We start from the raw sequence: 57,076 nt of genomic DNA, 5'->3' as shown, positions 1-57,076 counted from the left end.
ACTGAGCTGCTAATACCAGATAAACGAATCCTAAACAGATTAAGAATACCCAAATTGCCTGATTACCTTGTGCAACCTCATCGGCAGAAATACCTGCCCAGTCAATATCATAACCTCTAGGTAATTTTTTAGCTGCTATTTCCTGAATGATTTTAATAGCTGTACCAGAACTGTATCCCGGAGCTGGCCCACCACTAATCTCTGTAGAAGTGTACATGTTATGTCTCGTAATTTCCGAAAGTCCGTATACTTTTTCTAACTTCATAAAAGCAGAGAAAGGAACCATTTCATCACGATTATTTTTCACGTATAATTTCAGGATATCATCTGGCTGTGCACGATATTCCGGTGCTGCCTGAACGATTACTTTGTAGTTAATACCGTATTTAATGAAACTGATCTCGTAGTTACTTCCCACAAGAGTTGACAAAGTGTTCATGGCGTTTTCAATAGAAACTCCTTTTTGCTGTGCCAAATCATTATCAACTTTCATCATGTATTGAGGGAAACTCGCACTAAAGAAACTGAATACATTAGATAATTCCGGACGTTTGTTCAATTCTTCAACAAATTCTTTATTAACTTCTTCCAGTTTTTTGAAATCTGTAGTACCTGTTTTATCTAGTAAACGAAGCTCAAATCCTCCTGCAGCTCCATATCCTGGTACCGCCGGCGGTTGGAAAAACTCAATATTTGCACCTGCAATATCTTTTGATTTTTCTTCCAGTTCCGTCATAATTTCCTGAACCGATTGTTTACGATCGTTCCAGTCTTCTAAGTTGATCAAACAAGTTCCCGCGTTTGATCCTGTACCTTCTGTCAAAATTTCATAACCCGCCAATGCAGATACTGATTTTACACCTTCTACAGTTTCTGATATTTTTTGAAGTTTCAAGGCAACATCATTTGTTCTTTCTAATGATGAACCCGGAGGCGTTTGAATAATAGCATAAAACATTCCCTGATCCTCATTCGGAATAAACCCAGAAGGAACTGTGCTGCTGATTAACCATGTTCCGGCACAGAAACCAAGAAGTGCGATAATTGTAACAGCTCTTCTGTTTACGATTTTACCTAATACATTTTGGTATTTACCTTGTGCAAGGTTGAACTTGTTGTTAAAACCATCAATAAATATATTTACAGGAGTTCTCTTTTTAGGTTTACCGTGATTGTTTTTCAACATCATTGCACAAAGTGCCGGTGTCAAAGTCAATGCCACAATACCAGAAAGAATAATCGCTGTTGCCATTGTAATCGAGAACTGTCTGTAGAAAACTCCAACAGGACCAGACATAAACGCAACCGGAATAAATACAGCCGCCATCAAGAAGGTAATCGCAATAATTGCCCCTGCAATTTCGTGCATTGCTTTTTTAGTCGCTTTTAATGGCGAAAGATGTTCTTCTTCCATCTTGGCGTGAACGGCTTCGATTACCACAATCGCATCATCGACGACGACCCCAATTGCTAATACTAAAGCAAACAACGTAATTAAGTTCAATGAAATATCAAAGAATGTCATGAACACAAATGTTCCAACTAATGAAACGGGTACCGCAATTGCCGGAATTACCGTAGAACGCCAGTCTCCTAAGAAAAGGAAAACTACTATACCAACTAAAATAAAAGCTTCAACAAGCGTGTGAATTACTTTTTCGATAGAAGCATCAAGGAATTTAGAAACGTCATAAGAGATTTCATAATTCATTCCTTTTGGGAATTTTTGCTTGATTTTTTCCAGTTTAGCTTTTACATCTTCAATAACCTGATTCGCATTACTTCCAAAAGATTGTTTTAATACAATCGCTGCAGAAGGCTTTCCGTTCAAGTTAGAATAGATATCATACATCGAGCTTCCAAATTCAACATTTGCAATATCTTTCAAACGCAAAAGTTCTCCGTTAGCATTCGATCTTACCACAATATTTCCATATTGTTCTTTTGTTGTAAAACGTCCAGAATATTTCAATACATATTCAAATGCCTGAGAACGTTTACCAGAACTTTCTCCCGTTTTACCTGGCGAAGCCTCCAAACTTTGACTTGATAATGCTTCCATTACTTCATCAGCAGAAATTTTATACGCTAACATACGGTCTGGTTTCAACCAAATACGCATTGCATATTCACGTGTTCCTAAGATATCTCCGGAACCAACTCCATTTACCCTTTTTAATTCAGATAATACGTTGATATCAGCATAGTTGTACAAGAACTTCATGTCGGTATTTTTGTCCGTACTATAAAGGTTCACGTACATTAACATACTCGGAACTTCTCGTGTAATCTTAATACCTTCTCTAATTACTAAAGGAGGAAGTTTATTAGTTACCGAAGCCACACGGTTTTGAACGTTAATCGCTGCCTGATTAGGATCTGTTCCTAAGTTAAATACAACCTGAATACTTGCTTCACCATCATTTCCGGCATCAGAAGTCATATATTTCATTCCAGGAACACCGTTTAACGCTCTTTCCAACGGAATTACAACAGATTTAATCATAAGCTCTCCATTCGATCCAGGGTAATCCGCAGTAACGTTTACCATTGGAGGAGAAATCGAAGGGAATTGGGTAATTGGTAAATTCAATACCGACAATACTCCTAAAAAGACAATAATCAGCGATATCACTATCGACAATACGGGTCTTTGAATAAATTTATTAAACATTTTTATATTTTTTTAATGATTAAACTTATTTGAAGTTTAAAAAAGGGTTTCAAGTTTCAAGTTTAAGGTTTCAGGTTTTCAGTGCGTAAACTTGAAACATGAAACATGAAACAACTAAAACAAAAACTTACTCCGCTTTTAAGCGCAGGTTATTAATTACCTTTTTAGGAGACTCAAATTCGTATTTGATTTTGTCATTTTCTTTTACTTTCTGAACACCTTCAAGTAAGATTTTATCATTTTCATTAAGTCCTGTTTTAATCACATACAAATCAGGGATTTCACCTGTAATAGTGATTTCTTTTGAACTTACTTTATCATTTTTATCAACTATAAAAACATATTTTTTATCCTGAATTTCGTAAGTTGCTTTTTGCGGAATTACGATTGCATTTTTAAGAGGAACCATCATTTGAACTTGTCCAGTTTCTCCGTTTCTAAGCAATTTTGCCGAATTTGGGAATCTTGCTCTAAAAGCAATATTTCCAGTTTCATTGTCAAATTCACTTTCGATAACTTCTACATTTCCTTTTTCTTTAAAAGTATCTCCATTTGCTAAAACCAAATTCACTTTGTTTCCGGCACGATCCTTAATATTGGTTTGATACTGAAGATATTCTGGTTCAGAAACGTTGAAGTAAGCAAACATTTGACTGTTGTCTGAAAGGCTTGTCAATAATTCGCCTTCGTCGATAAGACTTCCTAATTTCAAAGGAATTCTGTCGATTGTTCCGTCAAACGGAGCTCTGATTTCTGTGAATGACAAATGAAGTTTTGCTAATGCAACTTCTGCTTTTGCAGATTGCAATTTTGCCTGAGCAACGCTCAATTCGTTTTTAGAAACGATATTTTTATCTGCCAGTAATTTAGCGTTTTGGAGTTCAATTTCTACTGATTTTTGTTCAGCCTGTGCTTTCAATAATTCTGCCTGATACATGTTTGGCATAATTCTGAACAATAATTGCCCTGCTTTTACAAACTGTCCTTCATCAACATAAATGTTTTGTAAAAATCCTTTTTCCTGGGCGCGGATTTCGATATTTCGAACAGACTTAATCTGCGAAACGTATTGTTTTGTAAATGAAGTATCAATTCTTACCGGATTTGTAACCGTGAATTTTTCTACTTCTTCTTTTTCTTCCTTTTTAGATGTACAGCTAGTTAGGCACACTAGGGCAAACAAGCCCGTGAACACGATAATTTTTTTCATGATTTAGTTTGGAAATTAAGCGATTGAATGCTTGGAATAATGATTTCTTTAGATGATAAAATGCATCAGCCAGCCTGAAGTCAGAACTTAATTTTCATATAAGCAGAAGTAAAAAAAATATACATCAACGAGATATGGAGATCACGACTTAGGTAACCGATGTATACTGTAAAATCAAATTCTTAATACTCGTTGAGTAATGTAGATAGGATTTGAATGCCCTAAAGAAGGCGTAAAAATTTTAAAACGATTGGAATCATTCGCAGCAGACTGATCTGAAAGTGCCAGATACAAATTGTCTACTAAGCTGTACGAAGCAGCAAAAAGCTTATTCGTAAGTAAAGCATCATCATTTCCTAACAGATCTTCTTCAAGATCAACATCGGCATCTTCAATTATAGAAGTTCCACGATCCTGGCTCGTGAATTTAACTCTGTGTTTCTGTGAAAGATTATGATGATGAGAAAAAGTATTTGCATTAAGATATTGGCCTCCGCCTAGCAGAAGCAAATTCATGAATACTAAAAATACTATTAACTTTCTCATTTGGGTGCGAAAGTAGTAAAACTATCAAAACAAAAAAAGAATTTTTAACAAGGTTTAACAGTTATATAAAACGAAAACGTTTTCATTTTTTTATTACATTAAAATTACATTCAAAAACGACGTTTTTTAAAGTATTTTAAGACAATAAACATCTTACTATTAAATTGTTAGCAGAATGTAGGAATCTATTTTAAGAAATTGATTTCCATAATGGTATATTCCTGTCCGGCTTTGGTGAAAGTTTTAAAAGTATCTTTCATTCCAAATTTTTCATAAAAAGACTTTTTATTGGTTCTGGCATTGCACCAAACTTTTTCTAAATCCCTTTCTTTAGCAAATTGTAAAATATATTCTAAAAGATGAGAAGCAATTCCTTTTCCCTGAAATGCTGATAAAGTAGCTAATTTTCGAAACTGCATTTCTTTACCTTCAATAAAACAGGAAATTATAGAAACTAATTTATGATCTTCAAAAACTCCAAAATGAAATCCTGAATTGTCTTCTTCTAATTGTACAAATTCAAAAGGCTGGTCCGGCCACATTACTTCGTGTCTTATCTGCCAGGTTTCTGAAGCCTGAATTGGTTTAATTTCCATTTTATGTTTATTTCTGAAAGTTCAAAATTACATCAATTTTAAAATAAAAAGGGAACCTTAAAACAGATTCCCTTTTCAATTATATTGATTTTTTGAATTACTTCTCTCTTATAAAATAAACTTCAGAATTATTTTCGGTTATTTTCTTGACGCCTTTTTTTCCGTATTTCCCTATGTTAATGGCACGCATTACTTTATTATCATCATTTAAAAGACAATCCCAAACCCTTCCATCTGATAAAATAAATGCCGAATATAACGAATCTGATCTATCATCATTAAAGTAAAGTAAATCCTCTGTTTTGACTAGTGTTTTTACCTTTGATTTACGATCCTGCTCATAAAATAAAATTTTATCCTGCGCTACTTCTACTAATTTATCAACTTTTTGGTTTTTAAAATCTTCATTAGCTTTAATAGTCCAAATTGGTTTATCACCTGTAACTAACCAGGTTCCGCTTATTTTTTCTAAAACATCTTTCCTTAAAATTTCTTTTAAGGTATCTATCTCTTTTAATGATTCCTGCCCAATTTCGCTTTCCGGTTTAATTTTAGATGCCAATGAAAACAAATCAAGAGCTTTTACATACTCTGATTTCTTTAAATAAGAAAGGGCTAATTCGTATTTATTTTTCTGAAATGTTTCCTTTGAAGCATTTTGCGCTATACCTTTTACTGAAAAAAGCAAAATGATAAGAATCAAATAATTTTTCATCTGTTTAAACTTTATTTTTATTTTGCAATATTAGAATATTTTTCTTACAAAGTGAAATAAAAAATAAGTTTAATCTGATTTAAATTTAATTTGAAAATGAATTTAAAATTTGCATTGCTTTTGTAACATCTTTTTTATTGACAAAAATATGGTCGTGATAAAATGCTGCAACAACATTACAGCTTATATTATGGTCTGAAAGTGCCTTTGAAAATGCAGCTGTTAAGCCCACAGCTTCCAGCGAAGAATGTACCGTAAGCGTTATCCACGACATTACTACAAAGTAATTCAGTTTCATTTTTACCGCTATTTCTTCTTTGAGAATAATAGTTATAGCCTCTTTTTCCCTAAAAAACATTTCAACTTCATCTAGGTTGAAATTCTCTAATGTATCAACTTTACAAAAAACATAATCGCCTTGTTTGTGTTCAGGTTTCATTGTTTTAAGTAATTTTTTAAGATCTTTTTCTCCTGGCATTTTCTCTGTTTTATTTTAAAAGCTTATCTAATTTCCCTTTTGTTTCAGGAAAGTTTTTATCCATTGCTAATACCTTTTCATAATTTGCAATTGCATTTTTCTTATCTCCGCTTGCTTCATAAAAGTCGCCTAATGAATCATATACATTTGGGCTTTGCGGATAATTGGCAACATTTAACCTGAATAAATATCCGGCAAATTCTAAGTCTTTTTTCCCAAGCGATTGATACGCAAAATTATTCACTACATTTTCCGGCACATATACTTTATATCCTAAATGTTTTGAAACATCAATATAATGTTTTTCAATTTTGGTAAAAACGGCTGCATTAAAATTAATCTGTTCTGGTATAGAAAGCTTTAATTGATTGAATTTAAAAATGAAACGAAACGCATCATAAGTTGCAATTAAAGGTACAGAACCATGATTATCTTCGTTATAATATTTGTAATCATAATTAAGATTGCTCTTTTTATGCTCCTTCAGGAAATCATTTAAATTTAAAATAGCCCTGATATGTCTTGTAAAAGCAGTAGTATCTTTTCTAACTTTAATTACATCCATATTATCATCCATTGTATTGGCAGCTGCTAAAAACAAGGAAATATTGGTTAAGTTTTTTGCGGCTAATTTTTTAGTGGTTTCTTTTAAAAACTGGTCATGATCCCACCACATACTTGGGTCTATCGATACGTATGAATTGAATAAAGAAGTATAATTAGTCAAAATATTCATAACAGTCAATCCGCCAAAAGAATGCCCTACTAATGTTTTGTATGGCGCAGTTGGATATCTAGCATCAATATACGGAATCAGCTCTTTTTCAAGAAAATCGGCAAATTTTTCTCCGCCTCCAGATTGTTCACTGAGATTTTTAGGAACAAACGGAAGATCAACTTCAGAATGTGTTGGTGTTAAATCCCGATTACGATTTGTATTTGTGATCCCTACAACAATCATTTCCGGACAGTTTGTATTTCCATTTACTTCACTTAGTTCTTCGATTATCCCAACAACCGAGCTAAAATGTCCATCACCATCAAGAAGATAAACTACAGGATATTTTTGTTTTGCAAATCCTGTATTTTGAGCGCTTTTGGGCAAATGAATCCATATTTTGCGATTCTCGTTTAATATTTTTGAAGAAATACTATCGATAGTTCCTATTTCGATTTTTGAGTTTTTTTGAGCAAATCCAATAGTAGACAGCATTAAAAAAACAAAAAACAAGATTAATTTATTCATTAAAATCCTAACTAAGCTGCTTTTCATAATTGGTTATTTTATTTGGTTCATTGTTAAAAGATTTTTATGACTGATAAAAAAACCGCCTTTATCATTAGAAAAAGACGGCTTTTAAGTTTTTTATTTGGCTGCCCACGTATTATTGTCAGGCGTAGCATCCATAAAGATCCCGCCATCAAGCGTAACTTTTTTAATTTGCTTTTTACTGCTTAAAGCAACTGAAACTGAATTTTGATTTTTCTCCCAAACTGCCGGAGTTTGATGAACCGTTTCTGTTGAATCATCAGTATAAACAATATTTACATCAAACGGAATGGCAAAACCTCCTTTGTTTTCTATAGCAACTGTATTTTTTGAAACGTCTTTAACAGAAAGATCAATGTAATTGTTTGTAAAGAACCAGTTATTAAAAAACCAATTCAGGTTTTTTCCTGAACCTGTGTTCATCGAATTAAAATAATCCCACGGAATTGGATGTTTTCCGTTCCACGTATCCATATAATGGTGCAGTGCTTTTTTGAATAAATCATCTCCAAGTAAATCTTTTAAAGCTATATAAGAAAGAGAAGCTTTTCCGTAAGAGTTATTTCCATAACCCGGACCAGAAACTTGTGTAGACATTGAAATGATTGGCTGATCTTCTTCTGTTGATTTATCGTTAATGTATTGCTCAACTCTAAATTCTTTATAAAATTTATCTGCTGCTTCTTTTCCGTGTTCTGCAATTCCAATTAAATATTCAAAAGTGGTTGCCCAGCCTTCGTCCATAAAAGCATAACGCGTTTCGTTGATTCCCATATAAAAAGGAAAATAAGTATGTGCTACTTCATGATCCTGAACTAATTGAGCAAATTTTGGATCATTCATTTGTGAATCGTTACACATCATTGGGTATTCCATATCTGCAAAACCCTGAAAAGCTGTCATTTTAGAAAACGGATACGGAACACCAGGCCAGTTATTAGAAAACCAGTCTAAAGCATATTGGTTGTTTTTTATTGAATTTACAAAATCAGTTCCTTTTACATCATAAGCTGCCTGTACACTGGCGCGGCGATTTGTTTTTTTATCTACCACAACGCTGCTCGCATCCCATAAATAATGATCGCTTAAACCAAAACATACATCTGAAATATTTTTAACTTCAAATTTCCAGACATTCCATTCGTTTTGTTTGGTTACGACACCGCTTTTCATTTCCTGTTCGTTTGCAATATGCATGATTTCATCTGTTACGTATGATTTTTTCAAACGTGCTGCAAACTCAGGCTGTAAAACCTCATCTGGATTTAAGAAATCTCCGGTTGCATAAACCACATAATTTTTTGGTGCTTTTACAGAGTAAACATAATCGTTGAAATCATTGTAAAATTCCTGACGATCTGTGTGTGATATTCTGTCCCAGCCGTTATAATCATCAAAAACAGAAACTCTAGGATAACTATACGCTACAAAAAATGTAGTTTCGTCAATTTGTCCTTCTCTTCCGCTTTCTTTTGATAAAGGATAATTCCAGTCAATATTAATGGTGATTTTAGAATGTGGTGCAATTGCTTTTTTCAATTTCACATTCCCCACAGTTCCCCAGCTTCTGGCATCTTCTTTATAGACTACATCGGCTACTTTTAGAGACGTAATTGTTAATCCGTTACTTAAAAAATCGTCACTTACGCTTCCGCCTCTTGGTGAAGAAGGTTTATGAAGATTGTTTACAAACCGAATCGCAAGATTTCTTAAACTATCGTTACTATTGTTTTCGTAAACGATTGTTTCTGTTCCGCTCACCAATTTTGTTTTGGCATCAACAGTAATATCCATTGTATATTTTCCGTGGTTCTGCCAATAGTTTTTTCCGGGCTTCCCGTCTTTAGAGCGAGTTCCTTTGGCGTAAGCCTCTTTAATATTTCTTGGCATATAAAGCTCTTGTGCAAAGCCCGTTTGTGCCAAAAACAAAAAAGTTATAAATGCAAATTGAAATAATGTTTTTTTCATAAGCTGGTTTTTGGTTTTATAAAATTTAAGTGTTTTATATAAGACCGCGTTTTTAAAATAAAGTTACAAAATTGATAAAATTTATCTTCCAAGTTATAAAAATCAAACTCAGAATCTCAGCAACTTAAAAAAAGAAAAACCGCCTAATTCAAGAAGAAAAAGACGGTATCTACAATTAATATATAACCTTGATACTACAAAATATAGTCGGTATTAATGAAGTTTGATTCCTTGCTGTTTAGCAATTCCTGCAAAATTTCATTGTTATAAGCGATATCTTTTGAAGCGACAAACGTACGAATTGAGAAAGAACGCAAAGCATCTGGAATACTTAAAGTACCAACTGCAGAATCTTTACGACCTGTAAATGGGAAAGCATCCGGGCCTCTTTGGCAAGAACTGTTTAAGTTCACGCGGCATACTAAGTTTACCAACGCATCGATAAGCGGTGCAAGGGTTTTAATATCTTTTCCGAACAAACTTACCTGCTGTCCGTAATTAGATTCGGCCATATCTTCTAACGGCTGCTGAATATCTTTAAAAGAAATAACCGGAACTACGGGTCCAAATTGCTCTTCGTGATACACACGCATTTTGCTGTTTACCGGATATAAAACTGCCGGGAAAATAAAATTATCGGTATGTTTTCCTCCTTTTTCATTCAGGATTTTAGCGCCTTTACTCGTTGCATCGTCAATTAATCCCTGAATATATTTTGGTTTATCTGTTTCTGGAAGCGGTGTTAATGCAGCTCCTTTTTCCCACGGATTTCCAAATTGTAATGCATCCACTTTTTCAGAGAATCTTTTATTAAACTCTTCAATAATTGATTCGTGAACATATAAAACTTTTAATGCCGTACAACGCTGTCCGTTAAAAGACAAAGTTCCTGTAATACATTCCTGAATTGCCAAATCTAGATCAGCATCTGGAAGAATAATCGCTGGGTTTTTAGCTTCTAATCCTAAAATTAAACGAAGTCTGTTTTTATTAGGATGCTGATCTTGTAAAGCAATCGCCGATTTACTGTTTCCAATTAATGCCAAAACATCAATTTTACCCGATTTCATAATTGGAGAAGCTACTTCTCTTCCTCTACCGTAAACAATATTGATAACACCCTTTGGAAAACTGCTTCTAAAAGCTTCCAATAATGGCGAAATACATAATACACCATGTTTAGCCGGTTTGAAAATTACAGTATTACCCATAATCAAAGCCGGAATCAACAAAGAGAAAGTTTCGTTTAAAGGATAATTATAAGGTCCAAGACATAAAACTACTCCAAGAGGTCCGCGGCGAATCATTGCGTTTACACCCTGCACTTTTTCAAAATGTGCACTGCGTCCGTTTAATTCTTTGTAGCTGGCAATGGTATCGTAAATATATTCGACAGTTCTGTCAAATTCTTTTTGAGAATCGCCAAGGTTTTTTCCAATTTCCCACATTAAAAGTTTCACAACTTCTTCGCGGGTTTCTTTCATTTGGCTAACAAAATTCTCCATGCATTTAATACGGTCCGCTACTTTCATAGTTGGCCATAATCCCTGCCCTTTATTGTAGGCCGCATTTGCAGCTTCAACAACTTCGGCTGCTTCTGCTTCTGCCATAAACGGAATAGATCCTAATAATGTTGGCGTATATTTTTCTGTAGAAGAAATAGTCGAAAAAACAGGTGTGGTTTGCCCTGTCCATTGTTTTAATTCTCCATTTACAAGATAAGTGTCTTGATTTATAAGGCTTTTAATTTCAAACTCTTCTGGAATTAAACTCATAATCTGGTAATTTTTATTTGGTTATTAATAGCGGTTTAATGAAAAAAGAGGCTTTTTTATGCCTCTTTTTCATTTTATGGTTGTACGGTTTCGCCTTCCCAGTCCAGGATTCCGCCTAGCAGATTGTAGGCATTTTCGATGCCTAATTCATTCATAACCTGGCAAGCTTTAGCGCTTCTGGCTCCAGAACGACAATACACGTAGTAGTTTTTATTTTTATCTAATTCTTCGATTTCATAAATAAAACCCTGACCTTTATTGATATCAATGTTTAAAGCATTTTCAATATAGCCATCATTAAATTCGTCTTCAGTTCTTACGTCCAGTATAACTGCATTCTCGTCAGCAGCAAGCTGATTAACCCAATCTTCTTGTGATAAATTCATAATAAATGTGTTTTTGTAAAATTACGACGTTTCTATTAATTAAAAACGTACCAAATGCGATTTCGATTATTATTCTCAGAAAACGTTTTAGAGAAAGTATTATAATCAGTGAAACACAAATTTACTTACTATTTTTAAAAATACACCCTAGAAAATCGATAGAAAATAGGATTTTTTCATTTGCTCAAAATACCTTCAAATATAGTTTTCTGACAATTTATGACAGCTGAATCTATTATCTTTGTAAAAAATTATAGTATTTAATCTCTTTTTGATAAAATGTTTTGCCACGAATTACACGAATTTTCACGAATTAATTTTTGGAATTTTGTAAAATCTGTGTAAAAAAAATAATTTTCAACACATAGAAAGATATCTATTATTTCAAAAAACATTCGCCGCGAATTACACAAATTTTCACGAATTGATTTGTGTAAATTCGTGTAATTAGTGGCAAAAAAATACAATAAATGCAAAATTCATTAAAAACCATCTTTCCTAATTTCTCCAGCGAACTTATTGCTACTATTGAAGAAAACGGAAGCCATCAGGATTTTGAAGCCGGAACTATTTTAATGCGCACCGGACAGTACATTAAAAATACAGTTTTGATTACGAAAGGGAAAATCAAAATTTATCGTGAAGGCGAAGATGGCGGCGAGTTTTTAATGTATTACCTGCAGCCCGGACAAGCCTGCGCCATTTCTATGATTTGTACCGCAAAAAGCGAGAAAAGCCAAATCATGGCAAAAGTGGTCGAAGATGTTTCGGTTATGATGATTCCATTGCAAATGATGGATAAATGGATGATGGAACACCGTTCATGGTATGAATTTGTAATTGAAACTTACCGAAGTCGTTTTGAAGAAGTTCTGGAAGTTGTCGATAATATCGCTTTCCGTTCTATGGATGAGCGTTTAGAGTTTTATTTAAAAAGACATTCTGATGCCTGCGGATGTTCTGAAGTAAAACTTTCACACCAAGAAATCGCCACCGAATTAAATACCTCAAGAGAAGTGGTTTCACGCTTACTTAAAAAAATGGAACAGCGAGGTTTGGTCAAACTCAACCGAAACCAAATTGAATTATTAAAGTAATATTGCCCACGGGTTTTACGGATGAAACGGGTTTACACAGATTAATTATTTAAGAGTGTCAGTTCGAGCGAAGTCGAGAACCCGCAAAGCATTTCGACTTCGCTCAATGTGACAAACTTTATCTTCAATTTTAAACACATAGAGACATAGTTTTTTTGTCTTAATAATAGATTGAAATAAATATATAGATTATTTACACATAGCTATGTGTGTTAATGCAAGTGAAACGCCTTTTTTTGAGTTAGTAAAGCTATGTCACTATGTGTTAAAATTTATCTGCTCAATGCAACAAATAATCTGTGTCAACCCGTTTCATCCGTAAAACCTGTGGGCAAAAAATCCCCTATGTGATAAATGTTACTGTAGATTTATAATTAACGAAGCAACTTTGCATAAAAATAAATGCAATGGAATATTTAGGATATTTTGCTTCAATCATTATCGGGGTTTCGCTGGGTTTAATTGGCGGCGGCGGATCGATATTGACAATTCCTATTTTGGTGTATTTATTTAAAGTAAATCCAGATCAGGCTACTTCATATTCTTTATTTATTGTTGGACTAACCGCTTTATTCGGAAGTTACAGTCATTATAAAATGGGAAATCTTAAACTGAAATCAGCTTTGTATTTTGCGATTCCTTCTGTTATTTCTATTTTAATTATTCGCGAAGTTATATTTCCTCAAATTGCTGCGACACTTTTTTCTGTGGCGTCTTATACCGTTTCAAAAGATTTTCTGATTATGATTGTCTTTTCGGTTTTAATGATAACAGCGGCAATTTCGATGATTCGGAAAAACCTTTCGGAAGCAAAAAGCACCGAAACTAATTATGTCCAATTAAGCATTATTGGTTTTTTAGTGGGAATTGTAACCGGATTTCTTGGTGCGGGCGGCGGATTTTTAATAATTCCGGCACTTTTGTTTTTTGCAAAATTACCTATGAAACAAGCCGTTGGAACTTCATTATTGATTATTACAATAAATTCTTCAATAGGTTTTGGAGGAGATTTATATATAGGAACTCCAATAGATTATAGATTTTTATTAGGCGTTTCGGGAATGGCACTTCTGGGAATGTTAATTGGAAGCCAGCTTTCTAAAAAAATCGACGGAACTAAATTAAAACCGCTTTTTGGCTGGTTTGTTCTCGTTATGGGATTTTATATAATTGCTAAAGAGGTTTTGTTTTAGAGATTATTTCTCCCGCAGATTTGGCAGATAACGCAGATTTTTTTCTTTAAATAATTTTGATAAAAACTCCTGTTTAAGTTGATTTTTGTCATTTCGACCGAAGGGAGAAATCGCACTAGAAGCTCCGTAAAGAATGTAGTCAATCTTTGTCGAATCCCGCGTGCGATTTCTCCCTTCGGTCGAAATGACAATGATAATGGTTATTTTTTCAAAAGCTTTTCTAAATATTCAACCTTTTCTTTTTCGGCCTGAACTAAACGTTCATAGAGTTCAACCACTTTATCTAAAGGATTAAAAGTAGCATACATGCCTTGATTAAAACTATTTCCCTGACTTGAACTATTATCGTAAAAATTATTAAAAAAATTAAAAACAGATTCTTCTGTAAAATTTTCAATAGCTTCTACCGTAACGCCAAGTGCTTTTGCAATTTGTACCAATTTTTCAAAATCGACAGTTTCACTGGTTTCAATACTGGAAATAGTCTGCTGACTTGTGCCAATAGCATCAGCAAGTGCTCCTTGTTTCATTCCACGAAGCTCTCTTATTCGGCTTATGTTTCTTCCTATATTTCTGGGTCTGGTTTCTGTGCTCATAATTCAAAGATATTTAAAATTTCCCGAAAAAATTATTGGTTTGGTAAAATACACATTTGTCTTATGTACGATACAATTTCGTGTCTTTTAATTCAAACAAAAATATAATTTTTCTGACAAAAAAATAATACTAAATAAAAATAGTATCTTTTTTACTTGTAGATAATCTTTGTCAAAGTTTTAAACTTTGACAAAGATGAAACTATTTAATTCAAGTTGCTAGTCTAATAATTCAATAAATAAATTGGCTCTAAAAAAGTTTAATCCCTACGGGATATTTTTTCTGTTAGATTTTATTATTCTACTACCAATATTTAACTCCTAACGGAGTAACAAAAAAATATCTCGGAGAGATTATATATTGGTAGAAACCAATTTATTCATGTCAAATTTTGTCCCGTAGGGACTACACTTTATTAACTAGGAACTTGAATTATTTAAGCTATTTTCTTCTCGGCAGTTTTAGCTGGTTTTCTATAAAACAAATACCTCAAAACCAAAGTATAAAAAGTAAAAATTGAAGTCGTTAAAGTTCCTACAACAAATAAAAATTCGGTTTGCGATAAAATAAAGAATTTATACGATGCGCCAGCTCCGTGCAGTAAAATAACAAGAGCAATAAAAATCGCCCATCTTGACGAAAAAATAAAAGCTTTTTTAGCGTTTTCCTGTCTCAGCTTTCGTTCCAGACTTTCGTTTGCCTGTTCGATTTCAAATCTTTTCAGTTCGATATATTCCGAATGGCTTTTTGGATCATAAGGTCTCATTAAATGAGCTTCTTTTTCAGCTTCTTTCGTTACATCTTTTGGAACATTAATAATATCATTTCCTAAAGCACTTTCGGGTAATTTTTCTGCTAAAGTCTTTTCCATTAACTATTCAATTTTTGCTGATAATATTCTTTAATTAAATCATTCCCAATTACAACATCATGCGATCCGTCCCAGGTTTGCCACCACGGACTTCCCTCTTCATGCGTTAATGCCGAAAGTTGCAATCCCGATAAACCTTTGTAATTATCCCAGATTTTTTTCAGGAATTCTTTATCCTCCTCTTTTAATGGAGTTTTTGCAGAAATATTTAACAAAAAAGGATCAACCGGGTCTTTCCCAAACATTCGTATGGCATAATACAAATCTGGAATAACGGCGCCATATTTCCACGCCTGAATTTCATTATCAAAAAGTGGTTTTCCGGTAATTCCCAAATGCCATCCATCCGAAATATAAGTAAGCTTTAGCAATTTCATTGGGTCAAGTCCCTGCCCTTCTGCTTTTGCCAATTCTATGAAGTACTTCGCTATATCAAAACAATTATACATTTTCTAAAATTTTAATTATTTCTCTTCTAACAAAACTAAGAAAATCCCAACCAAATACAATATTTGTAAAAATTATATTAAAAAAATTTAATGAGAAGTTTTTGGGCGTTACCTTCGGCCGGGCTATCCGCTATATCTTTTCCTTGCTAAAGAAGCAAGAAAAAGGATACCGCTCCTATCCCTAACGTATATCGTAAAAATTAGAAAAACACCTTTTTTACAATTCTTTTTTAAGTTTATAAGCCTCGAAACTAATTAGCACTAAATTGATTATAAAGAAATAATAGCCGTATTTAATTTGATCAATATCTTCCAGAAAACCAGCTAAATACATTAAAACTAAATATAAGGTCAATAAAAATAAATTTAAAATACTTAAAATCAATATAATTTTTACTTTGTTTTTAAATGCAAAATAAATGAGTAAAAAAGAAATAATTAAGATTAAAAAAAATATTAGAAAACCATAATCAATTGAATTTACAAAATCTTTAAAATCCAAATTTTGAATAAACGAAACCCCTAACTGATAACCATTATCAGTCATTTTATCCTTTAGAATTAAAAATTTATTTACAGTTTCTCTCTTTTTATCTGCAAGTTCTTTTGAGGTATAATGATATTCTTTTTCGTTAGAAGAATCAATTTTTGATCCAGCAATTGAATCAACTGCCGGTTCAGCTACTTCCCACAATGGACTACCTTTTAAATGTCCGTTTTTCATTATATTTTTATCAGAGCAAGTCTGAAAAAAAGGCAGGGCCAAAACAAAGAGACTTAATATCGTTAACTTTTTCAGCATTTTCGAATTCATTTTTGTTATTATATGATCAAAAATTAAACCTAAAATTTTATCTTAATCTCAATGTGGTACTTATAGCATTTATAAGTCCTATAGAAGCTTTACCTGTTTCCATTTGAAAATTATACTCTTTTCCATAAACATCAATAACTTCAAAAGAAGATAGTTCGGGCATATTTGGTTTTCCCTTAAAATTACCATATATCACTTTCTCAATATCTTCAAATTTTACAGAATTAAGATTATCTTTAGATTTCTCAATTATACGGCGAGTCGTGATAATTGTTTTAACATCTGGACTGTTAATTTGAAAAATTGGTAACTCATTATCTTCAAGATCAAATTCAAACGATGTATTTCCTATGTGAATTTTTGAATAAATCCATTCTTCCGGATTCATAACTTTTCTATAAATAACTGCGCTTACAATATTTTTAATAGATATATCTGTCTTCATTCTTCGATTTATGAGTTGCCTCCAGCTTTAGCTGGAGGTAAACAAATCTATATAAATAAAAGGCTTTAGCCAAACTTTACGATTTTGGCTAAAGCCTTTTGAACACCAATAAAAAACCTCCAGTTAAAACTGGAGGCTATTGATTTTATATCAAAATAAAAATTCGTGAAAATTAGTGTAATTCGTGGCAAAAAATAATCAATGTTCTCCATACCCAATATCATCCATTTTACCGCTAAAAACTCTATACTGAATAATAAAATAAATAATCACAAGAAACAAAGCCACAAAAAACCAGCTCATTCCGGCGTTTAATCCGTATTCTCCGGCGGCAGTATTATAAATTGTTAACGACGGATTTACTTTATTGGTCGAAGGCAGAACATTCGGAAAAATAGAAACCGCTGTTGAAGCAAATCCGCCAACTAAAAAGAAAGTAGAGAACATAAATCCGTAACCGTCTTTTTGAAACGAACGCACTTTGAATAATCCTAGAATTCCAACGAAAGTTAAAAGCGGAAAAAACCAAAGAATAGGATTTTCAACGAAATTATGAAACGGTTTTGGTTCGATAAAATGCCAAACCTGCAATGAAATACAAACTAAAACCAACAGAACAATGTTCAATGCAAAAACAACTTTTTTAAGCTTCGGGTTTAGAGATGAATTTGTTTTATAAATAATCCAGTTCGCACCGTGAATCGTTAAAGCAACAGTACTCACAATTCCAAGGAAAAGCGTAAACCAGTCAATAATTCCCAATTCATTTGCCTGCGGACTAAAAGTTGGATTCCACAAAGGCAGAAAGAAATAATGTGCTTCTTGCGTTGAAACACCATTTTGAACCATTCCGAGATTGACGCCGCGAACAATATTTCCCAAAGCAATTCCGAAGAAAAGTGCCAAAAGTAAACTCGCAATTCCAAAAGCTTTATCCCAAATGGTTTCCCACATGGCGTTATGAATCTGTCCGCGCATTTCTAATCCGATGGCGCGGAAAATCAAAAGCCACAAAATCATAATCAACGGCAGATAAAATCCGCTGAAAGAAGAAGCGTATAAAGTTGGAAAAGCAAAAAACAAAACCCCTCCGGCCGCAATAAGCCAAACTTCGTTAGCGTCCCAAAACGGCCCAATGGCACTTGTAATTGCTTTTTTATCTTTTTCTGTATCGGCAAAAAATAAATGAATAATTCCTGCCCCAAAATCATAACCGTCTAAAACCAAATAAACAGCCAGAATTCCCATTAAAACTATGTACCAAAAAAATTCCATACTTATATTTTTTCTGTTGAAAGTTCCACGTGATGAGGCCCTTTATTGATAATTTTTCCAACCAAAAGTAAAAACAACATTCCCAGTAAAAGGTATAAACCAATAAATCCAAGCAATGTAAACAAGGTATTTCCGGAGGAAACCGTTGGCGAGGCTCCGGCTGCAGTTCGCAGTAAATTATAAACCAGCCATGGCTGTCTTCCTAATTCGGCCGTGTACCAGCCTGTTGTATTTGCGATATAGGGAAATGGCATCATGAACATAAGCGACCATAAAATCCATTTGGTTTCAAATAATTTTCCTCTGATTAATTGAAAAAGTGAAAGCACCATTAACCCAATAAAAACCGTTCCAAGTCCCACCATAATATGATAGGCATAATACAATCCCGAAATATTGGTTGGGTGTAAATCTTCTTCAAACTGATCTAAACCTTTAATTTCCTGATCCCAGTTTCCATAAGTCAGGAAACTCAAAATATTAGGAACAGCAATTTTATTATCGAGCTTTTTGTCTTTTACATCGGGCTGGCCAATTAAAACAATTTCAGAGCCTCTTTCTTCGGTATGGAAAATTCCTTCCATTCCGGCGAAAGTTACGGGCTGATATTTCACCACATTTTTGGCTAATAAATCTCCTGTTGGAACCGCTACTATAACACTAGAAATCAATCCGAAGATAACTCCCGTTTTTAGGAACAATTTTCCAAAAGAAACATTCTTCTGACTTAAAATATAGAAAGCGCCAATTCCGGCCACAACAAATGAACTTGTTACTAAAGATGCAGCCTGATTGTGTAAATAAGAAGGCCAAAGCCATGGATTTAAAAATAATGCCTGAAAATTATTCAGAACAAATTTTCCGTTTTCGAGAATTTCATAACCCACCGGATTCTGCATCCACGAATGTGTGGCAATAATTAAAAATCCGCTGGCCCAGGAACCAATCATGATTAATAATCCGGTTACAAAATGCCATTTATGTCCAAGTAGTTTTTCTCCAAATAAAAATATTCCAAGAAAAGAAGATTCAAGAAAGAAAGAAAACATTCCTTCCATTGCGAGAGTCTGCCCAATGATTCCGCCTGTTAATTCCGAGAATTTTGCCCAGTTCGTCCCAAATTGAAATTCCATTGGAATTCCGGTTACAACGCCCATTGCAAAATTGAGAGCGAAGATTTTCATCCAAAAATGAGTGGCGTGATTGTATTGTTCGTCGTTAGTTTTTAAGTATTTCCATTTGAAGTAAACAATAATGAGCGAAAGACCCATTGTAAGCTGCGGAAAAAGATAATGAAAAGTAATAGTGAATGCGAATTGCATTCGATCATAAAAGAGCATTTCTTCCATAAAGTGGTATTGTTTTATGAGGTTTCACAAATTTAACCATTACAACCCGAATTAATGCCTTTTAAAAGAAGTTTATCGCTTGATATTTGTTAAACTTTTCAACAATTTAAATGTGCAAACTGCACTTATTTTTTACGCCACAGTTTGTCATTTCGATCGAAGGGAGAAATGACAAGATTATGTATAGCTATGCGCATTTAAACATAGCCCGCGGTTTCAACCGTGGGAACACGACGCATATTCCCATACGTTTCCTGCGGTTGAAACCGCAGGCTATATTTAATTACACGGATTAATTTGATTATTTTTTTAGAATTCCTTTTTCAACGCTTTCATTAATCAAACCTTCGGCATAATTCCATAAAGATGCTGAACCTTCTTTTATAACGCTCTTTTTCTCGTAAACTTTATTATACTTTACATCAAATTCTTTCCATGTTCCGCCGTTGTTGGAAGTATTCTGCAGTAAAGGTTCTAATCTGTCCATGGATCTTGCAAATTTAGCTTCGTTTGTTTCGCCTGCTTCAAATTCTTCCCAAATAGTTATAAAGTCTTCAGCTTGTTTTTTAGGCAGTAAACCAAAAATACGATTCGCTGCTAATCGTTCTTCATCTGTATTATCATGACTTTTCACCGTATCATACATGAAAACATCTCCAGCATCGATTTCTACAATATCATGAATCAAAACCATTTTTACTACTTTCAAAACATCGATGGGTTCATTGGAGTGTTCTGCCAAAACAATAGCCATTAAAGCCAAATGCCAGCTGTGTTCGGCATCATTTTCACATCGGTCGCTGTTGAATAATTTTGTTTTTCTCTGAATGTATTTTACTTTATCAATTTCTTTTATAAAGGCAATTTGATTCAATAAATCTTCTGTGTTCATATCAATAATTTTCATTAGTTGTAAAATTACGTAGATTTTTTTTGCCACCATATAAGTTATATAAGTTCATTTTAGCAAAACGAAAATTACGTGGTGCCTTAAATTTGCTTATATCACTTATATGGTTAAATTTCTTCTTTTTACACAAAAATCAAATTTCTGTAACATTAGTCACCTATTTTAAAAGAAAACAGAGTTATCTTTGTGTTCCCAATATTTTTCAATTTATATCATGAAAATAGAACAAATTTACACCGGATGCCTCGCACAAGGTGCATACTATATAACTTCAAACGGAGAAGCAGCTATTATTGATCCGTTAAGAGAAATTCAGCCTTATTTAGATCGTTTAGAACGTGACAATGTGAAACTAAAATACATTTTTGAAACGCATTTTCACGCTGATTTTGTTTCCGGACACATCGATTTAAGTAAAGAAACTGAAGCTCCAATTGTTTACGGACCAAATGCTACCTGCGAATTTGACTGCATTTCTGCAAAAGACGGACAGGAATTTAAACTTGGAAATGTGACAATAAAAGCATTGCATACTCCGGGTCATACCATGGAAAGCACTACTTATTTATTGATTGACCAGGACGGAAAAGATTATGCAATTTTTTCTGGTGATACCTTATTTATAGGCGATGTTGGTCGTCCGGATTTGGCTCAAAAAGCAGCCGGAATGACTCAGGATCAATTAGCCGGAATTTTATTTCACTCTTTAAGGGATAAAATTATGACGTTGAACGATGATGTAATTGTTTATCCTGCACACGGTGCCGGAAGCGCCTGCGGAAAAAACATGAGCAAAGAAACAGTTTCAACTATTGGAAATCAAAAAGCTACGAATTATGCTTTACGCGCCAATATGACGGAAGCTGAATTTATTGAAGAAGTAACGGACGGATTATTACCTCCTCCAGCCTATTTCAGCATGAACGTTGCCATGAACAAGCAAGGTTACGAAAGTTTTGAAACGGTTTTGCATAACGGAATGAAAGCTATTGATGCAAAAGATTTTGAGGCTGTCGCCGAAGAAACCGGAGCTTTAATTTTAGATACCCGAAAAAGCGGCGATTTTGCAAAAGGATTTATTCCGCAGTCTATAAATATTGGAATCAACGGAGATTTTGCTCCGTGGGTTGGAACTTTAGTGGGCGATGTAAAACAACCTATTATATTAGTAACCGAATTAGGTCTTGAAGAAGAAACCGTTACACGCTTAAGCCGTGTTGGTTTTGATTCAATTATCGGACATTTAGAAGGCGGTTTTGAAGCTTGGGAAAAAGCCGGTTTTCAAATTGATTCCGTTAACCGAATTTCTGCAGAACAATTTGCTGCTAAATTTAATATAAAAGAAGATAAAGTTATTGACGTTCGTAAAGAAACGGAATACGAAGCAGAACATATTGAAGATGCTTACAGCAAACCTCTTGCTTATATTAATGACTGGGTAAAAGACATTAATCCAAATGAACATTTTTATTTGCATTGCGCAGGCGGCTACCGCAGTATGATCGCAGCTTCGATTTTACAGGCACGCGGTTTCAGAAATTTTAGCGAAATTGACGGCGGTTTTGGAGCCATCGCAAAAACTGAAATCCCAAAATCAGATTTCGTTTGTCAGAGTAAGGTTTTAAAAGCATAAATAAAAGTTTTACCATTAAGATATTAAGTTAATTAAGTTTTTGAGCTTAATGAAACTTTTCAAAGAAGGTTAGGAAAAATTAAGCATTCCAACTTAATTAACTTAATATCTTAATGGTAAAAAAACAAAACACTTAATTTTAATTATGAGTATATTAGAAATTATTCAAGAACCTTGGCCTTGGTACGTTGCGGGCCCGTTGATTGGTCTGACTGTTCCTATTTTATTGATTATCGGAAATAAATCTTTCGGGATTAGTTCTTCCCTTCGTCATATTTGCGCGGCTTGTATTCCGGCGAATATTTCGTTTTTTAAATACGACTGGAAAAAAGAAAGCTGGAATTTATTTTTTGTTTTGGGAATATTTCTTGGCGGTGTTATTGCTGCTTACTTTCTTTCAAACCCAAATGACGTTAAAATTACTCCGGAACTTTCACAGCAATTATCATCTTACGGAATCACAGATCATTCTGGTTTAGTTCCTTCGCAGTTATTTTCCTGGGAGAGTTTATCAACGCTTCGCGGATTCATCATGATTGTTGTGGGCGGATTTTTAGTTGGTTTCGGAACACGTTATGCCGGCGGATGCACAAGCGGACACGCCATAATGGGATTATCAAATTTACAATGGCCATCATTAGTAGCTACAATCTGTTTTATGATTGGTGGTTTTGTAATGTCACTTTTGATTTTACCTTATATTCTTTCACTTTAAAATTTCAAAAATGAGCAATTTAGAAAATAAAAATATTGACGGCGAAGGAATCAATGCAAGTCATCAGAAAGAAACAGTATTCGCAAATCTTAAATATTTAATCGTCGGAATCTTTTTCGGGATTGTATTTGTAAAAGCCGAAATCATCAGCTGGTTTCGTATTCAGGAAATGTTTCATCTGCAGTCATTCTTTATGTATGGCGTAATTGGGAGCGCAGTTGCTGTGGGCGTTATCTCGGTTTTCATCATTAAAAAATTCAATATTAAAACGTTTCAAGGCGAGAAAATAGAAATTCAGCCAAAAACCTTCAGCAAAGGACAAATCTATGGCGGATTGTTATTTGGTTTTGGATGGGCAATTACCGGAGCTTGTCCGGGGCCGCTTTTCGCTCAAATTGGAACTGGTGCAACTGTAATTATTGTTACTTTATTAAGTGCCATTGCAGGAACCTGGTTTTATGGTTTGATAAAAGATAAACTTCCTCATTAAATTTGTTTCAGGTTTCAAGTTTAATGTTTCAAGTTACTTAACGAAACTTAAAAGAAATAAGCCCTATTCATTCCGTAGGAATGTCTGGTTGGTAGAATTAAATTTGAGCTGCGGTTAGACGTTCCTTAGGAACGTTTGATTAACGAGGCAAATGTTTTATTTTGGTGAAACAGGTGTCCTTACAGGACACGAATTCAAAACAATTCTATTTTTTTCTACCAACGAAATATTCCTAGCGGAATATTAAAATTGTCTTTAGACTAACTTAAACGAAAATATAATTTACATCAAACCCGACAGGTTTTAAAAACCTGTCGGGTTTATTTTTGAAGTCTAGTCAATCAACTTGAAACCTGAAACTTGAAACAAACTTTAACAACTTAAGATATTTCTTCATCTAAATCTAATTTCGTTTCGCTAAGTTTGCTTTAAACAATGAATCCCAAAAATAGAACCTAATATATGAACCGTTCAGAACAGCTATTGATATTAAAGAACACTGAAAAATGGGATGTAATTGTAATTGGAGGTGGAGCCAGCGGTTTAGGAACTGCTCTTGATGCCGCAAGCAGAGGATACAAAACAATTTTACTCGAAGCGGTTGATTTTGCAAAAGGAACTTCGAGCAGAAGCACTAAACTAATTCATGGCGGCGTACGTTATCTGGAACAAGGAAATATTCACTTGGTGATTGAAGCGCTGAAAGAAAGAGGTTTAATAGCTAAAAATGCGGGGCACTTAGTCAAAAACCAATCTTTTGTAATTCCAAATTACAATTGGTGGAGCACTTTCATATATACTATTGGATTAACTGTTTATGATTTATTGGCCGGACGTTTAAGTTTAGGCCGTTCAAAATATATTTCTAAGAAAAAAACAATCGAAATGCTTCCTAACGTAGAAGAAGCTGGTTTGCTAAATGGCGTTATTTATCATGACGGACAATTTGATGATTCGCGTTTAGCCATTAATATCGCTCAAACTGCTGTAGAAAAAGGAGCTTGTATTTTAAACTATACAAAAGTTGTAAATTTAATAAAAGACGATAAAAACCAAGTTATTGGTGTTGAAGCAGAAGATCAGGAAACTGGAGATACATACAACTTAAAAGGCGCTGCAATTATAAATGCTACCGGAGTATTTACAAATGCCATAATGAAACTAAACGATACTGTTTATAAAAAATATATCGTTCCAAGTCAGGGGATTCATCTTGTGTTTGATAAATCTTTTTTACCGGGCGATCATGCTTTAATGATTCCGAAAACAAGTGACGGACGAGTTTTATTTGCTGTGCCGTGGCATAACCGAATTGTAGTAGGCACAACCGATACTTTAATTAAAAAACAAAGTTTAGAACCTGTTGCTTTAGAAAGCGAAATCAAATTTGTGCTAGAAACAGCCCAGCACTTTTTAGCAAAAAAACCTACCAGAGCAGATGTTTTATCTGTTTTTGCAGGTTTACGTCCTTTGGCAGCGCCCGAAGAAGAAGGCAAAAAAACCAAAGAAGTTTCGAGAAGCCATAAAATTATTGTGTCAGAAACTGGTTTAATAACAATTACGGGAGGAAAATGGACAACGTACAGAAAAATTGCTGAAGATATTATAAACAAAGCGATTACTATTGGTAAGCTTCCTAAAAAACTGTGTGTTACAGAACATCTTCCCATTCATGGAAATAAAACTACGACGACTTTAGACAGAGAAAATCATTTGTATATCTATGGTTCTGATATTCCTAGTATAATCGAATTACAACAAAATAATCCTGAATTAAACGAAAAAGTACATCCTGATCACGAATTTACTATGGCAGAAGTACTTTGGGCGATTCGATATGAAATGGCAAGAACTGTTGATGATATTTTAGCCAGACGTGTTCGTTTATTGTTTTTAGATGCAAGAGCAGCCATTCAATCTTCAGAAAAAGTAGCAAAACTTCTTGCTAAAGAACTTGGACATGACGAAAACTGGATAAATAACGAAGTTTTAAATTTCAAAAAAACTACAAAGGGCTTTCTTTTGTCCGAATTTCAATAAATCTTTTTTTAAATTCGATAACTTTTATAGAATTTATAAGGACAAGTTTAATTTTTAGTTAACTATTTAAAAGTCAATATTTTAAAACTAAAAAATAAACTATTTTTATTCTAACTTTTTCCGTTCAAAATTGATGTCATTTTGAATTAACAAAAAATTAACACGACATTTGTATATACAACTATTAAAACTTCTACATTTGTATATACAAATTATACACTTACGACTATGACAATTGAAGAGGTTATTAAAAGTACAGTTAAGATGGATAATGCGAAAAAAGTTATTCTAAATATCATGTACACACAAAATGTGATTCAGGATCATTTCAGCGAGTTAATGAAACCGTATGATTTATCCGGAGAGCAATATAATGTATTACGTATATTAAGAGGACAAAAAGGAAAACCTGCTAATATGTGTGTGATACAAGAGCGTATGTTAGCTAAAACGAGTAACACAACCCGATTAGTAGATAAATTATTACTGAAAGATTTAGTAACAAGAAATGTCTGTCCAGGAAATCGACGCAAAATTGAAGTTTTGATTACACAGAAAGGATTAGATATTTTAAAAGAATTAGACCCAAAGGTAGATGAACACGAGCGTTTATTTGCCGAGAATATAAGCCAAGAAGAATTAGAATTATTAAACACATTATTAGAAAAATACCGAACCCAACAAAATTAAAATTATGAGTACATTATTAGATAATTTAAACTGGAGATATGCAACAAAAAAATATGATGCATCTAAAAAAGTTTCTTCAGCAGATTTAAATACTATTAAAGAAGCCGTTAGATTAAGTGCTTCTTCATACGGATTACAACCTTACAGAGTTGTTATTGTAGAAAATCCGGAAATTAGAGAACAATTAAAAGCTGCTGCTTACGGACAAACACAGCTTACAGATGCTTCGCAAATATTTGTATTTGCAAATGATGTAAATCTTGGAGCACATTCTGTAGACAGTTATATCAACAATATTAGCGAAACAAGAGGCATTCCTGCTGATGCATTGGCTGGATTTGGCGATATGATGAAAGGTACAGTTGCAAACTTATCTGACGATGCTAAAAATACTTGGACAGCAAAACAAACTTATATTGCTTTAGGAACTTTATTAGCTGCTGCTTCTGAATTAAAAATTGATGCTACTCCTATGGAAGGTTTCAATGCCGCAGAATTCAACAAAATCTTAGGTTTTGACAAACTTGGCTTAAGTGCTACAGTAATTGCTGCTGTAGGTTACAGACATACTGAGGATGATACTCAGCATTTCAAAAAAGTTAGAAAATCTAACGAGGAATTATTTATCACTATATAATTATTATTAATCAAATTCAATTTTACAACATGAAAAATTTAAAGACAATTGCAATTGCATTATTCGTAGCAGCAGCTGGTATCTCAGTAAACGCACAAACTAAAAAAATCGACGTAAAAGCGTCTACTATCAAATGGGTAGGTAAAAAAGTAACTGGAGAGCACTCTGGAACAGTAAACTTTAAAGAAGGTGCTGTAGTTTTCAAAGGGAAAAAATTAGTTGGAGGAAGCTTTACAGTTGATATGACTTCATTAACTTCTACAGATTTAACTGGAGAATACCAAGGTAAATTAAACGGTCACTTAAAAGCTGACGATTTCTTTGGAACTGAAAAATTCCCAACTTCAAAATTAGTTTTCAAAACTATTGGTGCTAAATCAACTGACGTTTACACAGTAACTGCTGATTTAACTATTAAAGGAATCACTAAACCAGTAACTTTTGATATTACTGTAAGCGGAAACACTGCTACAACTGCATTTAAAGTTGACAGAACTAAATATGATATTAAATACGGTTCAGGAAGTTTCTTCGAAGGTTTAGGAGACAAAACTATCAGCGACGAATTCGAATTAACAGTAGCTTTAAAATTCTAATTTTAGACTTACTAATTCATATATAAGAAAAACCCCAATAGTTGATTCTATTGGGGTTTTTCTTTTTTATTTATTTCTTTTAATATTTATTGGATTTTGTCTCGTATCAAATATATCTAAAATTTCAATTGAATTTCTTTCAGAATTAATCCAATAAATAATCTTATAATTTTTAAAGATCAAATAACGGATTTCTTTTGAGTAACTTTCTAAAAGTTCTTCTTTTTGTCCAATTCCAGATTGTCCTTGTAGCTTAATTGTTTCCTTCGTAATTCCTATAACAAGTTTTCTTGCAACGTTTAAGCTGGCTTCTTTTTTATAATAGTCAAAAATATTCTTAAGTTCTTTTTTAGCAAAATCAGTCCAATAAATCTTTAACTCCATTTCTCAATTTCAGAAATTAACTTATCAGATTCCGTTAAACGACCATTTGCAGAATCATCCATAGAATTATCAATTCTTTTTTGAAAATCAGCAATTGACATTGGCTTTAACTCAGAATCTGCCTTAGTTTCTTTTTTTAATAATTTTTCAAACTGAGATATAGCTTTCTCACTTTCAAGCTTAAGAAAGTCTCTAATAAAAATCACTTTTCGAGTATCTAAATCCATTTCTTTTATTTTTATCAAAGTTACAAATTATCTTTAAATGAAAATTTAATTGCAAACAATTTTCAAGTAACGTCTTCTAAGGCTTAAACACCTTATTTCTTTTCAAAAGCATAACATTCTTAACGATAAAATAACGCTTTCATAATAACTATCCCCGTATTGATTAACATTCGGGCTCTAATTTTGAGCAAATTAAAAATCCAAAACTAGAAATTAAAATTATAGTTATGAAAACAAAAATACGTGTTATAATAATTACACTTCTAAGCACTTTTTTACTTCAAGCTCAACAACAAACAAAAGGAATAATTGGTACTAATAACTGGATGAACAATTGGACCAATTTTAATCCGGCAAAAATGGAATATAGCGAAGCGACCAACATAATTGCAGGAACAATTGATAAAGATACCAGATTAGTAAAACGAAATACATATCAATTAGTAGGTATTGTTTACGTGACAAACAATGCCACTTTAACTATCGAACCCGGAACTGTAATACGAGGCGATGACAAAACCTGCGGAACTCTTGTTATTTCAAATGGTGCAAAAATTGTAGCCGAAGGTTTAGAAACAGATCCAATCATTTTTACTTCAAACAAAGAAATTGCAGACAGACGTCCGGGTGACTGGGGCGGAATAATCATTTTGGGAAAAGCTCCAATTAATTTTCTTGGCGGACTTCATACACTTCCTTTTACTTTAGATCCAATAATAAATCATTATGGAGGTCAGGATGCCGAAGATAATTCAGGTATTTTAAAATATGTTAGAATAGAATTTGCAGGAAGAAAATTGAGCTCTGAAAAAGAACTTAACGGGCTTTCATTGGCTGGAGTTGGAAGAAAAACAATATTAAGCAATATCCAGATCAGTTTTTCAAATGACGATTCTTTTGAATGTTATGGCGGCGATTTAAATATGAACAACTTAATTTCATACCGAACAACTGATGATGATTTCGATTTTACGCAAGGCGCACAAATCAGCATCAGCAACAGTATTGCTATTCGTCATCCTTTTTCATCAGATATCTCTGGTTCAAGATGTTTTGAAGTCGATTCGTACGACAAGATTCAAAATACGGATATGAGTAAAAAAATGACAAAAATCACTGCAACCAATATCACTTTAGTTAATCTTGAAGAAAATAATCAAGGTTTGGTTAGAGAATCTGTTCATATTAGAGAAAACACTTTTTTTAGTTTAACCAACAGTATTGTTTCTGGTTTTTCTCCTTTTGTTTTATTAGAAAGCAACATTGGAGACGGAAATGAAAACTTATCAAAAATGAGTTTCAAAAACATAATTGTAAACAATTGCAACGGCGGAATTACAAGTGAATCATCTAGTTCTGATGTCACAATTCAAAATTATTACAACCCAAATTCTGGAATAGAATACTCAAAATACAAAAACAGCGAGTTATTTACAATGCCAAATATCAAAGGAAATCCAGATTTTAGAGCAAATGTAAACAATACGATTGCGATTGGAAATTAAGGCCTTAAGCAGGTTTTAGAATTTGAAATTTAACAAATTTCGAAAATTAGAAAAGTTTTTTTTGAAATTTTATGTATTCTAATTCAAATTACATTTATATCTTTGTCACATCAAAATAAAGAAATGAAAACATTAATGAACAATACTTGGTGGTGGAACAATTTACGTCAAACGTCGTGAACTAAGCTTCCTATGGTATTTTCAAAACTATAAACAAAAAGGGCTTGTCATCACGACAAGCCCTTTTTTTTGGTCGAAACTTTAGCAGAAAAATATTAAAAACTAAAAAACAACATACTTTGAAACCTTTTATACTCAACACACATTACAAACAAATTCTGGCAGACACCATTACGCCGGTTAGTATATATTTTAAAATAAGAGATAAATTTCCTAATAGTTTATTATTAGAAAGTAGTGATTATCACGGAAATGACAACAGTTTCTCTTACGTTTGCTGCAACCCGATTGCAACGATTAAAATCGAAAATGAAACGATTTCAAAAACTTTCCCTGACGGAACTTCGGAACAAATTAAAATTGATGCTTCAACAAATATTCCAGAAGTAATTCAGGAATTCTCAAGCAAATTTCAATCAGAGAAAAACGATTTTAAATTCATCAATAACGGATTATTCGGATACATTTCTTACGATGCTGTTCGTTATTTCGAGAAAGTTTCGATTGCTAAAAAAGACAATGCAACTTCAATTCCGGATGTTTTTTATGCCGTTTATCAAAACATAATCGCCATCAATCACTTTAAAAACGAAGCTTATATTTTCTGTCACAGCGTTGATGGAACAAATAACATTGCTGAAATTGAACAATTACTGCAATCCAGAAATATTGCTTCATACAAATTTTCAAAAGAAGGTGAAGGTTTCTCTAATTTAACCGATGAAGAATTTAAACACAATGTTGCTTTAGCAAAAAAACATTGTTTCCGTGGAGACGTTTTTCAATTGGTTTTATCACGCCGTTTTACGCAAGGTTTTAAAGGTGACGAATTTAATGTTTACAGAGCCTTAAGAAGCATCAACCCATCTCCTTACCTATTCTTTTTTGATTATGGAGATTTCAAAATATTTGGGTCTTCGCCCGAAGCACAAATTATTGTAAAAAACAGAAAAGCCGAAATTCACCCAATCGCCGGAACTTTCAAAAGAACTGGAAATGACGAACGTGATGCGCTTTTAGCCAAAGAACTTTCAGAAGATAAAAAAGAAAACAGCGAACACGTAATGCTTGTCGATTTGGCAAGAAACGATTTAAGCCGAAATGGTCACGATGTAAATGTAGAGAAATACAGAGAAGTTCAGTTTTTCTCCCACGTAATCCACTTGGTTTCTAAAGTAACCGGACATTTACATGAAAAAGCGACGACTATGCAGGTTGTTGCCGATACTTTCCCAGCCGGAACTTTAAGCGGTGCACCAAAACACAGAGCGATGCAATTGATTGAAGATTACGAAAAAACAAATCGTAATTTCTACGGAGGCGCAATTGGTTTCATGGATTTTAATGGAAATTTTAATCACGCAATTATGATCCGAACTTTCCTCAGTAAAAATCATCAGTTACATTGCCAGGCCGGAGCCGGAATCGTGGCAAGTTCTGATGAAGAAAGCGAAATGCAGGAAGTTTATAATAAATTAAGAGCATTGAATACAGCGCTTGAAATGGCGGAGAAAATATAGTTTTCAGTCGCAGTTTTCTGTCACAGTGACACAGAATGATCAGCAATGTCTCCCGAGGTTGAAACCTCGGGCAATATTTGAAAAGCAGTTATATGCGGAATGCTATATAAACATAGCCAACGGTTTCAACCGTTGGAACACAAAGATTGGTAAAATCTGAAACAATTAACAAACAAAGAACAAATCCATAAAAACCATGAAAAAAGCATTATCCATTTTAATTTTAATCATTACTCTCACATCTTGTAATTCAGAGAAAAAAGAGAATCCAATAAAAGGAACCTGGCGTCTGATATCAGCAGAAACGACAGAAAAAGATTCAACGTTCTCAACTTTCAATCCAAAAACAAAAATGATTAAAATTATAAATCATACCCATTTTGCTTTTTTCAATCATGATTTAAATAATGGTAAAGATTCAACAAATGCAGTATTCTTTGGCGGAGGCGGAAAATACACTTTAAAGGATAGTATTTATACCGAGAATCTGGAGTACTTCAATAACCGTCAATGGGAAAATGGAAAATTTGAGTTTGTAGTAAAAATTAAAAACGACACTTTAACTCAAAAAGGAGTTGAAAAAGTAGAAAAATTAGGAATCGATAGAATTATTACTGAAAAGTACGTTCGAGAAAAATAAAAATTTAGTTTCAGGTTTTCTTTGTTTCAAGTTTCAAGTTGTTGGAACGTGAAACCTGAAACTTGAAACCTGAAACAAAAATAAAAAAAATGAAAAAAATATTAGTTATAGACAATTACGATAGTTTCACTTATAATTTAGTACACTATCTGGAAGATTTAAACTGCGAAGTAACGGTTTATAGAAACGATGAATTCGAAATTGACGAAATCGCTTCTTTCGATAAAATATTACTTTCGCCAGGACCTGGAATTCCTGATGAAGCAGGTTTATTAAAAGCAGTTATCGAAAAATATGCACCAACAAAAAGTATTCTGGGTGTTTGTTTAGGACAACAGGCTATTGGAGAAGTTTTTGGCGGAACACTTTCTAACCTTGATAAAGTATACCACGGTGTTTCGACAAATGTAAAAACAGTAGTTTCAGATGAAACTTTATTTGAAGGTTTAGGAAATGAATTCGAAGTCGGAAGATATCATTCTTGGGTCGTAGACAGCAATTTACCTGAAGTTTTGGAAGCAACTTCAATTGACGAAAATGGGCAGATTATGTCACTCAGACACAAAAAATTCGATGTAAGAGGTGTTCAGTTTCACCCTGAAAGTGTGCTTACGCCAAAAGGAAAAAGGATTTTAGAGAATTGGATTAAAAGCTAGTTTACAGTATTCAGTCTCAGTTTACAGTCACAGTAAAAAAACTTAGCATCTCAGTATCTTAGAACCTTAGCAACTTAAAAAAAAAATGAAAACTATATTAAACAAATTAATCAATCACGAAGTACTTTCTAAAGAAGAAGCAAAAGATGTCTTGATTAATATATCAACTGGTCAATACAACCCAAGTCAGATTTCGGCATTTTTGACCGTATTTATGATGCGAAGCATTACGATTGACGAACTTTCGGGATTTCGCGAAGCTTTATTAGAATTGTGTGTTCGTGTTGATTTATCATCTTACAATACAATCGATTTATGTGGAACGGGCGGTGACGGAAAAGACACTTTCAATATTTCAACTTTAGCTTCTTTTGTTTCAGCTGGAGCTGGAATTAAAGTTGCCAAACATGGGAATTACGGAGTTTCATCTATTTCAGGGTCAAGCAACGTAATGGAAAAAATGGGAATTAAATTCAGCAACGATCCTTCGTTTTTAGAAAAATGTATTGATAAAGCAGGAATTTGCGTTTTACACGCACCCCTATTTCATCCGGCAATGAAAAATGTTGGCCCAATCCGTAAAGAATTAGCAGTAAAAACATTCTTCAATATGTTGGGGCCAATGGTAAATCCATCGTTTCCACAAAATCAATTGGTTGGGGTTTTCAATCTTGAATTAGCCAGAATGTATGCTTATTTATATCAAAATACCGATATCAATTTTACTATTTTGCATTCGCTTGACGGATATGACGAAATCTCTTTAACAGGTCCAACCAAAACGATAACATCACACATGGAAGGAATGCTAAAACCGGAAGATTTTGGTGTTAGACTTTTATCCCAAACTGAAATTGAAGGCGGAAAAACCATCGAAGAATCGGCAGAAATATTTACAAATATCATTTCTGGAAAAGGAACCGAAGCACAGAACAATGTAGTTTTAGCAAATGCTGCAATGGCGATTGCAACCGTTACAAAATGTTCTCCGTTGGAAGGATTTGAATTAGCAAAAGAAAGTTTATTGTCTGGAAAAGGATTAAAAGCATTGCAGACATTACAGGAATTAAGCAAATAAAAAACAAACACAAATTTCACGAATTAGCACTAAACTTTGCGCCTTTGTGGCTTTGTGGCAAAACAATAATCATGAATATTTTAGATAAAATAATATTTGATAAAAAACGAGAAGTCGTTCTCAAAAAATCAATCATTCCAGTTTCTCAGTTACAAGCTTCGGTATTTTTTGGAAAAGAAACAATTTCATTAAGCCAAAAACTAAAAACAAGTTCAACGGGAATTATTGCAGAACACAAACGTCGTTCTCCTTCAAAATCAGTTATTAATCACAATTTCACAGTTGAAGAAGTTGTAAAAGGTTATGAAAGTGCCGGAGCTTGCGGAATTTCTGTTTTAACGGATGGAAAATATTTTGGAGGTTCTCTTGACGATTTACTTTTGGCAAGAGCAAGCGTAAATATTCCGCTTTTGCGAAAAGAATTTATTGTCGACGAATACCAAATTTTGGAAGCAAAAGCACACGGAGCTGATTTGATTCTTCTAATCGCAGCAGTTCTAACCCGCGAAGAAATTAAATCATTATCAGAATTTGCTAAAAATCTAGGTTTAGAAGTTCTATTAGAAGTTCACAATCAGGAAGAACTGGAAAAATCAATTATGCCAACTTTAGACATGATTGGTGTGAATAACAGAAACCTAAAAACTTTCGAAGTCAGTTTAGATTTCAGTAAACAATTGGCATCGCAAATTCCAGATGATTTTGTAAAAGTTTCCGAAAGCGGAATTTCATCAATCGAAGCTATTCAGGAATTAAAACCATACGGCTACAAAGGTTTCTTAATTGGAGAAAACTTCATGAAAACCGATAACGCCGGACAAGCCGCAACAGAATTCATCAGCAAGCTTGGCCTGTAAAGGTTTGCCACAAAGTCACAAAGGCGCAAATTTAATTTGTGCTCGTTTATAAAAAATAAACTTAGTGTCTTAGCACCTTAGTGGCAAAAAAACAAAAAAACTTAGTGTCTTAGCGCCTTCGTGGCAAAAATAAATATAAAATGAAACTCAAAATATGCGGCATGAAATATTCCGAAAACATTCTCGAAGTAGGAGCGCTCCTACCCGATTATATGGGATTTATTTTTTGGGAAAAATCTGCACGATATTTTAACGGAACCATTCCTGAACTTATAAAAACAGTCAAAAAAGTGGGCGTTTTTGTAAATCAAACACAGGAAGAAATTCTGGAAAAAGTAACAAAATACAATTTGCAAGCCGTTCAGTTACACGGAAATGAAACAGTTGAATTTGTATCGGAACTAAAAAATAATTTGTCAAAAAAAATCGAAATCATAAAAGCATTTTCTGCCGATGAAAACTTTGATTTTGAAGTGATAAAACCTTTCGAACCAGTCTGTGATTATTTTCTATTTGACACCAAAGGAAAATTACCCGGCGGCAACGGAACAACATTCGACTGGACGATATTAAAAAAATACAATTCAGATAAACCGTTCTTTTTGAGTGGCGGAATCGGAATAAACGAATTAAAAGCCATTGAAGAAATTTCAAAAAGCAATTTACCTATTTATGCTATCGATGTAAATAGTAAATTTGAAATCGAACCCGGGCTGAAAAACAGAAATTTATTTAGCAATTTCAAACGAAAATTTGATGTTGCCAACTTTTAAACTTTAAACAAAATGAGTTTTAACGTCAACGAAAAAGGATATTACGGAGAATTTGGAGGAGCTTACATTCCTGAAATGCTCTATCCAAATGTAGAAGAACTACGTCAAAAATACCTAAGCATAATGGATGAACCAGATTTTAAAGCTGAGTTCAACCAATTGCTGAAAGATTATGTAGGACGCCCAAGTCCGTTGTATTTTGCAAAACGATTATCTGAAAAATACAACACAAAAGTCTATCTAAAAAGAGAAGACTTAAATCACACCGGAGCGCATAAAGTTAACAATACAATCGGGCAGATTTTATTAGCCAAACGTTTGGGTAAAAAAAGAATTATTGCCGAAACCGGAGCGGGTCAGCATGGCGTAGCAACGGCAACAGTCTGTGCTTTAATGGGAATTGAATGTATCGTTTATATGGGCGAAATCGACATTGCGCGTCAGGCACCAAATGTGGCACGTATGAAAATGTTAGGCGCAGAAGTTCGTCCGGCACTTTCGGGTTCAAGAACTTTAAAAGATGCAACAAACGAAGCTATTCGTGATTGGATTAATAATCCGGTTGACACACATTATATTATCGGATCAGCAATTGGACCTCATCCTTATCCAGATATGGTGACGCGTTTTCAGAGTATTATTTCTGAAGAAATAAAATGGCAGTTAAAAGAAAAAGAAGGACGTGAAAATCCTGATTATGTGGTAGCTTGTATTGGCGGCGGAAGTAACGCAGCAGGAACATATTATCATTTTCTACATGAGCCGGAAGTTGGAATTATTGCTGTTGAAGCTGCCGGAAAAGGTGTTGACAGCGGTCACAGTGCTGCAACCAGCAAATTAGGAAAAGTAGGCGTTATTCACGGCTGTAAAACGCTTTTAATGCAAACACCAGACGGGCAAATTACAGAACCGTATTCAATTTCTGCCGGATTAGATTATCCCGGAGTTGGGCCTTTACATGCTCATTTAGCACAAACCGGACGTGGCGAATTTTTCTCTGTAACCGATGATGATGCTATGAATGCTGGTTTGCAATTGACAAAATTAGAAGGAATTATTCCGGCGATTGAAAGCGCTCACGCATTTGCCGTTTTAGATCAAAAGAAATTTAAACCTACAGATGTTGTTGTTATTAGTCTTTCTGGCCGTGGCGATAAAGATTTAGATAATTATATTGACTATTTTAAATTGTAATAAAAATCGTAATTTGGGCATTTGGTAACGCAAATCAAATAACGAGAAAAAAGTAAATATGGAAAAGTTATTCTCTTACGGAACATTACGATCAAAACAAATTCAAATGCAGGTTTTCAATAAAGTATTAACGGGAACTGCAGACCAGCTTCTTGGATACAAACTAAAAAGCCTTCAAATAGAAGAAGAATTTGGAATGGCTGATTATGTAGTAGCGGTTCCAAGCGATGATCTTTCAGATATTATATATGGGGTTGTTTATACAATTTCAAATACAGATCTGGCTAAAGTAGATATATTCGAATCGAACTCATATAAAAGAGTTCAGGTAAGATTAAAGTCTGGGATACAGGCTTGGATTTATACAGAAAATTAATAATTAATATGATTCTAGCAGCCGCGCAAACAAAACCAACCCGAGGCGATATCGATGCCAATTTATCAGATCATTATCGTCTTATCGAATTGGCTGTAAAAAATAAAGCGCAATTAATTGCATTTCCAGAAATGTCTATTACAGGCTATGAAAGAGAACATGCAAAGCAATTAGCTTTCCAGAAAAACGATTCGCGTTTGAATCATTTGCAAAAATTAGCTGCAGAAAATAATATTATAATTATTGCCGGAGCACCTATTCAAATTGGCTCCAATTTATTTATTGGCGAATTTGTAATTTCTCCGGATAATTCTGTTTCCATTTATACGAAGCAGTTTTTACACGAAGGCGAAGATGAATATTTTCAATCTTCTTTTGATAACAATCCAATTATTTCAATTGAAAATCAAAAGATTTCATTTGCCATTTGCGCTGATATTGATAATCCGCTGCATCCGGAAAATGCAAAAAAGAGAGAAACTGATATTTATATTGCCAGCATTTTCTTTTCACCAAACGGAATTCCGAATGCGTATCGAGACTTGCAAAATTACGCCGAAAAGCATCAAATGAATGTTTTGATGTCAAATTTCAGCGGTGAATCCTGGGGCTCTCCTTCGGCAGGTCAAAGTGCATTTTGGAATAATAAAGGAGAATTAATTGGTCAGATGAATGATTCAGATTCCGGGTTATTATTGGTTGAAAAACAAAATGATACTTGGACAAGTAAGGTTTTAAAATTTTAAAAAAATTAATGCCACAGATTTCAGAGATTCTCACAGATTAAATTATTTAAAAATCATTGAAATCTTTTTAATCTGTGGCACAAAAAAACATAACAATGAACAGAATAACTCAAAAATTACAAGAAGATAAAAAGATACTTTCGATCTATTTTTCTGCGGGATATCCTAACTTAAATGATACGGTGCAGATTATTCAGGATTTAGAAAAAAATGGTGTTGATTTAATCGAAATTGGACTTCCGTTTAGTGATCCTTTGGCAGACGGACCAACAATTCAGGCGAGTTCTACACAGGCGCTTCATAACGGAATGACAACTCAAATTCTATTTGACCAGCTGAAAAACATCCGCGAAAGCGTAAAAATTCCTTTGATTATTATGGGTTATTTTAATCCGATGTTACAATACGGAGTTGAAGCTTTTTGTCAAAAATGTGCTGAAATTGGAATCGACGGATTAATTATTCCAGATCTTCCGGTTGATGTTTATGCAGAAGAATACAAAGCAATTTTCGAAAAATATGGTTTAATAAATGTGTTTCTGATTACGCCTCAAACTTCAGATGAACGTATTCGTTTTATCGACAGTGTTTCAAACGGATTTATTTATATGGTAAGTTCTGCAAGTGTTACGGGATCTCAATCTGGTTTTGGAGATGTTCAGGAAAGCTATTTCGAAAGAATCTCAAATTTGAATTTAAAAAATCCTCAAATTGTTGGTTTCGGAATTTCAAATAAAGAAACTTTCAATCAGGCTACTAAATATGCAAAAGGTGCTATTATTGGAAGTGCTTTTATAAAACATTTAAGCGAAAGTGGAAGTGGGAAAATTGAGGAATTTGTTGGAGAGATTCGATAAACATATAGAATAAAGTCTAGCTTGTCATTCCGAGGAACGAGGAATCACACTAGAAACTCTACAAACAAAGTCGCCAATCTTTGTCGAATTACGAGCGCGATTCCTCGTTCCTCGGAATGACAAAAAAACTAACAAAGCTGAAATACTAAGTGTTTCAGCTTTTTTTTTGCCCAAAATTATCGAAACCGTTTTATGTTAATATTATGTTAAAACAAAATTAAACAAGTGTTTAAATTAAACAAGTGTTTAATTTTGTATCGATTAGAAACAATACCATGTCACACATCGAACTAAACGATAAAAAAATTCAGATTCTTAATGTTGCTGAAAAGCTATTTTCTGAGAAAGGATTTGAGGGGACTTCTATACGGGATATTTCGAAACATGCAAAAATTAATATTGCTATGGTTTCGTATTATTTCGGTTCAAAAGATAAATTACTGGAATCTTTAATCATTCATAAAACAGCCGATTTAAAACTGCAAATCGAAAGTTTACAGCACGAAGATCTTCATCCTCTTGATAAAGTCAATAAATTAGTCGAAATTTATATCAATCGAATTAATTGTAACAGAGGGATTTTCAGAGTTTTACATTTCGAACTTAATTCTAAAAAAAGAGAAGAAAGTCTTGCCGCTTTTACAGAGCTGAAAAAGGGAAATCTAAAATCTTTGGAAATGATTATCAAAGAAGGCCAGTCAAAAGGGATTTTTAGAAAAGATGTCATAATTCCGTTGATTACACCAACGATTATGGGCACTTTTTTTCATTTCCATATGAACAAATCATTTTTTGAAGAACTCTTAAATCTAAAAACAGAAACGTTATACAACGATTACATTAAAAACAGTCTTACAAAGCACATTCAACAAACTATAAAAGCGCTACTTGTTTATGAAAATTAGTCAATTAATGCTCTTTGGAGTTTTCTTTATAGGAATCTCTTCAATAGAAGCACAAGAAAAAACAAGTTTAACTTTAGATGAAGCCGTAAAAATGGCCTGGGAAAAGAGTAACGAAGTTACGCTTGCCAACACTAAGGTAAACTCAAAGAAATATGAATTACAAACGGTTAAGAATAACCAATATCCAGATTTAAAAATTTCAGGACAATATCAGCGATTAACAAAAGCTTCGATCGATATGCCTAATCAGGGAGAAAGTGCTTCTTTAGCTTCTCCGGATCGTGCAATGCTTGGAATGGCTAATTTAAGCTTACCACTTTTTGCAGGATTTAAAATCCAGAATAGTATTGACGCTTATGAAAGCTTATACGAAGCGGAAAGCGTTACTGCTGCTAAAACAAAAGAAGATGTTGCTTTAAAAGTAATTACTTATTACACCGCATTATACAAAGCACAAAAAACTTTAGATGTTTTAACAGAGAATCAAAAAAGTGCTAAACAGCGTGTTACTGATTTTATCGAATTAGAGAAAAACGGAATCATTCCAAGAAATGATTTATTGAAAGCACAATTATTGGTTTCAAAAACGCAATTATCTATTGATGAAGCAAATAACAACATCAACAATATCAACTTTTATTTAACGACATTACTTAAATTAGAGCCATCTGTAAAAATTCAGGTTAACGAAGATGATTTCTTTAACTTAAAAACAACTGGTGCTCCTACATCTGATGTTTTAGCACTTGAAAGCAGAAAAGATTTAGAAGCTATTCGTTTGCAGCAAAAAGCTTCAGAAGCTAATGTTAAGATTGCAAAAGCCGGATATTATCCAACAATTTCATTACTTGGAGGTTATACTGCTTTAGATCTTAAAGACATTATTACGGTAAAATATGCTATGAATTTTGGTTTAGGTTTATCTTATGATTTATCTGGAATTCTTAAAAACAGCGCACACGTAAAAGAAGCAGAAAGTAAAGCTCTTGAAGTAAAAAATACTGAAGCTATTATGACGGACCGCATTAAAGTTGAAGTTCAAAAATCTATTGAAGATTATGACTTAGCGATCAATCAAAGTGTGGTTTATGAAGAAGCTTTTCAACAAGCTACTGAAAACTACAGACTTGTAAAAGATAAATTCGACAATGGTCTTGCAGATACCAATGATCTTGTTGAAGCCGATGTTGAGCAGTTAAGTGCAAAAATCAATACTGCTGTAGCAAAAGCAACCATTATTCAAAAATATTACGAATTACTTTCAGTATCAGGACAATTATCACAATCATTCAATCTTTCTAAAATATAATCGAAGCTCTCATGGAAAAGAAAAAGACAAATAAAAAATTCATCATCATACTAACCGTTTTGGTTTTAGTGGGAGGAACTTACGGAATATCAAAATACTTACACTCATTGGCACACGAAGAAACGGATGATGCTCAAATTGAGAAAAAAATGAACCCAATTATTCCGAGAGTATCAGGATATATCAGCAAAGTTTATGTGAAAGATAATGACTATGTGAAAAAAGGAGATACCTTATTTACTATCGATAAAAGAGATTATCAGTTAAAAATTGATGAAGCAAACGCTGCATTATTAGGAGCTGAAGGTCAATACGAAGCTGCAAAAGCTGATATTGGAAGTGCTTATGCAAGCATTTCTGTTTCAGACGCTCAAATGAGATCTGCAGGTGGTTCTATCGAAAGTGCTAAAATTAGATTGAGACAGCTTACAAACGATTTTAACCGTTACAATAATTTGTACAAAACACATACTATTACAAAACAACAATTCGAACAGGCTCAAACTGCAAAAGAAGAAGCTGAAAATCAAGTACGTGTTTTAGAACAACAACAAAGAGCGACTTCTTATCAAAAATCGGTTATTCAGTCAAAATCTAAAGTTTCTGATAAACAAACAGAAGTTGCTGCAGCAAACATCAAAAAAGCAAAAACAATGCTTGATGTTGCTCACTTAAACCTTTCTTATACAGTAGTTACAGCTGCAATTGATGGTCAGGTTTCTAAAGTTGATATTCAACCGGGACAATTAGTTCAGCCAGGACAATCTTTATTCTACATCATCAACAATAATGAAGCTTGGGTTGTAGCTAACTTTAAAGAAACACAATTAAACAAAATGGTTGTGGGACAAAAAGTAAGTTTAAAAGTTGATGCTTATCCAAACTATGAGTTTAAAGGTACTGTAACTTCATTTTCTCCAGCAACAGGATCACGTTTTTCATTATTACCTCCTGATAATGCTACAGGAAACTTCGTAAAAACAATTCAGAGATTACCAGTAAAAATTAGTTTAGATCAAGCAAACGATCCTGAAAAAGTAAAACTTTTAAGACCAGGAATGAATGTTGACGTAGACGTACATTTAAAATAAATAAATGGCAGCAGCAGTACAAGCAGACGACGATTTAGTAGAATACGGTTACCGACGCGTTATTATTACCATTACGGCAGTACTTTGTGCCTTGCTTGAAATTGTAGATACGACGATTGTAAACGTAGCTCTAACAGACATGCGCGGAAGTCTTGGTGCTACCTTGACCGATGTGGCGTGGGTTATTACAGCATACGCAATTGCGAATGTTATTGTAATTCCGATGACGAGCTGGTTATCACAGCAATTTGGAAGACGTAATTATTTTGTGGCTTCTATCATTATATTTACCGTCTGTTCCTTTTTGTGTGGAAATGCCAGTAATATTTGGGAACTTGTAGCCTTTCGATTCGTACAAGGTATGGGTGGTGGAGCGTTACTTGTAACAGCCCAAACGATTATTACAGAAAGTTATCCCGTTGCAAAACGTGGTATGGCGCAGGCAATTTACGGAATGGGTGTAATTGTAGGTCCAACTTTAGGGCCGCCTTTGGGAGGATATTTAGTAGATAATTATTCTTGGCCTTATATCTTTTACATCAATATTCCGCTTGGAATTATCGCTACTATTTTGGCTTTAACTTTCGTGAGAAGTCCGAAATATGGAGAGAAATTAAAAGCAAATCAGGTTGACTGGTGGGGAATTTTCTTGTTGAGCGCCTTTATTGGTTCTTTACAATTCGTTCTTGAACACGGACAGCAGGATGACTGGTTTAACGATTCTCTTATTGTAACTTTAAGTGTTGTGACTGTTTTAGGATTGGTTCTTTTTATTTGGAGAGAGCTGACTTACAAACATCCAATTGTAAACTTAAGCGTTTTAAAAGATGGAAATTTAAGAATTGGAACTGTAATGTGTTTCATTCTGGGTTTCGGATTATATGGTTCGACGTTAATTATTCCTATTTATACGCAGTCAATTTTAGGATGGACAGCAACTGATGCCGGATTATTATTAATTCCGGGATCTATCACAACGGCGATTATGATGCCATTTGTTGGAAATATGATTCAAAAAGGTGTTCCGCAAGGTTATATGGTTGGAGTTGGATTTTTAGTTTTCTTCTTCTTTACCTTCATGATGCAGACTCGTATGACGCCAGATACTGGTGTAGAACATATGTATTGGCCATTAATTTTGAGAGGAATTGGTCTTGGATTACTTTTCGTTCCAATTACAACACTTTCGCTTTCAACTTTAAAAGGAAAACAAATTGGTGAAGGAGCTGCATTTACCGGAATGATGCGTCAATTAGGAGGTTCATTTGGTATTGCAATTATTACCACTTTCATCACACGTTTCAGCCAGGAACACAGAGTTGATTTGATTAACAATTTAGATCCTGCAAGATATGATGTTCAGCAGCGTATCACAGGAATGCAGCACGCTTTTATGTCCAAAGGATATAGCGCTGATGTTGCACTTAAAAAAGCTTATCAGGGAATAGAATATTCAGTATTAAAGCAAAGTACTGTTTTGGCTTACATGGATATTTTTATGTACCTGGGAATTATGTTTTTATGCTGTATACCGATTATTCTCTTCATCAAAAAAGGGAAGAACAAGATTAGCGCAGCCGACGCAATGCACTAATAATAATAATTTTATAATACGCAGAAACGCCGAATTCTAAATTGAATTCGGCGTTTATTTTTTTAATTTAACCGCAAAGTGCGCAAAGAGTATATATTTATAAGAGGTTTAAAAAAACAAAGTTCGCAAAGGTTTGTGTAAAAACTTTGCGAACCTTGCGCAAATCTTTGCGCTCTTTGCAGTAAAAATCTTAGAATCTTAGCAACTCAGAACCTTAGCATCTTAAAAATCATCTTGTAAAAACCAAATGATTTCCTTTTGAAAGATTCGCGTCAAAATGATAACCTTCATAATTGAAACCTTTTAAGTCATCAATAGTTTCAGCATTTGTATCAATAATATAACGAACCATCATACCTCTCGCCTTTTTTGCAAAGAAACTGATCATTTTTAATTTTCCGTCTTTATAATCTTTAAAATCCGGAGTAATTACAGGAACTTTTAAAGCTTTTACATCAACTGCCGAAAAGTATTCGTTACTGGCTAAATTAACGAATAATTCTCCTTTCGTCAATTCTTTATTTAAAGCTTTTGTAACAACAGGTTTCCAAAATTCATGCAGGTTTTTATAATCGCCAACAGGTAATTTTGTTCCCATTTCTAAGCGGTATGCCTGCATTAAATCAAGCGGTTTTAAAACGCCGTAAAGTCCGGATAAAATTCTAAGTTTATCTTGTAAAACATCTAATTTTTCTAACGGAATTGAATAGGCGTCTAAACCTGTATAAACATCACCGTCAAAAGTATAAACTGCGGGACGGGCATTTTCAACCGTAAATGGAGTTTTCCAGTCTTGGTTTCGTTTCCAGTTTAAATCGGCAAGTTTGTCTGAAATTGACATTAAATGAGATAATTCAGCAGGCTTTTTTCCTTTTAGTATTTTATGAACCTGACGCGCTTCTTTTAAAAATAAAGGTTCAGTATGTTGAGCAGTAGGTAATTCTTTTTCGAAATTCAGTGATTTCGCCGGCGATATAACAATTTTCATTTGTGCATTTTTATATGATTCAAAAATACAAATTGAATTTTTAAAAATATGTTATTGCAATTGATTTGTTTGATGCCGTTATAAATGTTTTTTTTGCCACGAATTACACTAATTTCCACGAATTATTCTTTCACATAGATTGCGAAGATTTTTGCCACAGATTAAAAAGATTTCCACAGATTTTTTAATCTTTTTAATCCTTCTAATCTGTGGCTATATTTTTCTGCCACGAATTTTCACGAATTATTTTTTAATGCAGATTGCGAAGATTTTTAGCCACAGATTAAAGGATTTTCACAGATTTTTTAATCATTTTAATCCTTTTAATCTGTGGCAGAAAAAAAATTAATTCGTGAAAATTAGTGTAATTCGTGGCAGCCCTTTCTCAATTCATAAAAATCAACCTGTCAAAATGTGAAATTGTTCAAAAAAGTGAGCTATAGATTATAATAGGGATTTTCTATGTTGTAAATTTGCATGCATTTCATTTCTTCGAAAATTGAAATCATCTTTATTCAAAAATTAGTGAATTCGTGGCTATACAAACAAATTATAAAACTGCTTTACAAAACAAAATCTTCGATATTATTTCGAAAGCTTCTCAGGAATTAAATGTAGACTCTTATGTGATAGGAGGTTTCGTTCGTGATTTGCTTTTAAACCGAGGTTCTAAAAAAGACATCGACGTTGTAGCAGTTGGAAGCGGCATCGAATTAGCGCTTAAAGTTTCTGACTTACTTCCGAATAAACCAAAAGTTCAGGTTTTTAAAACTTACGGAACAGCAATGCTTCGTTTTGAAGATACTGATATTGAATTTGTTGGTGCCCGAAAAGAATCTTATAATTTCGACAGCCGAAATCCGATTGTAGAAAATGGAACGCTTCAGGATGATCAAAACCGTCGTGATTTTACGATCAACGCTTTGGCTTTATCTTTAAATAAAAACAACTTCGGAGATCTTTTAGATCCGTTTAATGGATTGGCGCATTTAGAAAGTAAAACCATCAAAACGCCTTTAGATCCGGATATTACTTATTCTGATGATCCGCTGAGAATGCTTCGTGCTATTCGTTTTGCCACGCAGTTGAATTTCGAAATTGAAGAAAATTCTTTGAATGCGATTACCAAAAATGCAGATCGTATCAAGATTATTTCAGGTGAAAGAATTGTAGACGAATTAAACAAAATCCTTTCTACACCAAAACCGTCAACCGGATTTTTACTTTTATATAAAACCGGACTTTTAGATTTAATCTTACCTGAATTAACAGCTTTAAATCAGGTGGAAGAAATTGAAGGTCATACACATAAAAACAACTTTTACCATACACTTGAAGTCGTTGATAACATTTGCCCAAATACAGATGATGTTTGGTTACGATGGTCAGCTTTATTACACGATATTGGAAAAGCTCCAACAAAACGTTTCAATAAAAAACAGGGCTGGACTTTTCACGGACATGAGTTTTTGGGTGGAAAAATGGCTAAAAAGATATTCGAACGTTTACATATGCCGTTGAATCACAAAATGAAATTTGTACAAAAAATGGTTATTATGAGTTCACGTCCAATTGTTTTGGCGCAAGATATTGTAACCGACAGCGCAGTTCGTCGTTTGGTTTTTGATGCGGGTGAAGATGTAGAGGATTTAATGACTTTATGTGAAGCTGATATTACAACCAAAAACCCAGCGAAGTTTAAGAAATATCATAAAAACTTTGAAATTGTTCGCAAGAAAATTGTTGAAGTTGAAGAACGCGATCACGTTCGTAATTTTCAGCCGCCAATTTCAGGTGAAGAAATTATGGAAATGTTCGATTTGAAACCTTCTCGTGAAATTGGAGTTTTAAAGGAAGCCGTAAAAGAAGCTATTTTAGAAGGTGATATTCCAAATGAATATCAGGCTGCGTATGATTTTGTGATTAAAAGAGCTGCGAAGTTAAATTTAACTCTTAAAAAATAAATGAGTCTTGCAGTTATAATTTTAAGAATTTTAATTTTAATGATAGTTGTATTACCTAACTATCTATTTTATAAAAAACTTAGAAATATTAAAACAAAGCGTTTCAAACATACATTATTTTTTTTCTTAATCAGTATAATTTTATCATTTACAGTCTTCTGTATTTTGGCTGTTTTAAGAGAATTAATATCTGATTTAGTAAATATAAGAATTAAGAACAACAACACTTTTATGATTTTGTTTGTTACGGCAACACTATTTTTTAGCGTTTTAGCAAACTTATTTTTCTTAAATTTTTATCTAAGAAAAATAAATCATAGAAAAGAAATCGAATTAATCGGAAAAGAATGAAAAAAGAGAATAAATCAGTAATCATTTGGTTACTATCAGGTTGTGTTTTATTATTTTTAATGGTTGTCGTGGGCGGCATCACGCGTTTAACCAATTCAGGTTTATCAATGACGGACTGGCATTTAGTTACCGACACATTTCCGCCATTAACTGATGCAAAATGGCAGGCTGCTTTTGATGAATATAAAAAATTTCCAGAGTACCAAAAAATCAATATTCACAACGATTTTCAATTAGCAGATTATAAATTCATTTATTTCTGGGAATGGTTTCACCGTTTCATCGGTCGTATAATTGGATTGGTTTTCTTTGTTCCTTTTGTTTATTTCTTAATCAGAAAAAAATTAGATACACCAACAATTAAAAAATGTATTGTTCTTTTGGCAATGGGTGCTTTTCAAGGTTTTCTTGGATGGTTTATGGTTCGAAGCGGATTAATTGATAATCCGGATGTGAGTCATTTTAGACTTTCCTTACACTTAACTTTTGCTTTTATAACTTTTGCATATACGCTTTGGGTGGCGCTGGATTTGATTTATCCTGAAAGAAACATCAATAAAATATTACCGCTTCGAAAAATCGCCAGATATGCTTTGGTCGCTTTATTGATCCAGATTATTTATGGTGGATTTGTTGCGGGATTAAACGCCGGATTAATTCACAATCACTGGCCTTTAATGAGCGATGGAGAATTTATTCATGAATCGGTTTTTATTGAACAGTCGAGTTTGATTAAAAATTTAATTGAAGGGAAAAGCGGCGTTCAGTTTGTACACAGAACTTTTGCTTATTTTGTAGTTGGGATTATTCTTTTCCTTTTCTTCAAAAGCAAAAAATATACGCTTACGAATACACAATCAAACGGAATCAATACTTTAGTAGTTTTTGTTTTTATACAATTTCTTCTTGGTGTTTTTACATTATTATACAGCGTGCCTTTAGCTTTAGGATTAATTCACCAGATTATGGCATTTTTCCTTTTGAGTGCCATGACATATACATTGCATAGATTGAGTAAATAATGTTTTGAATAAAATAACAAAGAGCCGAAAATTTCGGCTCTTTGTTATTTTATATAATTAGGACTAGAAAATTATTTTACCCCAGCCAGGTTTTAAAATCCTGCACTTTTTCACGGCTTACAATAACCTCATCTTCCTTATAAGTTGGTAAAATTACTTTTAAACGTGAATTCGTATATACCTGAATTTCTTTAATTGCCTGAAGCGGGACAATAAATTTTCTGCTTACGCGAAAGAAATCCTTTTTGTCTAATTCCTGCTCCAGAATCTCTAAAGTCGAATCGATTAAATAATTTCGATTGTCATAAGTATGAATGTATGTTCCTTTGTTTTCACTAAAAAAACATTCAATTTCTTCAGTAGTAATTACTTTTAAATGCTGACCAATTTTAACTGTGAATCTCTTTTTGTATGTTTTTTCAAAAGGATTTGACAGCATTTGGCGAATCTGTTCAAAATCAAGCTGCACGTTTGAAGTTTCAGAAGCTGTTTTCGGAAGTCGGGATTTAAATTTTGAAACTGCTGCTTCGAGATCATCTTCGTCAATTGGTTTTAGAAGATAATCTATGCTATTTAGTTTAAACGCTTTTAATGCATACTCATCATAAGCTGTAGTAAAAATGATAGCGCTTTTAATATCTATTTTTTCAAAAATTTCAAACGACAATCCATCTGATAATTGTATATCCAGAAAAATTAAATCCGGATGCTGGTTATTGCTAAACCAATGAACTGATTCTTCAACCGAATGAAGCATCGTTTCTACGGTAACGTCTAACTTTTCAAGTTTTCTTTGCAGCAATCTTGCCGCTGGTTTTTCGTCTTCTATAATTAATGTGATCATTTACTATATACAAAATTTAGAAAAAATAGTATTTCAAAGTTACTCCCATTTATTTGTATTCGCGGCTTCTTTCTCCATATATTTTTGGATTTTCTTTTGCTCCCAATCGTCGCTAAAGAAAAGATCACGTCCAAAAACAGACATTGCGTGCGCCAATAAACCAATTCCCCAGAAAAATGCTGTTGAATAAGTCTGCCAGTCCATTAATCCGCTTTCATGAATATTTTCGCTAAAAATATCCCGGTTTAAATTTGCGATTATAATGATTACATTCACAATAAGATAAACTCTTAAATGCGAGTAAAAACCTTTTAACCTTTTAACTTTTCTATAAGCATTATTATAATTTTCGTCTGTGCTGAATTCGTGTGCATATTCTTCGTACATGCGTCTTCTAAAACGTCCCATAATATTTATTTCTTTAAAATTATTTCCATTTATTTTTATTCTCTTTTTCCTTTTCCATAAACTCTTTGATTTTTCTTTCTTCCCAGTCTTTTCCTAAAACCGGAAATACTTCAAAAACCTTTAATCCATGAAAAACAACTCCAATTCCCCACCACATTAACGGCCAGAAAAACCACAAATATTTTGGTGAAGTATATAGATTAATGAAAATCAAAATTGCGTTTACTAAAATATAAGCAACAAGATTTCCGTAAAATCCTTTAATACTTTCTACTTTCTTTTTTGCTAAAAAGTATTTATCATCTTCATTAAAATTCATTTCCATGATTACTCCCATTTTTGTGTTCTATTTTTCTTTTCTAAAAGGCTTCTCAATTTTCTTTCTTCCCATTCCTTGCCGAATATTTTGAAAGAAACAAACATATCAATTGCGGAACCTACATATACAGCAGACCAAATAATTACTACAACTCCGTTTAAAAAATGTATCGGAAAGAAGTTTAATGGCAATTCTGTATATTCTTTCAATACATAAAGAATCATTGCAGCGGCATACAGAAAAGTGTGTTTGTAAAATGATTTTAGTTTCAGCACTTTTTTACTTGCCAGCTCTTTCAAAACATTTTCTTCTGAACTATTATTAGAATTTGTTTCCATTATTCCCAAGTTTTTTGATTGCGTTCTTTCTCTAAAATTTCTCTGATTTTTCTTTCCTCCCATTTTTTATTAAAAAAAGGCGGAAGGTTAAAAACCTTTAATCCGTGTAAAACAACTCCTATTCCCCATCCCATTAAACACCATATAAACCATAAATATCCCGGCGAAGTCATAAGATTAACCACAATTACAATTGGGTTTACAAGTACATATACTGTTAGATGTTCATAAAATTCTCTTAGTTCTTTTACTCTTTTTTGAGCCTGATAATATCTATCACCTTCGGCATAATTCTTTTCCATCATTATTTCCAGGTTTTTTGATTATTTTCTTTCTCTAAAATCTCTCTGATTTTTCGTTCTTCCCAATCAGAGCTGTAACCAAAAACTTTAAAAGCATGCATCGCAACTCCAAATCCCCATCCTAAAGCCGAGAACCAAAACCATTGAAATCCTGGTGAAAATTTTAAATTGATGAAAACTAAAAACGGAATGACACATAAATATGAAATTACATTTCCGTAAAATCCTTTCAACTCTTCTACTCTCTTTTTAGCTCTGTAATACGCTTTTGCTTCGTCATTATATTCTGTACTAATGTCCATAACTGCAATTTGTTTAGTTAAAATTGGAATCTTAACCGAGAAGTTCTTTTCATCCTGCTCAATCAGCACTTTTCTGTCGGTTATAATTCCGTAACGGTTTACAATATTCTGCAATCCAACGCCTTGCCTGTCTTGCAGAACTTCTTTTTTCTGAAGATCATTTTGGATAACCAAATAATCTTTGTCAATAAAAATTCTAATGTGTAATGGTTTCTGTTCGCTTACAACATTATGTTTTACTGTGTTTTCGAGTAAAAGCTGTAACGAAAGCGGAACCACTTTGGCATCCGGATTTATATTTCCTGCTGGCAGTTCATAAAACAAACTGTTTTCGAAACGCATTTTCAGCAGATTCATATAAGTTTTTGCAAATGATAATTCATCTTCTACAGAAACCAGTTCTTTATCTTTTTGTTCTAAAACATATCTGTAAATTTTAGATAAAGAAGTGGTGAACCGCTGTGCATTATCCGGATTTTCTTCAATTAAAGAACTAAGAACGTTTAAACTGTTAAAAAGAAAATGCGGGTCGATTTGATTTTTTAAACTTTCGAATTTAGCATTTGCCGTTCCCGCAATTATCTTTTGCTGTATAACCTTATTTTCCTGATATAATTTGTAAAAATGTAATGCGTGAAATATCAGCAAAACGATAAAAGTAATGACCGAAGATTCTATGTAATTTGCCGGATCTTCATTTGCCAAAAAGCTTAATAACGGGCGTCTTTCTATAACAACCTGCGTGAAAATACGCAATACAAAAATGACGAAAAGCGAAATGAAAAATGAACTTATAAACCCTATAAAAATTCTTCTGGCAGAAAATCTGTTTGCTCCTTCAAAAACCTTATCTAAATACACAAATAGAGAAGCATTTACCACGTACAAAACAACGCTGTACAACATGCAGTACAAAAAATAGATGTACAAATCTTTGGTAAAAACTGCAGTTCCAAATGATGCAAAGCGAATCAGGAAGGAAAATAAAAATACTACTCCGCCAATTAAAAACGCTTTAAATAGATTTGGTTTTAAGGTCATTCTTTTATTTTTTTATAAAATTATTTACAATTTTTTTGAGTTTCCAAAGCTCTGTCTAATCCCCACTTAGGAGAAAAAGGAGTTTCTGGTTTAAAAGTAGCAAAAAGTTCTATAGCTTTATCAACCTGAGCACAAAGTGGTTTTGTATCAACTCCTGTCCATTTTGCACCGCCTATTTGGTAATCAGCTTCTCCAAAAACAATTCTTGGGTTGTTTGGGTCGATCGCTTTTCCTTTTGCGTAAGCTTCCATTACTTTAGCCGAATATTTCATTCCGTTTGTCATTGGGTCAGCCACAACATATCCTGTATAAATTAAAGCTTGCAAAGCATAAAGTTCAGCATTGTTTTGATCTTTTATAAATTCTACATCTAATGCATCTTGCGCTTTAGTTAAAAGAAGATCAATTTTTGTTTTATCCTTTTCAGTAAAAACCGCTGTTGCATTCATTAAAGCAATATAATAATTTGGCAGATAACTGGTTTTATCAGCAGAAGCAATTCTTTCAAATAATGCCGAAGCTTCTGTAGTTTTTCCTTCTTTCCAAAGTGCGAAAGCTTTAGTCATTCCTTGCTCAAATTGAGTTTGAGCTGAACTTATTACTACAACAAATAATGCGATTAAAGTGATGATTTTTTTCATTTTATAAGTATTTAAATGGTTATTTTGATTTGTTTGTTAGTTACTAATTTATAATACAATTTCAATTTTTGAATCTTTTGCTATAACAAATTTAGCATCTTTATAGGCAGGCGGCCCCATAAATCCTTTAGCATTGTTTGAAGCTGCATAATCTTCAGACGGAATTCCCATTGCGTTTCTATCAAGCTTACCGTTATTGTTTTCATCGTGATACGTTGAAATTGCGTATTCTCCTGCCGGAAGATTGTCAAATGTCACAACCGCTTCATTATTTTTAATTTCAGAAGAAAGGCTTTTGTACGTCGTTTTTAGAAATGTACCGTCTGAGTTGTACAAACCTACTTTTACAATTCCTGTATTGTTTTTTATACCTGAAACAGCAACAGTTAATTTTACATTTTGAGCAGACATTAAGCTACAGATAAATAACGTGATTAGTGTAATAATTTTGGTCATGATTTCTTTTTTTTAAGTTTCTAAGATTCTAAGTGACTGAGATTCTAAGTTTTTTTGTTGATGATTAAAACTCTTTTTTCTAGGCTCAAAGGTTCTGAGTTACAAAGGGACTAAGTTTTTTCTTAGTGTCTTAGAAGCTTAGCAACTTAAATACTTATTATTTTATACTTCAAAAGTATATCTGATTTTACTCTTTTAAAATTAAATGATACTGAGTTGTTGATTTTTGCTGCTGAATTGTTTCTTTTTAATAGTTCTAAGATTCTTAGATACTAAGGTTCTAAGTTTTTTTTCAGTTTCTAAAATCTTAGCATCTCAGAATCTTAGCAACTTAGCATCTTTTAAAGATTCTTCAACTGATTCTCGCTCTTATTCTGACTGATCGTCCAGAAGAAACCTACGAAGAAAAATCTGTCTGCTGTTGGTGTAATTGCTTGTCTGTTATACACTCCGTTTGGATCTGGTAATTTTGCGTAATCGTATCCAAAAATATTCTGCGTTCCTAAAAGGTTTGAAACTGAGAAATAAAGGATTTTTTGTGTCGTTAATAAATACGCCCAGTTAAAACTCAAACTATTATACGATTTCGTTTTTCCGTTCATAAACTGTGTTTGGTTTGGATCGTTATACGGACGACCTGAACTGTAACTGTTTGTGAATCCAATTTGTGATTTCCAGTCGGTAATAAAGTATTTGGTTACTAAAGATAAGGTGTGATTTGCAATAAAACTTGGCGTTGCCATTGTTGGGAAATTCTTGTATTGTCTTTCTGAATCGATATAAGAATAGGAAATCCAATATTCTAAGTTTTTATACAAATTGCTGTCTCTCCAAAATAAATCCAATCCTTTTGCATACCCTTTTCCGTTATTGTTGAAAACCGAATTGTACTGAATATCTTTCGTATCATATTGCACTAAATTGGTGTAATCTTTATAATAAGCTTCGGCTCTAAAAGTTTGTCCCGGCTGTGTAAACTGGTAATTTAAAATATAATGCTGTGCTTTTTCACTCTCAAACTGATGGTATTTTGAATACTTAATATAATCTACAACAGGCGTTTGAGAAAAATCTCCATAAGCAAATGAAAACTGACTGCTTTTTGAAACTTTATAAGCTAATGAAGCTCTTGGTGCAATATTATTTTCGTTTAATAAACTGTTGTTTGAATATCTTAAACCAACTTTCATTGCCAGTTTTTTAGAGAATAAAATATCTGCTTCTGTATAAGCTGCAAAAATGTTAGAATCATATCCGTTTTTAACATCAATAGAAATATTGTCATCAAAATTTTCATTGAATTTCGTAATGAAATAATCTGCTCCAAAAGACAATTTGAAATAGTTTGAAACTTTCTTTCCTAGTTTCAATTTCAACTGTGCTGCATTTTCATCTGTATTAATATCGTTGATATCGTATTTCGTTTTGTTTTTGCTGTAACCGTAACTAATTCCAGAAGTTAATTGCCATCCTGTTCCAAAAGTTCCTTTATAAGAAGAGTTTAAATAAAAGTTATTGTTGTTTAAATCTGTTCTGATAGGATTTTCGAAATTGATATTTTTCTGATTTAAATCGAATTTTTCAGAATCAAAAGCCGCATATAACTTAAAGATTCCGTTTGTAAAATTGTATCGGTAAACTGTTTCACCGCCAAGAGATTGATACGGATTATTCCAGTCAACATTTTGTGGAATTACAGCCTGATAAGGTGCTAAATTAATATAAGCCATATTTACACTTAACGAACTTTTTGTCCATTTTTGAGTATTTCCTAAACTCAAACCAACCGTCATTAAACCGATATCTGTTTTATTATGATCTGGTTCATCCTGCGTATTCAAAAGCAAAACACTTGACAAAGCTTCACCATATTCTGCAGAGTAACCTCCTGTAGAAAAAGCAATTCCGCTGAATAAGAAAGGAGAAAAACGGCTTCTTGTTGGTAAATTATTAGTTGTTGCTCCGTACGGCTGTGCCACGCGAATTCCGTCAACAAAAGTCTGAGTTTCGCTGGCTTCACCTCCACGTACAAACAAACGTCCGTCCTCGCCCACGCTTTGCGTTCCAGGCAAAGTCTGCAAAGCGGCAACGATATTTCCGGCCGAACCTGCTGTTGTAACAATATCTAAAGGTTTTAAAACCGAAACCCTTGCTTTATCTCCAGATTCTAAAGTTCCGGCTGTAATGACAACCGCATCCAGAGCATTTACATTTTCTCTTAGTTTTACCGTTTGATCTTTAAAGTTCGTAACATCAATTTCTTTTTTGAAAGTTTCGAAAAGTAAAAAGCTTACTACTAAAAACTGATTTCCTGCTGCAGAAGTTTCAAAAGAGAAATCTCCCGTTTCAGAACTTGTTGCTCCGTCGTAAGTTCCATCTATATAAATATTCGCTCCGGCAACTGGTTTTCCTTTTTGGTCCAAAACTTTTCCTGAGATAACATTTTGCGAAAAAGTAAAAGTGCTTAGTAATAATAAAATAAAAGTAATTCTGGTTTTCATGATATTGGTTTTTGATGAGGCAAATGTATTTTAACATTTCCTGTTAAAAAATATATAATAACCCAATTGTAGAATTTTAAGGATGAGTTGTAAAATACTAATTTGTATCTTAGCTAGAAATTGAAAAACATCGTTAATCATGTCAGAAAGTAAAAGAGTTTCGAACTTGTACCAATCCATTTATAATGGTAATCCATGGCTTGAAGTTACCTTAGCAGATACTTTAAAAGATGTAACTGCGGCTCAGGCTTATAAAAAAATCAACCCTAATTTAAACACGATTTGGGAAATTGTCAATCACCTAATACAATGGAGAAGAAACATATTAAAACGTGTTCAGGGTGAAATAATCACAACTCCCGATCATAATTATTTTGTACCCATTTTAGATTCATCAGAGCCGGCCTGGGAACAATCATTGCAAAGTCTGGCAAAATCTCAGGAAATGTGGAATGATTGTTTGAGTAATTTTAATGATGCGGATTTCGAGAAAATAGATCAAAATAATAATCATAATTTTTATGAAGATATTCACGGAATTATCCAGCATGACGTTTATCATTTGGGACAGATTGTTATTTTGAAAAAATTATTAAACACATAGAAACATAGATTTTGCTTTTTTGGCAATCTTGTCATTCCGAGGAACGAGGAATCTTCGTAAGAAACTCCATACTCAAAATCGCCAATCTTTGTCGAGCTACTTGTGAAGATTCCTCGTTCCTCGGAATGACAAAATTGAGAGCCATTTTAAATAAATATCATATGAAAAACTCACTTTTTATCATCGCTTTTTTATTGATGAATGCAATTGGATTTTCACAAGAAACCGAAGTTAAATTCGATGAAAATCTGGCAAAATCTCTGAATGCCGATGAATACGGAATGAAGAAATATGTTTTCTGCCTTTTAAAATCGGGAACTAATACGACAGCTTCAAAAGAAGAAACCAAAAAGTTGTTTGAAGGACATATGGCAAACATCAATAAACTTGCAAAAGAAGGAAAACTAGTTGTTGCCGGACCTTTTATGAAAAACGACAGAAATTATCGAGGCATTTATATTTTTAACGTAGAAACTGTCGACGAAGCAAAAGCGCTTGTAGCAACAGATCCTGCCATAAAAGCCAATTTACTCGAAGCCGAATTAACGCCTTGGTACTGCACCGCAGCTTTGCAGGAAACTGTAAAAATTCATGAGAAAATTGCTAAGACGAAAATGTAATACTGTATATGAAAACAGAAAAAGAAAAAATGATTTCGGGTGAATATTACAACGCTTTTGACCCGGAATTAGTAAAAGGCCGCCGAACTGCAAAAAATCTTTTACACAGTTTAAATGTAAAAGAATACAGAGTAACTAAAAAAGCAAAAGAAATTTTAAAAGAACTGATTCCAAATACTGGAGCCGGTTTTTATATCGAACCGCCATTTCATTGTGATTACGGTTATAATATTTTCTGCGGAGAAAACGTTTATTTTAATGTGAATTGCGTTGTTCTGGATTGTGCGCCTGTAAATATTGGATCGAATGTTTTTATTGCACCAAATGTTCAAATTTATACCGCATCGCATCCGCTTGGCGCTGAATTGAGAAAATCGCTTGAAAATGCCTATCCGGTCACAATTGGCGATGATTGCTGGATTGGCGGAAATTCTGTTATTTGTCCGGGTGTGACAATTGGAAAAGGCTGTGTTATCGGCGCCGGATCAGTTGTAACAAAAGACATTCCGGATAATTCATTAGCCGTTGGAAATCCGGCAAAAGTAATCCGAAAATTAAATCAAGAACCTGAATCAAAAAAATAATGCTTACCTTAAATAAAGTTCATCATATTGCTATTTTATGCTCTGATTATCAAAAATCAAAAACCTTTTATACCGAAATTTTAGGTTTAACGATTATTAGAGAAATTTACAGAGAAGAGCGCCAGTCATATAAATTAGATTTGGCTTTAAATGGAATTTATGTAATTGAATTATTTTCATTCCCAGATCCGCCAAAAAGACCTTCAAGACCAGAAGCCGTTGGATTGCGTCATTTGGCATTTGAAGTAATTAATCTAAATGAAACGGTTGTTTTTTTGACTTCAAAAAACATAGAATCGGAACCTATCAGAATTGATGAAACAACTGAAAAACGTTTTACTTTTATTGCAGATCCTGATTTATTGCCGATAGAGTTTTATGAAAGGTAAGCAGAATGTATTTAATCTCGCAAAGTCGCAAAGTCGCAAAGAAAACTTAAAAAACTTTGCGACTTTGCGACTTTGCGAGATTCTTTCATAA

At 33.4% G+C, this 57,076-nt stretch carries 61 protein-coding genes (1 of these 61 cut by a window edge); 31 read left to right on the top strand and 30 right to left on the bottom strand.

The genetic code is table 11. From position 1 onward, the window contains the following. The 10 genes from FLAPXU55_RS12795 to FLAPXU55_RS12750 form a co-directional block, all read right to left on the bottom strand. A protein-coding gene (locus FLAPXU55_RS12795; protein WP_180858071.1) for an efflux RND transporter permease subunit crosses the window boundary here: on the bottom strand, positions 1-2,674 show its 5' portion. 494 nt of this gene lie to the left of the window's left edge; only the first 2,674 of its 3,168 coding nucleotides appear in the window; the start codon lies at positions 2,672-2,674; its stop codon lies beyond the left edge, outside the window. Between the two features lie 127 nt (positions 2,675-2,801). After that, positions 2,802-3,884 carry an efflux RND transporter periplasmic adaptor subunit gene (locus FLAPXU55_RS12790; protein WP_180858069.1) on the bottom strand — a complete coding sequence of 361 codons (1,083 nt, stop codon included), beginning with the start codon at positions 3,882-3,884 and terminating at the stop codon, positions 2,802-2,804. Between the two features lie 174 nt (positions 3,885-4,058). Further along, positions 4,059-4,430 carry a hypothetical protein gene (locus FLAPXU55_RS12785; RefSeq protein ID WP_053473928.1) on the bottom strand — a complete coding sequence of 124 codons (372 nt, stop codon included), beginning with the start codon at positions 4,428-4,430 and terminating at the stop codon, positions 4,059-4,061. Between the two features lie 185 nt (positions 4,431-4,615). Beyond that, positions 4,616-5,026 (bottom strand): GNAT family N-acetyltransferase, encoded by a 411-nt coding sequence (locus tag FLAPXU55_RS12780; RefSeq protein ID WP_180858067.1) that lies wholly within the window; start codon positions 5,024-5,026, stop codon positions 4,616-4,618. Between the two features lie 97 nt (positions 5,027-5,123). After that, a complete protein-coding gene (locus FLAPXU55_RS12775; protein ID WP_180858065.1) occupies positions 5,124-5,741 on the bottom strand; it encodes a hypothetical protein in 618 nt (205 codons plus the stop codon). 85 nt (positions 5,742-5,826) lie between these two features. Next, positions 5,827-6,219: an ACT domain-containing protein gene (locus FLAPXU55_RS12770; protein ID WP_180858063.1), complete on the bottom strand. Its 393-nt coding sequence runs from the start codon at positions 6,217-6,219 to the stop codon at positions 5,827-5,829. Between the two features lie 10 nt (positions 6,220-6,229). After that, complete coding sequence (locus FLAPXU55_RS12765; protein WP_235992042.1) at positions 6,230-7,492, bottom strand: alpha/beta hydrolase-fold protein; 1,263 nt, start codon at positions 7,490-7,492, stop codon at positions 6,230-6,232. A gap of 93 nt (positions 7,493-7,585) precedes the next feature. Beyond that, positions 7,586-9,457, bottom strand: coding sequence for a M1 family metallopeptidase (locus FLAPXU55_RS12760; protein WP_180858061.1), 1,872 nt, complete (start codon positions 9,455-9,457; stop codon positions 7,586-7,588). Positions 9,458-9,651: 194 nt separating this feature from the next. Next, entirely contained in the window at positions 9,652-11,232 is a 1,581-nt protein-coding gene (locus FLAPXU55_RS12755; protein WP_180858059.1) for an NADP-dependent glyceraldehyde-3-phosphate dehydrogenase, read from the bottom strand. Positions 11,233-11,306: 74 nt separating this feature from the next. After that, on the bottom strand, positions 11,307-11,618 hold the full coding sequence (locus FLAPXU55_RS12750) for a rhodanese-like domain-containing protein (RefSeq protein WP_053473922.1): 312 nt from the start codon (positions 11,616-11,618) through the stop codon (positions 11,307-11,309). A gap of 470 nt (positions 11,619-12,088) precedes the next feature. Between FLAPXU55_RS12750 and FLAPXU55_RS12745 the strand changes: the two genes are divergently transcribed. Both FLAPXU55_RS12745 and FLAPXU55_RS12740 read left to right on the top strand, forming a co-directional pair. Beyond that, the gene (locus FLAPXU55_RS12745) at positions 12,089-12,715 is read left to right on the top strand and encodes a Crp/Fnr family transcriptional regulator (RefSeq protein ID WP_053473921.1); all 627 of its coding nucleotides are present in this window, start codon (positions 12,089-12,091) and stop codon (positions 12,713-12,715) included. A 407-nt stretch (positions 12,716-13,122) separates the two neighbouring features. Beyond that, positions 13,123-13,908 (top strand): sulfite exporter TauE/SafE family protein, encoded by a 786-nt coding sequence (locus FLAPXU55_RS12740; RefSeq protein ID WP_180858057.1) that lies wholly within the window; start codon positions 13,123-13,125, stop codon positions 13,906-13,908. A gap of 200 nt (positions 13,909-14,108) precedes the next feature. On the opposite strand, the gene FLAPXU55_RS12735 is transcribed toward FLAPXU55_RS12740, so the two are convergent. The 8 genes from FLAPXU55_RS12735 to FLAPXU55_RS12700 all read right to left on the bottom strand — a co-directional run bounded on the left by FLAPXU55_RS12735 (position 14,109) and on the right by FLAPXU55_RS12700 (position 20,600). Beyond that, positions 14,109-14,504, bottom strand: coding sequence for a helix-turn-helix domain-containing protein (locus tag FLAPXU55_RS12735; RefSeq protein WP_053473919.1), 396 nt, complete (start codon positions 14,502-14,504; stop codon positions 14,109-14,111). Between the two features lie 437 nt (positions 14,505-14,941). Then, on the bottom strand, positions 14,942-15,376 hold the full coding sequence (locus FLAPXU55_RS12730; protein WP_180858055.1) for a hypothetical protein: 435 nt from the start codon (positions 15,374-15,376) through the stop codon (positions 14,942-14,944). Continuing rightward, positions 15,376-15,825, bottom strand: coding sequence for a Panacea domain-containing protein (locus tag FLAPXU55_RS12725; protein WP_053473917.1), 450 nt, complete (start codon positions 15,823-15,825; stop codon positions 15,376-15,378). Before FLAPXU55_RS12725 ends, FLAPXU55_RS12730 begins: the two co-directional genes overlap by 1 nt. A gap of 217 nt (positions 15,826-16,042) precedes the next feature. Next, positions 16,043-16,549: a hypothetical protein gene (locus FLAPXU55_RS12720; RefSeq protein WP_180858053.1), complete on the bottom strand. Its 507-nt coding sequence runs from the start codon at positions 16,547-16,549 to the stop codon at positions 16,043-16,045. 127 nt (positions 16,550-16,676) lie between these two features. Next, a complete protein-coding gene (locus FLAPXU55_RS12715; protein ID WP_180858051.1) occupies positions 16,677-17,084 on the bottom strand; it encodes a hypothetical protein in 408 nt (135 codons plus the stop codon). A 198-nt stretch (positions 17,085-17,282) separates the two neighbouring features. Further along, positions 17,283-18,359: a cytochrome d ubiquinol oxidase subunit II gene (gene cydB, locus FLAPXU55_RS12710; RefSeq protein ID WP_073484601.1), complete on the bottom strand. Its 1,077-nt coding sequence runs from the start codon at positions 18,357-18,359 to the stop codon at positions 17,283-17,285. 2 nt (positions 18,360-18,361) lie between these two features. Beyond that, the gene (locus FLAPXU55_RS12705; protein ID WP_180858049.1) at positions 18,362-19,708 is read right to left on the bottom strand and encodes a cytochrome ubiquinol oxidase subunit I; all 1,347 of its coding nucleotides are present in this window, start codon (positions 19,706-19,708) and stop codon (positions 18,362-18,364) included. A gap of 301 nt (positions 19,709-20,009) precedes the next feature. Further along, the gene (locus tag FLAPXU55_RS12700) at positions 20,010-20,600 is read right to left on the bottom strand and encodes an HD domain-containing protein (RefSeq protein ID WP_180858047.1); all 591 of its coding nucleotides are present in this window, start codon (positions 20,598-20,600) and stop codon (positions 20,010-20,012) included. 232 nt (positions 20,601-20,832) lie between these two features. On the opposite strand from FLAPXU55_RS12700, the gene FLAPXU55_RS12695 reads away from it, so the two are divergent. The 7 genes from FLAPXU55_RS12695 to FLAPXU55_RS12665 all read left to right on the top strand — a co-directional run bounded on the left by FLAPXU55_RS12695 (position 20,833) and on the right by FLAPXU55_RS12665 (position 27,419). Next, positions 20,833-22,251 carry an MBL fold metallo-hydrolase gene (locus FLAPXU55_RS12695; RefSeq protein ID WP_180858045.1) on the top strand — a complete coding sequence of 473 codons (1,419 nt, stop codon included), beginning with the start codon at positions 20,833-20,835 and terminating at the stop codon, positions 22,249-22,251. A 145-nt stretch (positions 22,252-22,396) separates the two neighbouring features. Further along, on the top strand, positions 22,397-22,966 hold the full coding sequence (locus tag FLAPXU55_RS12690) for a YeeE/YedE family protein (RefSeq protein WP_379702657.1): 570 nt from the start codon (positions 22,397-22,399) through the stop codon (positions 22,964-22,966). A 10-nt stretch (positions 22,967-22,976) separates the two neighbouring features. Next, positions 22,977-23,456: a DUF6691 family protein gene (locus tag FLAPXU55_RS12685; RefSeq protein WP_180858043.1), complete on the top strand. Its 480-nt coding sequence runs from the start codon at positions 22,977-22,979 to the stop codon at positions 23,454-23,456. Between the two features lie 462 nt (positions 23,457-23,918). After that, positions 23,919-25,496, top strand: coding sequence for a glycerol-3-phosphate dehydrogenase/oxidase (locus FLAPXU55_RS12680; RefSeq protein WP_180858041.1), 1,578 nt, complete (start codon positions 23,919-23,921; stop codon positions 25,494-25,496). Between the two features lie 228 nt (positions 25,497-25,724). Continuing rightward, positions 25,725-26,186: a MarR family winged helix-turn-helix transcriptional regulator gene (locus tag FLAPXU55_RS12675; protein WP_180858039.1), complete on the top strand. Its 462-nt coding sequence runs from the start codon at positions 25,725-25,727 to the stop codon at positions 26,184-26,186. Between the two features lie 4 nt (positions 26,187-26,190). Continuing rightward, entirely contained in the window at positions 26,191-26,823 is a 633-nt protein-coding gene (locus tag FLAPXU55_RS12670; RefSeq protein ID WP_180858037.1) for an NAD(P)H-dependent oxidoreductase, read from the top strand. 29 nt (positions 26,824-26,852) lie between these two features. Then, on the top strand, positions 26,853-27,419 hold the full coding sequence (locus FLAPXU55_RS12665; RefSeq protein ID WP_180858035.1) for a YceI family protein: 567 nt from the start codon (positions 26,853-26,855) through the stop codon (positions 27,417-27,419). Positions 27,420-27,485: 66 nt separating this feature from the next. On the opposite strand, the gene FLAPXU55_RS12660 is transcribed toward FLAPXU55_RS12665, so the two are convergent. Both FLAPXU55_RS12660 and FLAPXU55_RS12655 read right to left on the bottom strand, forming a co-directional pair. After that, the gene (locus FLAPXU55_RS12660) at positions 27,486-27,803 is read right to left on the bottom strand and encodes a type II toxin-antitoxin system RelE/ParE family toxin (protein ID WP_180858033.1); all 318 of its coding nucleotides are present in this window, start codon (positions 27,801-27,803) and stop codon (positions 27,486-27,488) included. Beyond that, positions 27,794-28,030 carry a hypothetical protein gene (locus FLAPXU55_RS12655; protein ID WP_053473903.1) on the bottom strand — a complete coding sequence of 79 codons (237 nt, stop codon included), beginning with the start codon at positions 28,028-28,030 and terminating at the stop codon, positions 27,794-27,796. The genes FLAPXU55_RS12660 and FLAPXU55_RS12655 overlap by 10 nt, the downstream gene beginning before the upstream one ends. Positions 28,031-28,257: 227 nt before the next feature. On the opposite strand from FLAPXU55_RS12655, the gene FLAPXU55_RS12650 reads away from it, so the two are divergent. The 15 genes from FLAPXU55_RS12650 to FLAPXU55_RS12580 all read left to right on the top strand — a co-directional run bounded on the left by FLAPXU55_RS12650 (position 28,258) and on the right by FLAPXU55_RS12580 (position 43,311). Next, positions 28,258-29,535, top strand: coding sequence for a hypothetical protein (locus FLAPXU55_RS12650; protein ID WP_180858031.1), 1,278 nt, complete (start codon positions 28,258-28,260; stop codon positions 29,533-29,535). A 299-nt stretch (positions 29,536-29,834) separates the two neighbouring features. Then, positions 29,835-31,235: an anthranilate synthase component I family protein gene (locus FLAPXU55_RS12645; protein ID WP_180858029.1), complete on the top strand. Its 1,401-nt coding sequence runs from the start codon at positions 29,835-29,837 to the stop codon at positions 31,233-31,235. A 196-nt stretch (positions 31,236-31,431) separates the two neighbouring features. Beyond that, complete coding sequence (locus FLAPXU55_RS12640) at positions 31,432-31,875, top strand: hypothetical protein (RefSeq protein WP_180858027.1); 444 nt, start codon at positions 31,432-31,434, stop codon at positions 31,873-31,875. A gap of 89 nt (positions 31,876-31,964) precedes the next feature. Beyond that, on the top strand, positions 31,965-32,531 hold the full coding sequence (locus tag FLAPXU55_RS12635) for an anthranilate synthase component II (RefSeq protein WP_180858025.1): 567 nt from the start codon (positions 31,965-31,967) through the stop codon (positions 32,529-32,531). Between the two features lie 85 nt (positions 32,532-32,616). Continuing rightward, positions 32,617-33,609, top strand: coding sequence for an anthranilate phosphoribosyltransferase (trpD, locus tag FLAPXU55_RS12630; protein ID WP_180858023.1), 993 nt, complete (start codon positions 32,617-32,619; stop codon positions 33,607-33,609). Positions 33,610-33,680: 71 nt separating this feature from the next. Continuing rightward, the gene (gene trpC, locus FLAPXU55_RS12625; protein ID WP_180858021.1) at positions 33,681-34,466 is read left to right on the top strand and encodes an indole-3-glycerol phosphate synthase TrpC; all 786 of its coding nucleotides are present in this window, start codon (positions 33,681-33,683) and stop codon (positions 34,464-34,466) included. A 140-nt stretch (positions 34,467-34,606) separates the two neighbouring features. Continuing rightward, on the top strand, positions 34,607-35,239 hold the full coding sequence (locus FLAPXU55_RS12620; protein WP_180858019.1) for a phosphoribosylanthranilate isomerase: 633 nt from the start codon (positions 34,607-34,609) through the stop codon (positions 35,237-35,239). A gap of 12 nt (positions 35,240-35,251) precedes the next feature. Further along, positions 35,252-36,433: a tryptophan synthase subunit beta gene (trpB, locus tag FLAPXU55_RS12615; protein WP_132989783.1), complete on the top strand. Its 1,182-nt coding sequence runs from the start codon at positions 35,252-35,254 to the stop codon at positions 36,431-36,433. A 58-nt stretch (positions 36,434-36,491) separates the two neighbouring features. After that, entirely contained in the window at positions 36,492-36,809 is a 318-nt protein-coding gene (locus FLAPXU55_RS12610) for a gamma-glutamylcyclotransferase family protein (RefSeq protein ID WP_053473894.1), read from the top strand. A gap of 8 nt (positions 36,810-36,817) precedes the next feature. Further along, positions 36,818-37,555: a carbon-nitrogen hydrolase family protein gene (locus FLAPXU55_RS12605; protein ID WP_180858010.1), complete on the top strand. Its 738-nt coding sequence runs from the start codon at positions 36,818-36,820 to the stop codon at positions 37,553-37,555. Between the two features lie 95 nt (positions 37,556-37,650). Further along, positions 37,651-38,412, top strand: coding sequence for a tryptophan synthase subunit alpha (gene trpA, locus FLAPXU55_RS12600; RefSeq protein ID WP_180858008.1), 762 nt, complete (start codon positions 37,651-37,653; stop codon positions 38,410-38,412). A 275-nt stretch (positions 38,413-38,687) separates the two neighbouring features. After that, on the top strand, positions 38,688-39,317 hold the full coding sequence (locus FLAPXU55_RS12595) for a TetR/AcrR family transcriptional regulator (RefSeq protein ID WP_180858006.1): 630 nt from the start codon (positions 38,688-38,690) through the stop codon (positions 39,315-39,317). Next, the gene (locus tag FLAPXU55_RS12590; RefSeq protein WP_180858004.1) at positions 39,307-40,626 is read left to right on the top strand and encodes a TolC family protein; all 1,320 of its coding nucleotides are present in this window, start codon (positions 39,307-39,309) and stop codon (positions 40,624-40,626) included. The genes FLAPXU55_RS12595 and FLAPXU55_RS12590 overlap by 11 nt, the downstream gene beginning before the upstream one ends. 11 nt (positions 40,627-40,637) lie before the next feature. Then, entirely contained in the window at positions 40,638-41,717 is a 1,080-nt protein-coding gene (locus tag FLAPXU55_RS12585; protein WP_180858002.1) for an HlyD family secretion protein, read from the top strand. A gap of 4 nt (positions 41,718-41,721) precedes the next feature. Further along, positions 41,722-43,311 (top strand): MDR family MFS transporter, encoded by a 1,590-nt coding sequence (locus FLAPXU55_RS12580; RefSeq protein ID WP_180858000.1) that lies wholly within the window; start codon positions 41,722-41,724, stop codon positions 43,309-43,311. A 229-nt stretch (positions 43,312-43,540) separates the two neighbouring features. On the opposite strand, the gene yaaA is transcribed toward FLAPXU55_RS12580, so the two are convergent. Continuing rightward, the gene (yaaA, locus tag FLAPXU55_RS12575) at positions 43,541-44,299 is read right to left on the bottom strand and encodes a peroxide stress protein YaaA (protein WP_053473885.1); all 759 of its coding nucleotides are present in this window, start codon (positions 44,297-44,299) and stop codon (positions 43,541-43,543) included. A gap of 533 nt (positions 44,300-44,832) precedes the next feature. Between yaaA and FLAPXU55_RS12570 the strand changes: the two genes are divergently transcribed. The 3 genes from FLAPXU55_RS12570 to FLAPXU55_RS12560 are packed head-to-tail and all read left to right on the top strand — an operon-like array spanning position 44,833 to position 47,636. Next, positions 44,833-46,263: a CCA tRNA nucleotidyltransferase gene (locus FLAPXU55_RS12570; RefSeq protein WP_053473884.1), complete on the top strand. Its 1,431-nt coding sequence runs from the start codon at positions 44,833-44,835 to the stop codon at positions 46,261-46,263. Then, positions 46,264-46,614, top strand: a complete 351-nt coding sequence (locus tag FLAPXU55_RS12565) for a hypothetical protein (RefSeq protein WP_053473883.1) — start codon at positions 46,264-46,266, stop codon at positions 46,612-46,614. After that, positions 46,611-47,636: a COX15/CtaA family protein gene (locus FLAPXU55_RS12560; protein WP_180857998.1), complete on the top strand. Its 1,026-nt coding sequence runs from the start codon at positions 46,611-46,613 to the stop codon at positions 47,634-47,636. The genes FLAPXU55_RS12565 and FLAPXU55_RS12560 overlap by 4 nt, the downstream gene beginning before the upstream one ends. A 76-nt stretch (positions 47,637-47,712) precedes the next feature. Here FLAPXU55_RS12560 and FLAPXU55_RS12555 read toward each other — a convergent pair whose 3' ends face one another. The 9 genes from FLAPXU55_RS12555 to FLAPXU55_RS12515 form a co-directional block, all read right to left on the bottom strand. Next, complete coding sequence (locus FLAPXU55_RS12555; protein WP_053473881.1) at positions 47,713-48,480, bottom strand: LytR/AlgR family response regulator transcription factor; 768 nt, start codon at positions 48,478-48,480, stop codon at positions 47,713-47,715. 39 nt (positions 48,481-48,519) lie between these two features. After that, positions 48,520-48,888 carry a 2TM domain-containing protein gene (locus FLAPXU55_RS12550; protein ID WP_180857996.1) on the bottom strand — a complete coding sequence of 123 codons (369 nt, stop codon included), beginning with the start codon at positions 48,886-48,888 and terminating at the stop codon, positions 48,520-48,522. Positions 48,889-48,907: 19 nt separating this feature from the next. Beyond that, positions 48,908-49,213, bottom strand: coding sequence for a 2TM domain-containing protein (locus FLAPXU55_RS12545; protein WP_235992041.1), 306 nt, complete (start codon positions 49,211-49,213; stop codon positions 48,908-48,910). Between the two features lie 2 nt (positions 49,214-49,215). Then, positions 49,216-49,545 carry a 2TM domain-containing protein gene (locus FLAPXU55_RS12540; RefSeq protein WP_053473878.1) on the bottom strand — a complete coding sequence of 110 codons (330 nt, stop codon included), beginning with the start codon at positions 49,543-49,545 and terminating at the stop codon, positions 49,216-49,218. Then, positions 49,545-49,850, bottom strand: a complete 306-nt coding sequence (locus FLAPXU55_RS12535) for a 2TM domain-containing protein (protein ID WP_379702668.1) — start codon at positions 49,848-49,850, stop codon at positions 49,545-49,547. Before FLAPXU55_RS12535 ends, FLAPXU55_RS12540 begins: the two co-directional genes overlap by 1 nt. Next, on the bottom strand, positions 49,850-51,190 hold the full coding sequence (locus FLAPXU55_RS12530) for a histidine kinase (RefSeq protein ID WP_180857994.1): 1,341 nt from the start codon (positions 51,188-51,190) through the stop codon (positions 49,850-49,852). The genes FLAPXU55_RS12535 and FLAPXU55_RS12530 overlap by 1 nt, the downstream gene beginning before the upstream one ends. A gap of 20 nt (positions 51,191-51,210) precedes the next feature. Then, positions 51,211-51,831 (bottom strand): hypothetical protein, encoded by a 621-nt coding sequence (locus FLAPXU55_RS12525; protein ID WP_180857992.1) that lies wholly within the window; start codon positions 51,829-51,831, stop codon positions 51,211-51,213. Positions 51,832-51,879: 48 nt separating this feature from the next. Beyond that, positions 51,880-52,287, bottom strand: coding sequence for a DUF2141 domain-containing protein (locus FLAPXU55_RS12520; RefSeq protein WP_180857990.1), 408 nt, complete (start codon positions 52,285-52,287; stop codon positions 51,880-51,882). A 341-nt stretch (positions 52,288-52,628) separates the two neighbouring features. After that, complete coding sequence (locus FLAPXU55_RS12515) at positions 52,629-54,788, bottom strand: TonB-dependent receptor (RefSeq protein ID WP_180857988.1); 2,160 nt, start codon at positions 54,786-54,788, stop codon at positions 52,629-52,631. A 139-nt stretch (positions 54,789-54,927) separates the two neighbouring features. On the opposite strand from FLAPXU55_RS12515, the gene FLAPXU55_RS12510 reads away from it, so the two are divergent. The 4 genes from FLAPXU55_RS12510 (at position 54,928) to gloA2 (ending at position 56,985) form a co-directional block, all read left to right on the top strand. Beyond that, positions 54,928-55,392, top strand: coding sequence for a DinB family protein (locus FLAPXU55_RS12510; RefSeq protein WP_180857986.1), 465 nt, complete (start codon positions 54,928-54,930; stop codon positions 55,390-55,392). A gap of 161 nt (positions 55,393-55,553) precedes the next feature. Continuing rightward, positions 55,554-56,012 (top strand): YciI family protein, encoded by a 459-nt coding sequence (locus FLAPXU55_RS12505; protein WP_180857984.1) that lies wholly within the window; start codon positions 55,554-55,556, stop codon positions 56,010-56,012. Between the two features lie 8 nt (positions 56,013-56,020). Next, on the top strand, positions 56,021-56,596 hold the full coding sequence (locus FLAPXU55_RS12500) for a sugar O-acetyltransferase (protein WP_180857982.1): 576 nt from the start codon (positions 56,021-56,023) through the stop codon (positions 56,594-56,596). Beyond that, positions 56,596-56,985, top strand: coding sequence for an SMU1112c/YaeR family gloxylase I-like metalloprotein (gene gloA2, locus FLAPXU55_RS12495; RefSeq protein ID WP_180857980.1), 390 nt, complete (start codon positions 56,596-56,598; stop codon positions 56,983-56,985). Before FLAPXU55_RS12500 ends, gloA2 begins: the two co-directional genes overlap by 1 nt. Positions 56,986-57,076: the final 91 nt, after the last annotated feature.

Origin of the sequence: Flavobacterium panici, assembly GCF_903819335.1 — a bacterium.
Lineage (GTDB): Bacteria > Bacteroidota > Bacteroidia > Flavobacteriales > Flavobacteriaceae > Flavobacterium > Flavobacterium panici.
This window is presented reverse-complemented; position numbering and strand designations above follow the sequence as displayed.

Excerpts from the sequence above, each read along its gene's own strand:
- FLAPXU55_RS12790 (WP_180858069.1), bottom strand. The coding sequence starts at position 3,884 with ATGAAAAAAATTATCGTGTTCACGGGCTTGTTTGCCCTAGTGTGCCTA.
- FLAPXU55_RS12785 (WP_053473928.1), bottom strand. The coding sequence starts at position 4,430 with ATGAGAAAGTTAATAGTATTTTTAGTATTCATGAATTTGCTTCTGCTA.
- FLAPXU55_RS12780 (WP_180858067.1), bottom strand. The coding sequence starts at position 5,026 with ATGGAAATTAAACCAATTCAGGCTTCAGAAACCTGGCAGATAAGACAC.
- FLAPXU55_RS12775 (WP_180858065.1), bottom strand. The coding sequence starts at position 5,741 with ATGAAAAATTATTTGATTCTTATCATTTTGCTTTTTTCAGTAAAAGGT.
- FLAPXU55_RS12770 (WP_180858063.1), bottom strand. The coding sequence starts at position 6,219 with ATGCCAGGAGAAAAAGATCTTAAAAAATTACTTAAAACAATGAAACCT.
- FLAPXU55_RS12765 (WP_235992042.1), bottom strand. The coding sequence starts at position 7,492 with ATGAAAAGCAGCTTAGTTAGGATTTTAATGAATAAATTAATCTTGTTT.
- FLAPXU55_RS12760 (WP_180858061.1), bottom strand. The coding sequence starts at position 9,457 with ATGAAAAAAACATTATTTCAATTTGCATTTATAACTTTTTTGTTTTTG.
- FLAPXU55_RS12755 (WP_180858059.1), bottom strand. The coding sequence starts at position 11,232 with ATGAGTTTAATTCCAGAAGAGTTTGAAATTAAAAGCCTTATAAATCAA.
- FLAPXU55_RS12750 (WP_053473922.1), bottom strand. The coding sequence starts at position 11,618 with ATGAATTTATCACAAGAAGATTGGGTTAATCAGCTTGCTGCTGACGAG.
- FLAPXU55_RS12745 (WP_053473921.1), top strand. The coding sequence starts at position 12,089 with ATGCAAAATTCATTAAAAACCATCTTTCCTAATTTCTCCAGCGAACTT.
- FLAPXU55_RS12740 (WP_180858057.1), top strand. The coding sequence starts at position 13,123 with ATGGAATATTTAGGATATTTTGCTTCAATCATTATCGGGGTTTCGCTG.
- FLAPXU55_RS12735 (WP_053473919.1), bottom strand. The coding sequence starts at position 14,504 with ATGAGCACAGAAACCAGACCCAGAAATATAGGAAGAAACATAAGCCGA.
- FLAPXU55_RS12730 (WP_180858055.1), bottom strand. The coding sequence starts at position 15,376 with ATGGAAAAGACTTTAGCAGAAAAATTACCCGAAAGTGCTTTAGGAAAT.
- FLAPXU55_RS12725 (WP_053473917.1), bottom strand. The coding sequence starts at position 15,825 with ATGTATAATTGTTTTGATATAGCGAAGTACTTCATAGAATTGGCAAAA.
- FLAPXU55_RS12720 (WP_180858053.1), bottom strand. The coding sequence starts at position 16,549 with ATGAAAAACGGACATTTAAAAGGTAGTCCATTGTGGGAAGTAGCTGAA.
- FLAPXU55_RS12715 (WP_180858051.1), bottom strand. The coding sequence starts at position 17,084 with ATGAAGACAGATATATCTATTAAAAATATTGTAAGCGCAGTTATTTAT.
- cydB (WP_073484601.1), bottom strand. The coding sequence starts at position 18,359 with ATGGAATTTTTTTGGTACATAGTTTTAATGGGAATTCTGGCTGTTTAT.
- FLAPXU55_RS12705 (WP_180858049.1), bottom strand. The coding sequence starts at position 19,708 with ATGGAAGAAATGCTCTTTTATGATCGAATGCAATTCGCATTCACTATT.
- FLAPXU55_RS12700 (WP_180858047.1), bottom strand. The coding sequence starts at position 20,600 with ATGAACACAGAAGATTTATTGAATCAAATTGCCTTTATAAAAGAAATT.
- FLAPXU55_RS12695 (WP_180858045.1), top strand. The coding sequence starts at position 20,833 with ATGAAAATAGAACAAATTTACACCGGATGCCTCGCACAAGGTGCATAC.
- FLAPXU55_RS12690 (WP_379702657.1), top strand. The coding sequence starts at position 22,397 with ATGAGTATATTAGAAATTATTCAAGAACCTTGGCCTTGGTACGTTGCG.
- FLAPXU55_RS12685 (WP_180858043.1), top strand. The coding sequence starts at position 22,977 with ATGAGCAATTTAGAAAATAAAAATATTGACGGCGAAGGAATCAATGCA.
- FLAPXU55_RS12680 (WP_180858041.1), top strand. The coding sequence starts at position 23,919 with ATGAACCGTTCAGAACAGCTATTGATATTAAAGAACACTGAAAAATGG.
- FLAPXU55_RS12675 (WP_180858039.1), top strand. The coding sequence starts at position 25,725 with ATGACAATTGAAGAGGTTATTAAAAGTACAGTTAAGATGGATAATGCG.
- FLAPXU55_RS12670 (WP_180858037.1), top strand. The coding sequence starts at position 26,191 with ATGAGTACATTATTAGATAATTTAAACTGGAGATATGCAACAAAAAAA.
- FLAPXU55_RS12665 (WP_180858035.1), top strand. The coding sequence starts at position 26,853 with ATGAAAAATTTAAAGACAATTGCAATTGCATTATTCGTAGCAGCAGCT.
- FLAPXU55_RS12660 (WP_180858033.1), bottom strand. The coding sequence starts at position 27,803 with ATGGAGTTAAAGATTTATTGGACTGATTTTGCTAAAAAAGAACTTAAG.
- FLAPXU55_RS12655 (WP_053473903.1), bottom strand. The coding sequence starts at position 28,030 with ATGGATTTAGATACTCGAAAAGTGATTTTTATTAGAGACTTTCTTAAG.
- FLAPXU55_RS12650 (WP_180858031.1), top strand. The coding sequence starts at position 28,258 with ATGAAAACAAAAATACGTGTTATAATAATTACACTTCTAAGCACTTTT.
- FLAPXU55_RS12640 (WP_180858027.1), top strand. The coding sequence starts at position 31,432 with ATGAAAAAAGCATTATCCATTTTAATTTTAATCATTACTCTCACATCT.
- FLAPXU55_RS12635 (WP_180858025.1), top strand. The coding sequence starts at position 31,965 with ATGAAAAAAATATTAGTTATAGACAATTACGATAGTTTCACTTATAAT.
- trpD (WP_180858023.1), top strand. The coding sequence starts at position 32,617 with ATGAAAACTATATTAAACAAATTAATCAATCACGAAGTACTTTCTAAA.
- trpC (WP_180858021.1), top strand. The coding sequence starts at position 33,681 with ATGAATATTTTAGATAAAATAATATTTGATAAAAAACGAGAAGTCGTT.
- FLAPXU55_RS12620 (WP_180858019.1), top strand. The coding sequence starts at position 34,607 with ATGAAACTCAAAATATGCGGCATGAAATATTCCGAAAACATTCTCGAA.
- trpB (WP_132989783.1), top strand. The coding sequence starts at position 35,252 with ATGAGTTTTAACGTCAACGAAAAAGGATATTACGGAGAATTTGGAGGA.
- FLAPXU55_RS12610 (WP_053473894.1), top strand. The coding sequence starts at position 36,492 with ATGGAAAAGTTATTCTCTTACGGAACATTACGATCAAAACAAATTCAA.
- FLAPXU55_RS12605 (WP_180858010.1), top strand. The coding sequence starts at position 36,818 with ATGATTCTAGCAGCCGCGCAAACAAAACCAACCCGAGGCGATATCGAT.
- trpA (WP_180858008.1), top strand. The coding sequence starts at position 37,651 with ATGAACAGAATAACTCAAAAATTACAAGAAGATAAAAAGATACTTTCG.
- FLAPXU55_RS12595 (WP_180858006.1), top strand. The coding sequence starts at position 38,688 with ATGTCACACATCGAACTAAACGATAAAAAAATTCAGATTCTTAATGTT.
- FLAPXU55_RS12590 (WP_180858004.1), top strand. The coding sequence starts at position 39,307 with ATGAAAATTAGTCAATTAATGCTCTTTGGAGTTTTCTTTATAGGAATC.
- FLAPXU55_RS12585 (WP_180858002.1), top strand. The coding sequence starts at position 40,638 with ATGGAAAAGAAAAAGACAAATAAAAAATTCATCATCATACTAACCGTT.
- FLAPXU55_RS12580 (WP_180858000.1), top strand. The coding sequence starts at position 41,722 with ATGGCAGCAGCAGTACAAGCAGACGACGATTTAGTAGAATACGGTTAC.
- yaaA (WP_053473885.1), bottom strand. The coding sequence starts at position 44,299 with ATGAAAATTGTTATATCGCCGGCGAAATCACTGAATTTCGAAAAAGAA.
- FLAPXU55_RS12565 (WP_053473883.1), top strand. The coding sequence starts at position 46,264 with ATGAGTCTTGCAGTTATAATTTTAAGAATTTTAATTTTAATGATAGTT.
- FLAPXU55_RS12560 (WP_180857998.1), top strand. The coding sequence starts at position 46,611 with ATGAAAAAAGAGAATAAATCAGTAATCATTTGGTTACTATCAGGTTGT.
- FLAPXU55_RS12555 (WP_053473881.1), bottom strand. The coding sequence starts at position 48,480 with ATGATCACATTAATTATAGAAGACGAAAAACCAGCGGCAAGATTGCTG.
- FLAPXU55_RS12550 (WP_180857996.1), bottom strand. The coding sequence starts at position 48,888 with ATGGGACGTTTTAGAAGACGCATGTACGAAGAATATGCACACGAATTC.
- FLAPXU55_RS12545 (WP_235992041.1), bottom strand. The coding sequence starts at position 49,213 with ATGGAAATGAATTTTAATGAAGATGATAAATACTTTTTAGCAAAAAAG.
- FLAPXU55_RS12540 (WP_053473878.1), bottom strand. The coding sequence starts at position 49,545 with ATGGAAACAAATTCTAATAATAGTTCAGAAGAAAATGTTTTGAAAGAG.
- FLAPXU55_RS12535 (WP_379702668.1), bottom strand. The coding sequence starts at position 49,850 with ATGATGGAAAAGAATTATGCCGAAGGTGATAGATATTATCAGGCTCAA.
- FLAPXU55_RS12530 (WP_180857994.1), bottom strand. The coding sequence starts at position 51,190 with ATGACCTTAAAACCAAATCTATTTAAAGCGTTTTTAATTGGCGGAGTA.
- FLAPXU55_RS12525 (WP_180857992.1), bottom strand. The coding sequence starts at position 51,831 with ATGAAAAAAATCATCACTTTAATCGCATTATTTGTTGTAGTAATAAGT.
- FLAPXU55_RS12520 (WP_180857990.1), bottom strand. The coding sequence starts at position 52,287 with ATGACCAAAATTATTACACTAATCACGTTATTTATCTGTAGCTTAATG.
- FLAPXU55_RS12515 (WP_180857988.1), bottom strand. The coding sequence starts at position 54,788 with ATGAAAACCAGAATTACTTTTATTTTATTATTACTAAGCACTTTTACT.
- FLAPXU55_RS12510 (WP_180857986.1), top strand. The coding sequence starts at position 54,928 with ATGTCAGAAAGTAAAAGAGTTTCGAACTTGTACCAATCCATTTATAAT.
- FLAPXU55_RS12505 (WP_180857984.1), top strand. The coding sequence starts at position 55,554 with ATGAAAAACTCACTTTTTATCATCGCTTTTTTATTGATGAATGCAATT.
- FLAPXU55_RS12500 (WP_180857982.1), top strand. The coding sequence starts at position 56,021 with ATGAAAACAGAAAAAGAAAAAATGATTTCGGGTGAATATTACAACGCT.
- gloA2 (WP_180857980.1), top strand. The coding sequence starts at position 56,596 with ATGCTTACCTTAAATAAAGTTCATCATATTGCTATTTTATGCTCTGAT.